This is a genomic window from Kribbella sp. NPDC051936, assembly GCF_040680955.1.
Lineage (GTDB): Bacteria > Actinomycetota > Actinomycetes > Propionibacteriales > Kribbellaceae > Kribbella.
In genome coordinates this window covers 57672-114071 of the sequence record NZ_JBFAXS010000004.1, presented here as the reverse complement: position 1 = coordinate 114071, position 56400 = coordinate 57672, and the positions used below count along the sequence as shown (strand labels likewise).

53 protein-coding genes and 1 pseudogene (2 of these 54 running past the window's edge) are annotated in these 56400 nt (G+C 70.2%); 24 read left to right on the top strand and 30 right to left on the bottom strand.

Annotation, left to right across the window (positions count from 1 at the left end; genetic code table 11):
• From murF to mraZ, 6 genes are all read right to left on the bottom strand, one after another.
• Positions 1 to 1175 carry the 5' portion of a UDP-N-acetylmuramoyl-tripeptide--D-alanyl-D-alanine ligase gene (gene murF / locus AB0L64_RS14570; protein WP_363710622.1) on the bottom strand. Its footprint begins 217 nt before the window's first position, so only the first 1175 of its 1392 coding nucleotides appear in the window; its start codon is at positions 1173 to 1175; its stop codon lies off the left edge, out of view.
• On the bottom strand, positions 1172 to 2641 hold the full coding sequence (locus tag AB0L64_RS14565) for a UDP-N-acetylmuramoyl-L-alanyl-D-glutamate--2,6-diaminopimelate ligase (RefSeq protein ID WP_363711133.1): 1470 nt from the start codon (positions 2639 to 2641) through the stop codon (positions 1172 to 1174). Before AB0L64_RS14565 ends, murF begins: the two co-directional genes overlap by 4 nt.
• A 137-nt stretch (positions 2642 to 2778) precedes the next feature.
• The gene (locus AB0L64_RS14560; RefSeq protein WP_363710621.1) at positions 2779 to 4764 is read right to left on the bottom strand and encodes a penicillin-binding transpeptidase domain-containing protein; all 1986 of its coding nucleotides are present in this window, start codon (positions 4762 to 4764) and stop codon (positions 2779 to 2781) included.
• A gap of 217 nt (positions 4765 to 4981) precedes the next feature.
• Positions 4982 to 5635: a hypothetical protein gene (locus AB0L64_RS14555; protein ID WP_363710620.1), complete on the bottom strand. Its 654-nt coding sequence runs from the start codon at positions 5633 to 5635 to the stop codon at positions 4982 to 4984.
• On the bottom strand, positions 5635 to 6600 hold the full coding sequence (gene rsmH / locus AB0L64_RS14550; protein WP_363710619.1) for a 16S rRNA (cytosine(1402)-N(4))-methyltransferase RsmH: 966 nt from the start codon (positions 6598 to 6600) through the stop codon (positions 5635 to 5637). Before rsmH ends, AB0L64_RS14555 begins: the two co-directional genes overlap by 1 nt.
• Positions 6601 to 6830: 230 nt before the next feature.
• On the bottom strand, positions 6831 to 7262 hold the full coding sequence (mraZ, locus tag AB0L64_RS14545; protein ID WP_130446673.1) for a division/cell wall cluster transcriptional repressor MraZ: 432 nt from the start codon (positions 7260 to 7262) through the stop codon (positions 6831 to 6833).
• Positions 7263 to 7918: 656 nt separating this feature from the next.
• Here mraZ and AB0L64_RS14540 point away from each other — a divergent pair.
• Genes AB0L64_RS14540 through AB0L64_RS14530 form a run of 3 tightly spaced genes read left to right on the top strand, consistent with a single transcriptional unit; the run spans position 7919 to position 12474 of the window.
• The gene (locus tag AB0L64_RS14540; RefSeq protein WP_355480506.1) at positions 7919 to 8824 is read left to right on the top strand and encodes an AAA family ATPase; all 906 of its coding nucleotides are present in this window, start codon (positions 7919 to 7921) and stop codon (positions 8822 to 8824) included.
• Positions 8825 to 8827: 3 nt separating this feature from the next.
• Positions 8828 to 10114 carry a DUF58 domain-containing protein gene (locus AB0L64_RS14535; RefSeq protein ID WP_363710618.1) on the top strand — a complete coding sequence of 429 codons (1287 nt, stop codon included), beginning with the start codon at positions 8828 to 8830 and terminating at the stop codon, positions 10112 to 10114.
• Positions 10111 to 12474, top strand: a complete 2364-nt coding sequence (locus AB0L64_RS14530; protein WP_363710617.1) for a DUF3488 and transglutaminase-like domain-containing protein — start codon at positions 10111 to 10113, stop codon at positions 12472 to 12474. Before AB0L64_RS14535 ends, AB0L64_RS14530 begins: the two co-directional genes overlap by 4 nt.
• A 1-nt stretch (position 12475) precedes the next feature.
• Here the strand turns inward: AB0L64_RS14530 and AB0L64_RS14525 are convergent, their stop codons facing one another.
• The 3 genes from AB0L64_RS14525 to AB0L64_RS14515 form a co-directional block, all read right to left on the bottom strand.
• Positions 12476 to 12910, bottom strand: a complete 435-nt coding sequence (locus AB0L64_RS14525; protein ID WP_363710616.1) for a GNAT family N-acetyltransferase — start codon at positions 12908 to 12910, stop codon at positions 12476 to 12478.
• 109 nt (positions 12911 to 13019) lie between these two features.
• Complete coding sequence (locus AB0L64_RS14520) at positions 13020 to 13421, bottom strand: DUF3040 domain-containing protein (RefSeq protein ID WP_355689905.1); 402 nt, start codon at positions 13419 to 13421, stop codon at positions 13020 to 13022.
• Between the two features lie 232 nt (positions 13422 to 13653).
• A complete protein-coding gene (locus AB0L64_RS14515; RefSeq protein WP_363710615.1) occupies positions 13654 to 14397 on the bottom strand; it encodes a methyltransferase domain-containing protein in 744 nt (247 codons plus the stop codon).
• 174 nt (positions 14398 to 14571) lie between these two features.
• On the opposite strand from AB0L64_RS14515, the gene AB0L64_RS14510 reads away from it, so the two are divergent.
• Positions 14572 to 14931: a cupin domain-containing protein gene (locus tag AB0L64_RS14510; protein ID WP_363710614.1), complete on the top strand. Its 360-nt coding sequence runs from the start codon at positions 14572 to 14574 to the stop codon at positions 14929 to 14931.
• Between the two features lie 69 nt (positions 14932 to 15000).
• Here AB0L64_RS14510 and AB0L64_RS14505 read toward each other — a convergent pair whose 3' ends face one another.
• The 4 genes from AB0L64_RS14505 to AB0L64_RS14490 are packed head-to-tail and all read right to left on the bottom strand — an operon-like array spanning position 15001 to position 17646.
• Positions 15001 to 16215: a DUF480 domain-containing protein gene (locus tag AB0L64_RS14505; RefSeq protein ID WP_363710613.1), complete on the bottom strand. Its 1215-nt coding sequence runs from the start codon at positions 16213 to 16215 to the stop codon at positions 15001 to 15003.
• A gap of 52 nt (positions 16216 to 16267) precedes the next feature.
• The gene (locus AB0L64_RS14500) at positions 16268 to 16516 is read right to left on the bottom strand and encodes a hypothetical protein (RefSeq protein ID WP_363710612.1); all 249 of its coding nucleotides are present in this window, start codon (positions 16514 to 16516) and stop codon (positions 16268 to 16270) included.
• A 36-nt stretch (positions 16517 to 16552) separates the two neighbouring features.
• Positions 16553 to 17026 (bottom strand): SAV_6107 family HEPN domain-containing protein, encoded by a 474-nt coding sequence (locus AB0L64_RS14495; RefSeq protein WP_363710611.1) that lies wholly within the window; start codon positions 17024 to 17026, stop codon positions 16553 to 16555.
• Positions 17023 to 17646 (bottom strand): DUF6504 family protein, encoded by a 624-nt coding sequence (locus AB0L64_RS14490; protein ID WP_363710610.1) that lies wholly within the window; start codon positions 17644 to 17646, stop codon positions 17023 to 17025. Before AB0L64_RS14490 ends, AB0L64_RS14495 begins: the two co-directional genes overlap by 4 nt.
• A gap of 328 nt (positions 17647 to 17974) precedes the next feature.
• Here AB0L64_RS14490 and AB0L64_RS14485 point away from each other — a divergent pair, with 328 nt between their 5' ends.
• Both AB0L64_RS14485 and AB0L64_RS14480 read left to right on the top strand, forming a co-directional pair.
• Positions 17975 to 18538, top strand: a complete 564-nt coding sequence (locus tag AB0L64_RS14485) for a DM13 domain-containing protein (protein ID WP_363710609.1) — start codon at positions 17975 to 17977, stop codon at positions 18536 to 18538.
• A gap of 9 nt (positions 18539 to 18547) precedes the next feature.
• A complete protein-coding gene (locus AB0L64_RS14480) occupies positions 18548 to 19018 on the top strand; it encodes a YbaK/EbsC family protein (RefSeq protein ID WP_363710608.1) in 471 nt (156 codons plus the stop codon).
• Here the strand turns inward: AB0L64_RS14480 and AB0L64_RS14475 are convergent.
• Positions 19005 to 19742: a nucleotidyltransferase domain-containing protein gene (locus AB0L64_RS14475; RefSeq protein WP_363710607.1), complete on the bottom strand. Its 738-nt coding sequence runs from the start codon at positions 19740 to 19742 to the stop codon at positions 19005 to 19007. The two genes, AB0L64_RS14480 and AB0L64_RS14475, sit on opposite strands and share 14 nt — an antisense overlap.
• Before the next feature lie 10 nt (positions 19743 to 19752).
• Complete coding sequence (locus AB0L64_RS14470; RefSeq protein WP_363710606.1) at positions 19753 to 21672, bottom strand: N-acetylmuramoyl-L-alanine amidase; 1920 nt, start codon at positions 21670 to 21672, stop codon at positions 19753 to 19755.
• A gap of 147 nt (positions 21673 to 21819) precedes the next feature.
• Between AB0L64_RS14470 and AB0L64_RS14465 the strand changes: the two genes are divergently transcribed.
• The 3 genes from AB0L64_RS14465 to AB0L64_RS14455 all read left to right on the top strand — a co-directional run bounded on the left by AB0L64_RS14465 (position 21820) and on the right by AB0L64_RS14455 (position 26043).
• A complete protein-coding gene (locus AB0L64_RS14465; RefSeq protein ID WP_363710605.1) occupies positions 21820 to 22428 on the top strand; it encodes a DUF4126 domain-containing protein in 609 nt (202 codons plus the stop codon).
• Complete coding sequence (locus tag AB0L64_RS14460; protein ID WP_363710604.1) at positions 22428 to 23735, top strand: NAD(P)/FAD-dependent oxidoreductase; 1308 nt, start codon at positions 22428 to 22430, stop codon at positions 23733 to 23735. Before AB0L64_RS14465 ends, AB0L64_RS14460 begins: the two co-directional genes overlap by 1 nt.
• A gap of 91 nt (positions 23736 to 23826) precedes the next feature.
• Positions 23827 to 26043: a UvrD-helicase domain-containing protein gene (locus AB0L64_RS14455; protein ID WP_363710603.1), complete on the top strand. Its 2217-nt coding sequence runs from the start codon at positions 23827 to 23829 to the stop codon at positions 26041 to 26043.
• 3 nt (positions 26044 to 26046) lie between these two features.
• Here AB0L64_RS14455 and AB0L64_RS14450 read toward each other — a convergent pair whose 3' ends face one another.
• The gene (locus AB0L64_RS14450) at positions 26047 to 26577 is read right to left on the bottom strand and encodes a histidine phosphatase family protein (RefSeq protein WP_363710602.1); all 531 of its coding nucleotides are present in this window, start codon (positions 26575 to 26577) and stop codon (positions 26047 to 26049) included.
• A gap of 4 nt (positions 26578 to 26581) precedes the next feature.
• On the bottom strand, positions 26582 to 27499 hold the full coding sequence (metF, locus tag AB0L64_RS14445; RefSeq protein ID WP_355689881.1) for a methylenetetrahydrofolate reductase [NAD(P)H]: 918 nt from the start codon (positions 27497 to 27499) through the stop codon (positions 26582 to 26584).
• Positions 27500 to 27557: 58 nt separating this feature from the next.
• On the opposite strand from metF, the gene AB0L64_RS14440 reads away from it, so the two are divergent.
• Positions 27558 to 28640, top strand: coding sequence for a polyprenyl synthetase family protein (locus tag AB0L64_RS14440; RefSeq protein ID WP_363710601.1), 1083 nt, complete (start codon positions 27558 to 27560; stop codon positions 28638 to 28640).
• On the opposite strand, the gene AB0L64_RS14435 is transcribed toward AB0L64_RS14440, so the two are convergent.
• Positions 28641 to 29060: a helix-turn-helix domain-containing protein gene (locus tag AB0L64_RS14435; protein ID WP_359933380.1), complete on the bottom strand. Its 420-nt coding sequence runs from the start codon at positions 29058 to 29060 to the stop codon at positions 28641 to 28643.
• A gap of 76 nt (positions 29061 to 29136) precedes the next feature.
• On the opposite strand from AB0L64_RS14435, the gene AB0L64_RS14430 reads away from it, so the two are divergent.
• Positions 29137 to 29475 (top strand): DUF4180 domain-containing protein, encoded by a 339-nt coding sequence (locus tag AB0L64_RS14430; protein ID WP_363710600.1) that lies wholly within the window; start codon positions 29137 to 29139, stop codon positions 29473 to 29475.
• Here the strand turns inward: AB0L64_RS14430 and AB0L64_RS14425 are convergent.
• The 3 genes from AB0L64_RS14425 to thiE are packed head-to-tail and all read right to left on the bottom strand — an operon-like array spanning position 29458 to position 30952.
• Entirely contained in the window at positions 29458 to 29883 is a 426-nt protein-coding gene (locus tag AB0L64_RS14425) for a barstar family protein (protein ID WP_363710599.1), read from the bottom strand. The two genes, AB0L64_RS14430 and AB0L64_RS14425, sit on opposite strands and share 18 nt — an antisense overlap.
• Positions 29880 to 30308 (bottom strand): ribonuclease, encoded by a 429-nt coding sequence (locus AB0L64_RS14420; protein ID WP_363710598.1) that lies wholly within the window; start codon positions 30306 to 30308, stop codon positions 29880 to 29882. The genes AB0L64_RS14425 and AB0L64_RS14420 overlap by 4 nt, the downstream gene beginning before the upstream one ends.
• Positions 30305 to 30952: a thiamine phosphate synthase gene (gene thiE, locus AB0L64_RS14415; RefSeq protein WP_359933372.1), complete on the bottom strand. Its 648-nt coding sequence runs from the start codon at positions 30950 to 30952 to the stop codon at positions 30305 to 30307. Before thiE ends, AB0L64_RS14420 begins: the two co-directional genes overlap by 4 nt.
• Before the next feature lie 43 nt (positions 30953 to 30995).
• Between thiE and thiO the strand changes: the two genes are divergently transcribed.
• The 5 genes from thiO (at position 30996) to AB0L64_RS14390 (ending at position 37392) form a co-directional block, all read left to right on the top strand.
• Entirely contained in the window at positions 30996 to 32123 is a 1128-nt protein-coding gene (thiO, locus tag AB0L64_RS14410; protein ID WP_363710597.1) for a glycine oxidase ThiO, read from the top strand.
• 168 nt (positions 32124 to 32291) lie between these two features.
• Positions 32292 to 33242 (top strand): LysM peptidoglycan-binding domain-containing protein, encoded by a 951-nt coding sequence (locus AB0L64_RS14405; RefSeq protein ID WP_363710596.1) that lies wholly within the window; start codon positions 32292 to 32294, stop codon positions 33240 to 33242.
• Positions 33243 to 33315: 73 nt separating this feature from the next.
• Complete coding sequence (gene pknB, locus AB0L64_RS14400) at positions 33316 to 35268, top strand: Stk1 family PASTA domain-containing Ser/Thr kinase (RefSeq protein ID WP_363710595.1); 1953 nt, start codon at positions 33316 to 33318, stop codon at positions 35266 to 35268.
• Between the two features lie 34 nt (positions 35269 to 35302).
• Positions 35303 to 36193, top strand: coding sequence for a DMT family transporter (locus AB0L64_RS14395; protein ID WP_363710594.1), 891 nt, complete (start codon positions 35303 to 35305; stop codon positions 36191 to 36193).
• Positions 36190 to 37392: a glucoamylase gene (locus AB0L64_RS14390; RefSeq protein ID WP_363710593.1), complete on the top strand. Its 1203-nt coding sequence runs from the start codon at positions 36190 to 36192 to the stop codon at positions 37390 to 37392. Before AB0L64_RS14395 ends, AB0L64_RS14390 begins: the two co-directional genes overlap by 4 nt.
• Here AB0L64_RS14390 and AB0L64_RS14385 read toward each other — a convergent pair whose 3' ends face one another.
• Together AB0L64_RS14385 and AB0L64_RS14380 are read right to left on the bottom strand one after the other, a co-directional pair.
• The gene (locus tag AB0L64_RS14385) at positions 37393 to 38463 is read right to left on the bottom strand and encodes a glycoside hydrolase family 172 protein (protein WP_363710592.1); all 1071 of its coding nucleotides are present in this window, start codon (positions 38461 to 38463) and stop codon (positions 37393 to 37395) included.
• A 59-nt stretch (positions 38464 to 38522) separates the two neighbouring features.
• A complete protein-coding gene (locus AB0L64_RS14380; RefSeq protein ID WP_363710591.1) occupies positions 38523 to 39050 on the bottom strand; it encodes a hypothetical protein in 528 nt (175 codons plus the stop codon).
• Between the two features lie 181 nt (positions 39051 to 39231).
• Between AB0L64_RS14380 and AB0L64_RS14375 the strand changes: the two genes are divergently transcribed.
• Positions 39232 to 42366 carry an amidohydrolase family protein gene (locus AB0L64_RS14375; protein ID WP_363710590.1) on the top strand — a complete coding sequence of 1045 codons (3135 nt, stop codon included), beginning with the start codon at positions 39232 to 39234 and terminating at the stop codon, positions 42364 to 42366.
• Between the two features lie 16 nt (positions 42367 to 42382).
• Here AB0L64_RS14375 and AB0L64_RS14370 read toward each other — a convergent pair whose 3' ends face one another.
• On the bottom strand, positions 42383 to 42982 hold the full coding sequence (locus tag AB0L64_RS14370; protein ID WP_363710589.1) for a TetR/AcrR family transcriptional regulator: 600 nt from the start codon (positions 42980 to 42982) through the stop codon (positions 42383 to 42385).
• An 88-nt stretch (positions 42983 to 43070) separates the two neighbouring features.
• Between AB0L64_RS14370 and AB0L64_RS14365 the strand changes: the two genes are divergently transcribed.
• The 3 genes and pseudogenes from AB0L64_RS14365 (at position 43071) to AB0L64_RS14355 (ending at position 46674) form a co-directional block, all read left to right on the top strand.
• Entirely contained in the window at positions 43071 to 44483 is a 1413-nt protein-coding gene (locus tag AB0L64_RS14365) for an MFS transporter (RefSeq protein ID WP_363710588.1), read from the top strand.
• Positions 44484 to 44507: 24 nt separating this feature from the next.
• A pseudogene (locus AB0L64_RS14360) lies at positions 44508 to 45662 on the top strand (efflux RND transporter permease subunit); the annotation flags it as partial.
• Positions 45663 to 45873: 211 nt separating this feature from the next.
• Complete coding sequence (locus AB0L64_RS14355; RefSeq protein ID WP_363710587.1) at positions 45874 to 46674, top strand: MMPL family transporter; 801 nt, start codon at positions 45874 to 45876, stop codon at positions 46672 to 46674.
• Positions 46675 to 46707: 33 nt separating this feature from the next.
• Here the strand turns inward: AB0L64_RS14355 and AB0L64_RS14350 are convergent, their stop codons facing one another.
• Positions 46708 to 47817: a Gfo/Idh/MocA family oxidoreductase gene (locus tag AB0L64_RS14350; protein WP_363710586.1), complete on the bottom strand. Its 1110-nt coding sequence runs from the start codon at positions 47815 to 47817 to the stop codon at positions 46708 to 46710.
• Positions 47818 to 47878: 61 nt separating this feature from the next.
• Here AB0L64_RS14350 and AB0L64_RS14345 point away from each other — a divergent pair, with 61 nt between their 5' ends.
• From AB0L64_RS14345 to AB0L64_RS14335, 3 genes are all read left to right on the top strand, one after another.
• Complete coding sequence (locus AB0L64_RS14345; RefSeq protein WP_363711132.1) at positions 47879 to 48859, top strand: ATP-binding cassette domain-containing protein; 981 nt, start codon at positions 47879 to 47881, stop codon at positions 48857 to 48859.
• Positions 48860 to 48942: 83 nt separating this feature from the next.
• Entirely contained in the window at positions 48943 to 49686 is a 744-nt protein-coding gene (locus AB0L64_RS14340) for an ABC-2 family transporter protein (protein WP_363710585.1), read from the top strand.
• Positions 49679 to 50482 carry an ABC-2 family transporter protein gene (locus AB0L64_RS14335; protein WP_355689846.1) on the top strand — a complete coding sequence of 268 codons (804 nt, stop codon included), beginning with the start codon at positions 49679 to 49681 and terminating at the stop codon, positions 50480 to 50482. Before AB0L64_RS14340 ends, AB0L64_RS14335 begins: the two co-directional genes overlap by 8 nt.
• Before the next feature lies 1 nt (position 50483).
• Here AB0L64_RS14335 and AB0L64_RS14330 read toward each other — a convergent pair whose 3' ends face one another.
• Genes AB0L64_RS14330 through AB0L64_RS14310 form a run of 5 tightly spaced genes read right to left on the bottom strand, consistent with a single transcriptional unit; the run spans position 50484 to position 55106 of the window.
• Entirely contained in the window at positions 50484 to 51461 is a 978-nt protein-coding gene (locus AB0L64_RS14330) for a ribose-phosphate pyrophosphokinase (RefSeq protein WP_363710583.1), read from the bottom strand.
• A 37-nt stretch (positions 51462 to 51498) separates the two neighbouring features.
• A complete protein-coding gene (locus tag AB0L64_RS14325) occupies positions 51499 to 52524 on the bottom strand; it encodes a GntG family PLP-dependent aldolase (RefSeq protein ID WP_363710582.1) in 1026 nt (341 codons plus the stop codon).
• The gene (locus tag AB0L64_RS14320; RefSeq protein ID WP_363710581.1) at positions 52521 to 53894 is read right to left on the bottom strand and encodes a class II 3-deoxy-7-phosphoheptulonate synthase; all 1374 of its coding nucleotides are present in this window, start codon (positions 53892 to 53894) and stop codon (positions 52521 to 52523) included. The genes AB0L64_RS14325 and AB0L64_RS14320 overlap by 4 nt, the downstream gene beginning before the upstream one ends.
• A gap of 43 nt (positions 53895 to 53937) precedes the next feature.
• The gene (locus AB0L64_RS14315; protein WP_363710580.1) at positions 53938 to 54330 is read right to left on the bottom strand and encodes a DUF2237 domain-containing protein; all 393 of its coding nucleotides are present in this window, start codon (positions 54328 to 54330) and stop codon (positions 53938 to 53940) included.
• A gap of 11 nt (positions 54331 to 54341) precedes the next feature.
• Entirely contained in the window at positions 54342 to 55106 is a 765-nt protein-coding gene (locus AB0L64_RS14310; protein WP_355689836.1) for a lysophospholipid acyltransferase family protein, read from the bottom strand.
• Positions 55107 to 55601: 495 nt separating this feature from the next.
• Between AB0L64_RS14310 and AB0L64_RS14305 the strand changes: the two genes are divergently transcribed.
• On the top strand, positions 55602 to 56400 hold the 5' portion of the coding sequence (locus AB0L64_RS14305; RefSeq protein ID WP_363710579.1) for an alpha/beta fold hydrolase. Its footprint extends 8 nt past the window's final position; only the first 799 of its 807 coding nucleotides appear in the window; the start codon lies at positions 55602 to 55604; its stop codon lies off the right edge, out of view.

Genomic DNA, 56400 nt, shown 5'->3' with positions numbered 1-56400 from the left:
TTCACGTCCAGCCGGACGGCCAGCCGGCCGATCGCGTCGTGCTCGTCGGCGGAGACGTCGCCGAGCTCGAGCATCTCGCCGAGCACCGCCCAGGTCCGCGCGCCGCGGGACCGGCCGATGGCGGCCAGCGACTTCAGCGCCGCGCGGGTCGACTCCGGGTTCGCGTTGAAGGCGTCGTTGATGACGGTGACGCCGTCCGGCCGCTCGGTGAGTTCCATCCGCGCCGCGGACACCCGGGTGGCGGCGTTCAGGCCGCCGGCGATCTGCTCCGGCGTCAGACCGATCGCGACTCCGACCGCAGCTGCGGCGAGCGCGTTCGACACGTAGTGCTCGCCGATGAACCGCAACCCGACGTCCGCGCCGAAGTCGCCGATGTGCAGCGTGAACGCGGGCCGCCCCTCGCCGTCGATCTTGACGTCCGTGGCCCGGACGTCGGCCTCGGGCGCCTCGCCGAAGGTCAGCACCCGCTCGGTCGTCCGGCTCCGCATCGCGGCCACCCGGTGGTCGTCGGCGTTCAGGATCGCGATGCCGCCCGGCCTGACGGCCTCGATCAGCTCGCCCTTGGCGAGCGCGATGTTGTCCTGGGACCCGAGCTTGCCGATGTGCGAGGTGCCGACGTTCAGCACCAGGCCGACCTGCGGCGGCGTGATCCCGGTCAGGTAGGTGATGTCGCCCAGGCTCCGGACACCCATCTCGGCGATCAGGTACTTGGTCGCGACGGTCGCCTGGAGCGCGGTCAGCGGGTGTCCGATCTCGTTGTTGAACGAGCCCTCCGGCACCACGGTCTCGCCGTACGGACTGATCAGCTGGCCGATCAGGTCCTTGGTGCTGGTCTTGCCCGAGGACCCGGTCAGCGCGATCACCGTCAGGCCGGGCAGCTTGCCGATCACGAACCGGGCCAGGTCGCCGAGCGCCCGCTGCGCGTCGTCGACGACGATGCAGGGGCTGCCCTCGACCGGCCGGGTGGTGAGCGAGACGGTGACGCCGGCCGCGGTCGCCGTACCGACGAAGTCGTGGCCGTCGACGCGCTCGCCGGGCAGGGCGACGAACAGGCCGCCCGGTCCCGCCGCCCGGGAGTCGATCACCACCGCGCCATCCACGACGGCCGTGGGCTCGGCGCCCACGAGCTCACCGCGGACGGCGTCGGCGATCTCGCCGCAACTGACAGGGATCACCGGTTTGCCTCCAGCAACTCACGCACGGTTTCGCGGTCGTCGAACGGGTGGATCACGCCGCCGACGTCCTGGCCTGTCTCATGACCCTTCCCGAGGACGACGACGGTGTCGCCCGGGCCGGCCAGCTCGATCGCGGACGCGATCGCCCGCCGCCGGTCGCCGATCTCGTGCAGGTCCACCTGCGGTACGGCGTCCCGCGCGCCGGCCAGCGCGGCGGCGCGGATCGCCGCCGGGTCCTCGCTGCGCGGGTTGTCGTCGGTGATGATCACCACGTCCGCCGCCCGGGCGGCCTCGGCGCCCATCGCGGGCCGCTTCCACGGGTCCCGGTCGCCGCCGCAGCCCACGACCGCGAACAGCCGGCCCTTGGTCGCGCCGCGCGCGGCCCGCAGCGCCAGCGCGACCGCGTCCGGCGTGTGCGCGTAGTCCACGATCACCGCCAGACCGTCCGCGCGGGTGAACGTCTCCATCCGCCCCGGCACACTCGCCGTCCGCAGCCCGGCCGCGATCGTCTCGACCGGTACGCCGACCTGCCGCAGCATCGCGGTCGCGAGCAGCGCGTTGGCGACGTTGAAGTCACCGGGCAGGGCGATCTCTACCGTGAACGCTTCGCCCGGGCCCCGGACGTCGATCATCGTGCCGCCGTGTTCCGACCGGTGCAGGCCCGCGACGGTCCAGTCGGCGTCGCCCTTCGTCGACACGGTGACGGTCGGTACGACGGTCTGCGCCGCGAGCCGGCGCCCGTACTCGTCGTCGATCGTCACCACGGCGACATCGCACCGCTCCGGGGTGAACAACGAGGCCTTCGCCTGGAAGTAGTCCTCGAACGTCTTGTGGAAGTCCAGATGGTCCTGCGTGAGGTTGAGGAACCCGGCGACCGCGTAGCGCGCGCCGTCGACGCGGCCCATCGCCAGCGCGTGACTCGACACCTCCATCGAGCACCAGGCCACGGACTGCTCCCGCATCACCGCGAACAGCGCCTGCAGGTCGGTGGCCTCCGGGGTGGTCCGGACGCTCTTCACGACCTCGTCGCCGATGCGGGTCTGGATCGTCCCGATGAGCGCCGTCGGGCCGAGCTCCCGGAGCACGGAGTCCAGCAGGAAGCTCGTGGTCGTCTTGCCGTTCGTGCCGGTCACACCGAGCAGCCGGAGCGCGCTGGTCGGCTCGCCGTACACGCAGGACGCGACCGCTCCGAGCACGCCGCGCGGCTTGTCGACGACCAGCACCGGAAGGCCCGTGGCCGCGGCGCGGTCCGCTCCGGCCGGGTCGGTCAGGACGGCGACCGCCCCCGCTTGCTGGGCGCGTGCGACGAACTCCGCACCGTGCGTGACCGCACCGGGCAAAGCGGCGTACAGGTCGCCGGGAAGGACGGAACGCGAGTCGAGGGAAACGCCGGTCACTGCCACCGGCGACTCTGCCGGAGGTTGTGTTCGGGCGACGTTCGCGAGGTCGGCGAGGCTGACCGGCACGACGTGCCGTGGCCTGATCGCTGCGACCGCGCCGCCGGCGGCGGTAGGGGTGGACACGGGCCCTGAGGCTACCGCTCCAGGCCCCGTGACTCCTATCTGACCCTGCGTCACCAGACTGTGTGTCACCAGGCTGGGCGTCACTTCCACGTCAGCGGGATGTTCGGCTGCGTCGCACCCGTCGGCGGTACGACGTACTTCTGCAACGCGTAGCTCATCACGTCTCGGAACACCGGTCCTCCTTGGAGACCACCACCCCGGGCACCCTGGGGATCGTGCAGTACGACGTACGTCACGAACCGTGGGTTGTCGGCCGGGGCGAATCCGGCGAAAGAAGTCGCCCAGTTGCCGTACTTGCCGGTCCCGGGAACGACCTGCTGGGCGGTACCGGTCTTGCCGGCCACCAGGTAGCCGTCGATCGCGGCCTGCGGCGCGGTGCCCTTCTTCGCGGTCACCGCCTCCATCATCGTGGTGACCTCCTTGGCCGCCTTCTCGCTCACCACGCGACGGGCCGGGGCGGTCTGGTTCGGGATCTTGGCGCCGTTGGCGTCGACGTAGTTGCGGACCAGCTTCGGCGGCACGTAGACGCCGCCGTTCGCCACCGCGTTCACCGCGGCGGTCTCCTGAACGGCGTTCACCGAGAGGCCCTGGCCGAACGCCACGTTCGACCGGGTCAGCTCGGGCCACTCGTCACCCGGCGTCAGCAGGCCCTTGGTCTCGCCCGGGAAGTTCAGGCCGGTCGGCTCGCCGAAACCGAAGTCGTGCAGGTACTTCACGAACTGCGCGATCGGCATCTTCTGCGCGGCCATGATCGTGCCGACGTTCGACGACTTCGCGATCACCCCGGAGATGGTCAGGTTCATGGTGTCGTGCGACCAGTGGTCCTTGATGATCCGGCGCTGCACGTCGATGCTGCCGGGGACCTGCAGCTTGGTGTTCAGGTCGATGATCCCGGCGTCGGCGAGGGCGGCCATCGTGACCACCTTCTGCACCGAACCCGGCTCGTAGCTGCGCTCCAGCGCCGGGTTGTTCAGTTCGGACGCCTTGTACTTCGTGTTCGGGTCGAACGTCGGGTAGTTCGCCATCGCCATCAGCTCGCCGGACTTCACGTCCATCACGACCACCGTGCCGGAGCTGGCCTTGTAGTCCCGCACCGCCTTCTCGATCCGCTTCTGCGCGAAGTACTGCAGGTCGGTGTCCAGGGTCAGCTCGACGCCGAGACCGGGCTTCGGTTCCTGCACGGTGTGGTTCGCGTTCGGGATCTTGTTGCCCTTGGCATCGACCTCGTACATCGCCTGGCCGTCCTTGCCGGACAGCTTCGCGTTCAGGCCGTACTCGAGCCCGGACTGGCCCTTGCCGTCGGCGCCGGTGACGCCGACCAGGGTGGCCGCGATGCTGCCGTTCGGGTGGCTGCGGATCGGGTCTTCCTCGGTGTAGAGGCCGGCCAGCAGCGGCGCCTGCTGCTCCTTCGGCTTGCCCTTGTTCTGCTCGGCGATGGGCGCGTTCGCGGCCTTGATCTCGGCCTGGATCGCGGTCCACACGGTCGGGCTGACCTGGCGGGCCAGGTACTCGAAGCGGCCGGGGCCGGACATCGCCGCGACGAGCTTCGCGGCGGTCGTCCCGGGGAGCTTCGGGGCCAGGATCGCGGCCAGCTGCTGGGCCACCGGCTTCGTCTGCTGCGGGTCCGCGGTGATCGCGACCGCGTCCTCGGTGACCGCGAGCTCGACGCCGTTGCGGTCGGTGATGGTGCCGCGGTTGGCGTGCAGGGTGAACGAGCGGGCGTTCTCCTTGGTCGCCGCCTGCGCGTAGCTGTCCGGGTCCACGCCCTGGAGCAGCACGAGCCGCCCGGCGAACAGCGACAGCACGAACGCCATCACGCCGAACGTCATCCGCAACCGCAACGCCGGCCGCCCGAGCCGCAGCATCCGCGGCGGCTTCTTCACCCGGCGCTTCTTCGGCCGCGGCCGAGGCCTGTTCTGCGGCGGCCGCTTCTTCGCCGAGGCCGTCTTCTTGACCGGGCGCTTCGCAGTCTTCTTGACCGGGCGCTTGGCGGCTCCGGTCGGCTGAGCCTGCTTGCGAGCTGCCGGCGTACCACTGGAAGGCCTCTTCGACGCGGCCTTCTTCACTGGGCGTGGAGCCGCCGCGGCCCGTGCGCGTTCCTGCTCTTCGCGGGCCTTGCGGAGGAGGCGTTCGCGGGTGGACTCGGGGCGGGGTGGGACGGTGCGACCACTGTCCGTAGCGGAAGGACGACGGGGTTGAGCCTTGCGGGGCGGGTTGTCCCGGCCCGGAGCAGCACCACGCTTTCGTGGCGGCGGCTCGTTTCCCCGTCGGTCCGTCATCCGATCATCCCCGTGTGGTCGTGGCGGGCTTCTTCGTCGTGGCCGGCGGCTTGGTGGTACCGGCCGGCGGCTTCGTGGCGGTCGTGGGCGGCTTGGTGGTGCCCGGCTTGGTCGTCCCCGGCGTGGTCGTCCCCGGCTTGGTCGTCCCGGCCGTCGGCTTGACCGGCGTCACGGGCTTCACCGGAGTCACCGGCGGCTTGGCGGTCGCCTTGCCGGTCGGCGTCCCCGGCCCGAACATCGCCGTACCGGCGCCGGCCTTACCCTCGGCCGGTACGCCGAGCACCCGTCCGTCGGACAGCCGCAGGAACACCGGGTTCGGGTTCGGCACCATGCCCATCCGCAGCGCGCGGTCGGACAGGTTCTGCGGCGACTCCAGCGTCCGGACCTGCTTCTCCAGCTGCTCCTGCTGGTCACGGAGCTGATCGGCCTGCGAGCTCAGCTTGGTGATGTTGAACGTGCCGCTCTGCAGTTCGGTGTTCAGCAGCAGCAGACCGACCAGTCCGGCGGCCAGCAGCGACACCACGAAGATGACGAACGGCATCCGCGGCGGCCGGAACGGTGCGCCGTACACCACCCGGAGCCGCGGCTGCGGCTTCTTCGCCGGGCCACTGGCGACCGGAGTCACCCGCGCCTTCTGCGGGCTGAAGACAGTACTCATCAGGCCACCAGTCCCCTCTCCCGGATCCGCTCGGCCGCCCGCACGCGAGCGGAGGCGGCACGTGGGTTCGCCGCGACCTCCTCCTCGGTCGGCCGTTCGGCGCCCCGGGTCAGTAGCTTCAGATACGGTTCGTGCCCGGCCGGGATCACCGGGAGGTCGTCCGGTACGTCGGACTTCGTGCCCGGCGCGAACGCCTGCTTGGTGATCCGGTCCTCGAGCGAGTGGTAGCTCATCACCACGATCCGGCCGTGCAGCGCGAGCGCCTCGAGCGCGGCGGGCAGCGCGCGGCGCAGCACGTCGAGCTCCCCGTTCACCTCGATCCGCAACGCCTGGAAGGTCCGCTTCGCCGGGTGCCCGCCGGTCCGCCGGGCGGCCTGCGGGATCGCGTTGCGGACCAGCTCGGACAGCCGGGCGCTGTTCGTGAACGGCTCGGTCTCCCGCTCGCGGACGATCCGGTCCGCGATCCGGCGGGCGAACTTCTCCTCGCCGTACTGGAACAGGATCCGGGCCAGGTCGGCCGCGCTGTAGGTGTTGACGATGTCGGCCGCCGTGGTCGGGCCGGTCGGGTCCATCCGCATGTCGAGCGGCGCGTCCTGCGCGTACGCGAACCCGCGGTCGGCCTCGTCCAGCTGCATCGACGAGACGCCGAGGTCGAACAGGATGCCGTCGATCGCCGCGACGTCGAGGTCGGCCAGCACCCGCGGCAACTCGTCGTACACCGCGTGCACGAGGGTGATCCGCTCCTGGTACGGCGCCAGGCGCTCGCCGGCCAGCCGCAACGCGTTCGGGTCCCGGTCGAGGCCGATCAGCCGGACCTCGGGGAACTGCCGCAGGAACGCCTCGGAATGACCGCCGAGGCCGAGGGTCGCGTCGACGACGACGGCACCGGGTCGCGCGAGCGCCGGCGCCAGCAGCGCGACGACGCGCTCCAGCATCACCGGCACATGCCGCTCCGCAGCGTCCATCTCGACCCTTCCCGTCGCCGCGGGGACGACCCTGCCCCCGCAGGTCATGTGGTGCGTAGACGGCCCGGAGACAGCACCGTCCGGTCAGATCGCGGGTACGCCTTCCGGGGAAGTACCTGTGGGTCTTGGCGCCGGGGAAGTGACGCCAACACTCCAGGTCGGAAGTCGGACCCGTGATCTCACCGGACGGTCGGTGTGTTCCAGTCCTCGCACACTGTTCAGCTTGATGATCAGAAGATCCCGGGCAGTACTTCCTCGGACAGGTCGGCGAACGCCTGCTCCTGCTCCGCGGAGTACCGGTTCCAGTTCTCCGTGTTCCAGATCTCCACCCGATTCATCGCCCCGATGACGACACAGTCGCGATCCAGTGACGCATAGTCGCGCAGCATCGGCGGGATGGTGACCCGGCCCTGCTTGTCCGGCATCTCGTTCGAGGCGCCGGCGAACAGCATCCGGAGGTAGTCCCGGGCACCTTTGTTGGTGATCGGGGCCTGCTTCAACTGCTCGGTCAGCTGGACGAACTCACGCTCCGGCCACACGGACAGCGATCGCTCCTGTCCACGGGTGATCACCAGGCCGTCGGCGAGCTCGTCGCGGAACTTCGCCGGCAGGAACAGCCGGCCCTTGTCGTCGAGCTTGGGGAAGTGAGTTCCGAGGAACACGCTCCACCTCCCCGTTGCGGACTTTCCGACTCAGGCGAGTGTTTCCACCACTTCAGTTCCACTGCGCTCCACCTTACTCCACTTTCCACCACCGTCAACCAACTTCCGCCCCGTTACGCCCCTGTGCCGCCTGAATTCACGCTCAGCGCCAGCGTGTCGCTGCCGACTCAGCCGTCACCCCATCCCACCTCCACAAGCCCCTGTGGAGCGAAGTGGAGGACGCAGTGGAGCAAAGTGGAGGACGGCAACGCGCAGTCGACTTTGGGCACGGGCCAACCATTCGGAGGCGCCGGAGACGGTTGGTCGGTGCTCAAGGTCGGTCGTCGCAGGTTCGTCGGATGAACTCTTCGCGGCCCGGAACCGTGAACCAGACAGCGGTTCGCAGCGTCGTACGCCCCGCACACTGCTTTCACCGCCCGTACGCTGGGGGGAAGACTTTTCCGACCCCGCCGTGAGGGCGTGCGCCGATGGACACCGAAACGCCAGGTAACGAAACTTCCGTGACTCTAGGCCCGACCCCCGCAGCGGGACAGAATGTGTCGGCAGTCAACGAATGGGGAGGACACAGAGTGAGCAGCACCGCGACCAGCTCGCCGCTGGCAGGAGCCGGGGACTTCGACGAGCTGTCCGAGGTGGCGGGCCGGGTACGGCGGGCCATGGAACAGGTGATCGAGGGCAAGTCCGACGTCGTCGAGGTGGCCGTCACGGTTCTGCTGGCCGAGGGGCATCTGCTGATCGAGGACGTACCGGGCGTCGGTAAGACGATGCTGGCCAAGGCGCTGGCGAAGTCGATCGACTGCAGCGTGCGACGGATCCAGTTCACGCCGGACCTGTTGCCGTCGGACATCACCGGCGTCTCGGTCTTCAACCAGGAGATCCGCGACTTCGAGTTCAAGCCCGGCGCGGTGTTCGCGAACATCGTCGTCGGCGACGAGATCAACCGCGCCTCGCCGAAGACGCAGGCCGCGCTGCTGGAGTCGATGGAGGAGCGTCAGGTCACCGTCGACACCACGACGTACCAGCTCGAGGCGCCGTTCATGGTGATCGCGACGCAGAACCCGATCGAGATGGAAGGCACGTACCCGCTGCCGGAGGCGCAGCGCGACCGGTTCATGGCCCGGGTGTCGATGGGCTACCCGGAGCCGGCCGCCGAGCTGCGGATGCTGGACGGCCACGCGGCCGACGACCCGCTGCAGAGCCTGCAGCCGGTCACCGACGGCCAGCAGATCCTGCGCCTGGTGAAGACGGTGCAGTCGGTGCACGTGTCGGAGTCCGTGAAGGAGTACGCCGTGGCCCTGGTCGGCGCGACCCGCCGCTCGCAGGAGCTCCGGCTGGGCGCCAGCCCGCGGTCGACGCTGCACCTGATCCGCGCCGCGCGCGCGGCGGCCGCGCTGGACTCGCGGGAGTTCGTGCTGCCGGACGACATCCAGGAGCTCGCGGTACCGGTGCTCGCGCACCGCGTGCTGCCGGCGGCCGAAGCGCATCTCGGTGGGCGCGGTGCGGCCGACATCATCTCCGGACTCGTGGCGAGCGTGCCGCTCCCCCGCACCCGCCGGGACTGAGACATGCGGCAGGCTTTGCGCGGACTGACCACCAGAGGGCGGGCGTTCGTCGCGGCCGGTCTCACGGCTTCGCTGTGCGCTCTCCTGCTCGGCCAGAAGGATCTGCTGCGCGTCGGCATCCTGCTGGCCGCGCTGCCGGTCGTGGCGGCGCTCGTCGTCGGCCGGACCCGGCTGCGGCTCCAGGTACGGCGCAGCCTCGCGCCGGACCAGGTGCCGGTCGGGACGCCGGCGACCGTCGAGCTGGCGCTGAGCAACCAGGGCCGGATGCCCGCGGGGCTGCTGCTGCTCGAGGACCGTATTCCTTATGTACTGGGCCACCGCCCGCGGTTCGTCGTCGACCGGGTCAGCCCGAACTGGCGCCGGACCGTCACGTACCCGGTCAAGTCCGACGTCCGCGGCCTGTTCCAGGTCGGCCCGTTGATGCTGACGGTGGCCGATCCGTTCGGGCTGGTGGAGACGACCCGGACGTTCACCCGCAGCCAGCATCTGCTGGTCACGCCGCGGGTCTACAAGCTGCCCGAGGTCCGGCTCGGTGCGGACCGCGCCGGATCCGGTGAGAACCGGCCGCGGGCGATCGCGGCCGCCGGCGAGGAGGACGCGACGGTCCGCGAGTACCGCGACGGCGACGACCTGCGCCGGGTGCACTGGCGGTCGACCGCGCGCCGCGGCGAGCTGATGGTCCGCCGCGAGGAGCAGCCCTGGCAGAGCCGGTGCGCGCTGTTCCTGGACGCGCGGACGATCTCGCACCACGGGCACGGCCCGTCGTCCAGCCTGGAGTGGGCGGTCAGCGCGGCCGCCTCGATCGGTATCGACCGGATGCGGCGCGGCTATGTCACCACGATGCTCGGCGGGCCGACCACGCTGTCGGCCATCACGCACCGGTCGTCCGCGGCGGTGCACCAGCCGCTCACGCAGCAGCAGCTGCTGACCGAGTGCGCGACGGTCGAGGAGCACAAGTACGCCGAGCTCGGCCCGTTGCTGACCGTCGACCGGCACGCGCAGGACCCGAGCCTCGTGATCGCCATCGTCGGCGCCTGCGGCAGTGAGGACATCACTGCCCTGAACCGCTGGCGGACCAGCCAGGCGACCGGTGTCGCGCTGGTGCTGGACGCCGCGAGCTGGGCGGTCGGCGCCGAGGCAACCGAGAAGGCGGCCCGGCTGAACGCCGCCACGGACGCCACCGAGAACGAGCTGCGCAGGAACGGCTGGCGAGTCGCCAGAGTCCGCCGCGGCGACCACCTCCCGACCGTATGGTCCGGGCTAGGCCTACGAAGCGGACGAATCGCATGACCGGACAAGCCAGGATCTCCCTCGCCGCCTGGGGAGCGACCGTGCTGGGGGCGATGGTCCTCACGCCGGTGTTCTCCGGCCCGTTCCTGTTCATCAGCGCGTTCCTGTGCGCGCTGATGACGGGGGTCGGCGTCCTGCTGCAGAACCTGCGCGCCCCGCGCATCGTCGTACCGATCGTCCAGCTGGTGGTGCTGGTCGAGCTGCTGTCGCTGTTCTTCCTGCACGACACGATGAAATTCGGGGTGCTGCCGCTGAAGGCGACGGCGCTCGAGTTCAACGCGCAGATGGTCGACGCGATGGACTCGATCAACCGGTTCAGCGCGCCGCTGCCCCAGGACTCCCATCTCACGCTGTTCGCGGTGTCGGTGATCGCGGCGGCCGGATTCCTGATCCACGTGATCGCCGTCCAGCTGCGCCAGGCCGCGTGGTCCGGGCTGCTGCTGCTGATCATGTACACGGTGCCCGCCGCGACCGTGCACGGCGGGCTGCCGTGGCTGCTGTTCATCCCGCCCGCGATCGGGTACATCCTGCTGCTGTCCGCCGAGGGCCGCAGCCGGCTGAGCCGCTGGGGACGCCGGATCTCGGGCGTCTCGCATCTCGACGCGGCCGAGCCCGTCGAGGCGTCGGCGCTCGGGCAGGCCGGCCGCCGGATCGGGCTGACCGTCGTCGCGATCGCCGCCCTGCTGCCCGCGTTGCTGCCGACGCTGCCGGAAGGTGTGATCGGCAACGGCCTCGCCGGCGGCGGGAGCGGCAGCGGGATCGGGGCGAGCATCTCGTCGACCGACCCGATGCTGGACATGGGCAAGAACCTGAAGCGCGGCGACAACGTCGTGGCGCTCACCTACAAGGGCGGCCCGACCGGCGGCACGTACCTGCGGCTGACCGCGCTCGACCTGTTCGACGGCAACACCTGGCGGATCGCGCCGCGCTCGCCCGGGCAGAAGCTCAACGGCGGCGACCTGACCCCGCCGCCCGGCTACTCCGGCGACCTGTCGAAGGTGCAGCAGACCTCGATGGAGATCGACGTCACCCGGACGTTCAGGTCCCAGTTCGCCCCGGTTCCGTACCCGCTGCGCTCGATCTCGCTGAAGCGGGACTGGCGCTACGACGCCGGCTCGCTGGACGTGGTCTCGTCGAACGGCTCGATCGTCGGCGGCAAGAAGTACAAGCTGACGTCGTACGACGTGCAGCCGAGCCCGGAGCAGTTGCACGACGCGATCACCACCAGCGCGCCCGACCAGTACACGTCGGTCGTGCCGCAGCGGACGCCGGCCGACATCAAGCAGAAGACGTACGAGATCACCGCCGCGGCCAAGGACAACAAGTTCGAGGCGGCCGTGCTGATCCAGAACTGGTTCCGCAGCGGCGGCGGCTTCACCTACAGCACGCAGAACGCCAAGGGCAGCGGTATGGCGGCCCTCGAGGACTTCCTGCTGACCAACAAGGAAGGGTACTGCGAGCAGTTCGCCACCGGGATGGCCCTGATGGCCAGGATCATCGGGATCCCGTCCCGGGTCGGGATCGGCTTCCTGCCCGGCACCGCCGGCAAGGACGGCGACTACACGGTCCGGATGCACGACATGCACGCGTGGCCGGAGCTGTACTTCCAGGGCGTCGGCTGGGTCCGGTTCGAGCCGACGCCGTCCGCGCGGGTCTCGGCCACGCCGAACTGGACGATCGCCGCCACCGAGAACCCGACCAACCCGACGACCGCGCCGACCAACGTGCCGACCACGCCGGGCGACCGGGAGACCCCCGGTGTCACCCGCCCGCGGAACGACCCGAACCTGCCGAACGACAACGGCTCCGTGATCGTTGACTCCGGCAACTGGTTCACCAACGGCGGCGGCAAGGCGATCGCGGCCGGCCTGGGCGTCGTCCTGCTGCTCTGCGTCCCCTGGCTGATCCGCACGCTGACCCGGCGCCGGCGCTTCCTGCGGCCACCGGGACGGGCCGCGGCCGAAGGGCTGTGGGCGGAGGTCCGGGACACCTCGCGCGATCTCGGCCTCGACTGGTCCGACATCGCGACGCCGCGGCAGGCCGGTCAGTGGCTGGTGTCCAAGCTCCCCGAGGAGAACCACGGCGCCGCACGCCGGCTGGCCCGAGGGATCGAGGCGCTGCGGTACGCCGAGGACACGCATCGCGAACTGGACCTGCGTGCGGACGCGGCCGCGGTACGCGAGGCGCTCTGGTCCCAGGCCCGGCTCCGTCGGCGTTGGCGGGCACGGCTGCTGCCGCCGTCGTGGCGCTGGTACCTGAGCCGGGGCACCACCGAGGCGTCCGACCTGCTCGACGATTTCGACCTGCTCCTGGCCCGGCTCCGCTCGCTGATTCTTCCGAAGCGCCCGCGCACCAACTGACTCACAGCGGGATCTGGTAGAGGATGAACCCCCGGTTCTCGGCCACCTGGTCGTAGAGCCGGCGGGCGGTCGCGTTGGATTCGTGCGTCGACCAGTACACGCGCCCGCACGCACGGTCGCGGGCCCAGTCGGTGACGGCTGCGATGAGTGCCCGCGCCACACCCCGGCCGCGGGCCTCGGGCGCGGTGAACAGGTCTTGCAGATAGCAGGAGTCCGGCGCCGTCGTGCTCGCGTGCGTCAGGAAGTGGACGATGCCGACCAGGTGCCCGTCGAGGCGGGCGCCGAGCGCGTGGATCTCCTCGTCACGCTGGAACCTGGTCCACGCCTGCTCGAAGAACTCGTCCGGCATCGTGCGGCCGTAGAACTCGTTGTAGCCGGCGAACAGGGTCTGCCAAGCGGCACGGTCAGTGGATTCCAGGCGTCCGATAGTGAGCATGGGACGAACGGTGTCACGCCGGAGGGCCGAGAGACGACCGCACCCGTCCCACCAGGGCACGGGTGCGGTCGAAAGGTCTCGAGAAGGGTCGAGCGGTGCTCGAAAGTGGTCAGAGATCCTCGTCGCGGCGGCGGCGCCAGCGGTCTTCCATACGCTCCATGAAGCTGCCGGACGAGTCGTGCTTGGTCCGGTGCCGCTTCGTCGGCGGCGGCGGCGGGATGTCGTCGGACTCCCCCGCGTTGCTGATCCGCTTCATGCTCAGCGCCGCGACGTACAGGCACGCCACCATCATCACGAAGCCGATGACTCCGATGATGGTGTTGGGAATGATCGCACCGGTCATCAGCACCGCGATGCCCAGCACGAATCCAACGCCGGCAAGCACTGCCCGGCGCTTGTAGTACAAGCGCACATTGGTCCCACGCATGGCGGAAACGAACTTCGGGTCTTCCGCAGCAAGGGCACGTTCGAGCTGCTCGAACTGGCGCTGCTCTTCTTCCGAGAGGGGCACCGTCGATCCCTCCATGATGAGCGCGATCTCGATAGGCCGCCTCCAGTCTAGGCCGCGCCCGCGTCACACGAAACCCTGACCGGCTGTCCAGCGCGTCACGGTCCCGCAACTGCCCTGGCCAGACCGGTCCCAAACCTGTGTCCTTCGGCGTGTCGCTCACAGCCGGTTCACAGCAAGCGTCCGCCCCGCGCGCCGGAGGTAGTGCTCTCGTCACCCTCCGTCGCAGCGCCGGTCAGCGGGTGGCGAGGATGTGCAGCTGCGTCGCCAGCGCGCGGAACGCCGGGTGCTGGCTGGCCGCACGCTCCAGCTCGGCCAGGGAGTCGGCCGCGCCCGGCTCGGAGTCGACGAACGCCGACGGCACCAGGTCCGCGAACGTCCGGACGCCGTGCACGGTGTGGACCATGAATCCGGCGTCCGCCAGCTGTCCGGTGATCCCCGCCTCGTCGAACCTCCGCGGCATCGGGTCGGTCGCACCCCAGCGCCCGTCCGGGTCCTGCAGCGCGATCCGCGCCTCGGCCAGGTGACCCGCGAGCGCCCGCGCCAGGACGACGGCGTTGCGCTGGGCAACCAGCAGACTGAGTACGCCGCCCTCGCGCAGCACCGAGGCCATCGCCTGCAGCGCCTGGACCGGGTCGTCGACGACCTCCAGCACCCCGTGGCACAGCACGGCGTCCGCGCTCGACTCTCCCGCCAGGCCAGGGAGCTCCGCGGCGTCGCCCTGGACACCGCGGACCAGCTCGCTGACGCCTTCGTCGCGGGCGCGGCGCTCGAGTGAGGCCAGCGCATCCGGGCTCGGGTCGACCACCGTCACCCGGTGTCCCTCGACCGCCAGCGGAACGGCGAAGCCGCCGGTCCCGCCGCCGAGATCGACGATGTCCAGCCCGCCGCCGGGGTCGGTCCGCTCACGTCCCGCCAACGCCACGCGCAGCGCCTCGCCCACCAACGCCGTCCGTACGCTGCGCCGCCGATCCACCATCAACCCTCCAGCCGGTCCCCCAACGCCACCCCACCGCGCCACACCCTACTTCCACCGGGCCCGCGGTCTGCCCGCCGCCCGTCGTAACCGGTCCTTAAGTCCCCGGATCTGTCGCCGGGGCGGGGATCGGCGCACTCTCGGCACCAGGGGAGATGCGATCACCAGGGAGGGATCATGGCCATCTTCAGCAAGTCCTTCGACGAGCCGGACGAGCGACGCTCACCGGACAAGACGAGCGTCGACGTCGTGAAGCTGCCGGGCGCCAGTGTCGCCCGGATCACCTTCCAGCCCGGCTGGCGCTGGTCCGAGTGCATCCGTCCGGTCATCGGCGGCGACTCCTGCCAGGTCCGCCACGTCGGAACCCTGCTCTCCGGCGAGATGGAGGTCGTCCACGACGACGGCACCAAGGCGCGGCTGCTGCCGGGTAGCGCCTACGTCATCGAGCCCGGGCACGACGCGTGGGTCGTCGGCGACGGCCCGGCGGTCGGCCTGGAGTTCGAGTCGCTGTCCGCGGAGACGTACGCCAAGGCCTGACGCAGCGGCCGATCCGGCTGAGGCAGCATCGGAGGGGGTGCTGCCTCACCCGGAGTCGCCAGACAGGGCCTAGTGCGACGGTGTCCGGCCGATGACGTACAGGCGGCGGGTGGTTTCGGCGCGGGCGCTGATGGGACCGCGCAGGTACCACTCGATGTCGGTGAGGCCTGCGGCTTCGGCCACGCCGACGACGTACGCCGGATCGTGGAGGACGTAGTCGAGGCTGACCTCGTGGCCGAGCAGTTCGTCGACGTGCCGGACTTCTTCGCCGGCGTGGAGCGCGAGGACCAGCCAGCCGCCGGGATCGAGCGGACGGGTCAGCGCGGTGATCGCGCCGGGCAGCTCGGACGCGGCCAGGTGGATGAGCGAGTACCAGCCGAGGACCGCGGCCCAGCCGGAGCTCGCGGGCGGCCGGCCGAGCCGGCGCAGGTCGCCGACCTCGAACTGCAGGTGCGGGAACCGCCGGCGGGCCTCGGCGATCATCTCGGGCGCGAGATCGATGCCGGTGGCGTCCGCGCCCCGGTCGGCCAGGTACGCCGTGACGTGACCCGGGCCCGTGCCGACCTCCACCACCGGGCGGCCGTTGGCGTGGGCAACCACCCGGTCGAGCAGCCACCGCTCGAACGGCAACGCGTCCAGCTCGTCGAGCAACTCGTCCGCATACGTCCCCGCGACGGCGTCGTACGCCGAGCGCACCCGGGCGTCCCGCTCGTCCGCTCCGTCGGCGATCACCGTGTCGCGGTCGACACTCTCGACGGCGACGGCGGCCTCCGCCTCGGGCACCGGGCCGAGGAGGTGGACCCAGCGACGGTCGTGCTGACCGACACGACGCTCCAGCTCCCGCACCAGCGGGTCGGGTCGCGCCGCCATCCGCTGCAGGCACGCCTCGACGTCGCTGCGGTCCTCGAACTTGTGCAGCCGCTCGGTCCGCGCCCGCAGCTCGCCCGGTGCTTGCGCCCCGCGGAGCAGCAACACGGTGATGAGCGCCCGCTCGTCCGCTGCGAGCTCGAGCTTCTCGTCGAGGATCTGGTGGTACTTCAGCGTGCGCCGTCCGACATCCACCCAGACGATCCGCAGCAGCTCCCGGTCCCGCAGCGCCCGCGCGACCCGCTCCACCGTCCCCTGGTCGTAGTCGACCACCGGATCCCGGTTACTGGTCTGGTTGCACGCCGTCCGCAGTGCGTTCGCCGTCAACGGGTACGACGCCGGCACCGTGACCTGCTTCTCCAGCAGGCTCCCGAGAACCCGCTGCTCCTCGACATCCAACACCGGAAGTCCACTCACCCCGCCGACCCTAGACGCTGCCCGGCCGACGGATGAACACCTTTCGGCCGACTCAGCCGGGTTGGTAGGTGTCGGGCAGGATCAGGGGCTCGAACGCGGTGCCGTTGCAGGTCGGGCAGAGGATGTCGGCCTGGATGCCGGAACCCGCGCACTGCGTGCACAGGCCGTCGTGCCAGGAGTCGCCGGACAACGCCTGGTGGGGACGTGGGTAGTGGGTGTCCGGCAGGTAGCACTCGGCACCGGTGAGGGCGTGGACACGACCACACAGGTCCTTGCCGAGGCCTCGGGAGGGTTCGCTCACGGTCGGGATCTCCTCAACGCGGGACGGATGCGCGCCTCAGCTGGCTTGCATCCAGGACTGGGTCAGGACGGACTGCGGGTCGGTGGTCGCGGTGAGCACCGGCGTGGTGGACAACCGCAGGCTGGCTTCCACCTGGGCGTAGAAGGTCTCCACGGCGCGGATCAGGTCGTCCGCCTCGCGGGTGCTGACGGCGCGCTCCAGCCCCGCCTCGGCGGCGGCGCGCTGGGCGGCGCCGGCGGCGAAGAACGTGGCCCACTCGCCGAACTCGGGCGCGACCTCGGCGAGCAGCACCCAGGCGTTGCGCTGGACCCGCCGGCGGCTGCCCGACCGGACCGGCCGGGCGCGGACGGCGAGCACCGCGGCCGCGACCCGGAGCGCCGCGACGTGGGCGCTCGAGTAGCGGATCAGATGGTCGTTGGTCTCCGTCGCCTCGGCCAGGGCGGCACGGGCACGGAACAGCTCTCGGCTGGCCGCGCCGGCCGCGGCCGGCGACACCGGTGAAACAGTCATCGGTCGGTCACCCTTTCCAGTTGCCAGCGGCCCGAGTCCGGGTCGTGGGCGAGGTCGAACATCTCCTGCCGGCCGCTCCGGCCGCAGCCGGCTTCCACCCGGAAGACCGTGCGCTCCGGTCCCCAGTCGGCGTCCAGCACCCCGACGGCCGCCGGAGTGCCGGCCGAACGCGTGCCGGCGGGCAGCGTGGCAGCGGGGCGCGAGCGGGGGTTGGCCGCCGCTGCCACGCCGGCTGTGTGCGCCCGGGCCGGACGGGCCGCGGCGCGGGCCGCCGAACAGGCCTCGGCGACGGTGGCCGCGTCGATCCGGGCCAGCGAATCGACACCCGCGGCCCGCCGGTCGGCTCGTGAGTCGGCCCGTGAGTCGATCCGGTCGAACGCGCGCTCGGCGCGGGCGTCGTACGCAGAGGTGGCGCCGGCGAAGTCGGTGCGGACGGCGTACGGGTCGTGGATGTCACCGGTGCCGATGACGCCGCGCTCCCACCAGGCCGCGGTCTCGGTCCACTGGGACCTGACCGCGCGGACCCGCCAGAGGCGGCCGCGCCAGAGGAACTGGTCGGGGACCTGCACACCGTCCACCGCGATCGAGTGCACCTCGACGGCGTCGTCGAACTCCCACATGTCCCATCGCCTCCTGATCACCACCGGCCCCGAGTCGGCGGCCCGGCGGGTGGGCACGGGGTGGGGGTCGAGGACCACCCCGGTGCCGGACCCGCCGGGACCACCGGATTCCGATGCGGCCGCAACTCCGCACCGGAGCCGTCCAGTTGTCCGGTCCACCTCGGTCCGGCCTCCCGACGAAACCGGGCCCGAGGTAATCGAACATCTGTTCGAACAAGGGAAGCGTATCGCCGTCCGCCGACAGTCGTCAACGTTCCGTAAGCCCGGCGCGCCGCCGGGGGCGCGGTCCGGGCGCCAGACTGGAAGCTCCGGGACGGAGGGACGAACGATGCGGAAACGGGCAGCCGGAACGGCCGCGGCGGCGGTCGCCGTCGTGGTGGCAGCGATCGCGCTGCCGCTCTTCCAGCCGTGGCGGCTCGTCACCGACAAGGTCGTCGACGAGGCACTGCCCGGCGCTGTTCCGATCTCCACGACTTCATCGTCGGCCAGGCCACCGACAATTTCCGCCGGGCCGCAACGGCCGGCCTCCCGGCCGGCGCCGCAGACCAGGGTGCTGCTGACCGGTCAGTTGATCTCGCACGAACACCGGACGTCCGGCACGGTCGCGGTTCTCGCCCTGCCCGACGGCCGCCGGATCCTCCGGATCGAGAACCTGGACACCTCCGACGGTCCCGACCTGAAGGTCTGGCTGAGCGACGCGAAGGTGGTCGCCGGCAAGGCCGGCTGGCATGTCTTCGACGACGGGCGGTACCGCGCCCTGGGCCCCCTGAAGGGCAACCACGGCAACCAGAACTACCCGATCCCCGCCGACGTGCGGCTCGACGACTTCCGCAGCGCGGTGATCTGGTGCGACCGGTTCAACGTGTCGTTCGGCGCCGCCGGGCTGACCTAAGCTCACACCGTGAGCAGTCATCCCAATGTGCAGAAAGTGGCCGACGCGCTGGCGGCGGCCGGTGCGACCGGTGAGATCGTGATCCTCGACGAGGCGGTGCCGACGGCGGCGGCCGCGGCGGCCGAGCTCGGCTGCGAGGTCGGCGCGATCGCGAACAGCCTGATCTTCGCCGGCGACGGCGCCCCGGTGCTGATCCTCACCTCGGGCGCGCACCGGGTGGACACCGCCAAGGTCGCTGCCGAGCTCGGGATCGGGAAGCTGAAGCGGGCCACGCCGGAGTTCGTCAAGGAGCACACCGGTCAGTCGATCGGCGGCGTCGCCCCGGTCGGGCACCCGGGCCGCGTCCCGACGTACGTCGACACCGCCCTCGAGCAGTACCCGGTGATCTGGGCCGCCGCGGGCATCCCGCATTCGGTGTTCCCGACGACGTACGGCGAGCTGCTGAAGCTCACCGACGGCACGCCGATCACCGTGAATTGAGGACGGCGGGAATCGCGGTGCGCACGAAGCGCCGGGTCAGCCCGGCGCGGGTGTGCCGCCACCAGGGACCGGTGCGGAACGCCGGCCCGTAGCGGCGGCGCCTGATGTCCTCGACGACGTCCGCGGGAGCTCCGAGGCGGGGCAGGACGTCGAAGGCCGCGCGCTTGGTGATCAGGTCGCCGGTGGCCAGCGTCACGTGGGCGCGGGCGATCGTGAGCAGGCTGAGGTCGACCCAGATGTCGGCGTACCAGTTCGACCGCTTCCGGGTGGCCGGCAGCCAGAACTCGCGCAGGTCCCGGCGGATGAAGGCGAAGAGCTCATCGTCGCTGGTCGGCGGCAGCAGGCCGGCCGGCGCCGGGCCGAAGAGCGTCCGGTTGCCGATCGCGAGCTCCCGGCGGGTCACCGGCGTCACGGGGCGGTCGAAATACCGGCCCTGGGCGAACGTCGGGTGGCGCACCGACGGGTCGGCCAGCTGCGACCTCAGCATGTAGGAGCAGTGCAGCTTGGCTGCCAGCGGATCCGAGCGCATCAGCTCCTGGTGCAGTTCGGCCACTGCCGGGGTCGGCGGCGAAGAGACCACGGCGACGACATCCAGGTCACTGCGTCCCAGTTGGTAGTCCCCCAGCGCCAGCGAGCCGTGCAGCCAGATCGCTTCGACCGCGGCGACTTCACGCACAGACGCAACGAAGCCGTCCAGCAGCGGCTGGACGGCTTCGTCGATCACGACAGCCAGATTAGACGGCCGGTCGGACGTCCACGTCGGCGGCCCGGACGTACGCCATCCGGTGGCCGAACCAGATCTGGTAGTACTTGTCCTTCCCGAGCACCTGGACGTGGTCCGCCGGCGGCTCACCGGCGAACGTCACGGCCCGGTAGTAGTCGGTCTCGATGCTCAGGTCACCGACCGGGTAGGCCTGGCCCTCGCCGATCGTGTACTGCAGCGGCGTCACCGTCTGGTACGGAATGCCGGCCGGGTACGCCGACTTCTCCGGGTAGGCCCGGCCGTACACCGGCACCGACGTCTTGCCCGCCTTCGGCTTCACGACCAGGCCCGGCTTGGCGAACGCGTCAGGTGCGGACGCCGGGCTCTTGAACCAGCCCTTCGCGCCCAGGTACCAGACCGCCACCCAGTCGCCCTGCCGCTCGGCCACGACGTACTCCGAACCTGCTGCGACGCGGGAGCCCATGTCGGAGACCTCGACGGTGCCGTTGGAGCCGTCCGGGTGCAGACCGAGGTCCTTGACCAGCGGAGCGTTGTCGTCCGGCGCCTGGCGCAGGTAGACGAAGTTGGTGCCCTGCGGCTTGCACGGCGTGCCGGGCGCGTCGCAGCTGTTGATCACCTGGACGTTGCCCTCGAAGCCCGGCTTGATCGTGACGATCGAGCCTGCCTTCACCGGGAACACGGACTTGCCCCAGATCGGCGCGCCGACCAGGTCCATGTAGTGCTCCCAGTCCCAGTACGGTCCCGGGTCCCAGTGCATGCCGCGGACCGTGGACGGCACGGTGCCCGGCACCTGGTCGTGGCCGATGATGTGCGCCCGGTCGAGCGGGATGTTGTTCTTGGCTGCCAGGTAGGCCACCAGCTTGGCTGAGTTGCGGTACAGCGCCTCGGTGTACCAGGTCGCGCCCTGGGCCGCGAAGCCCTCGTGCTCGATCCCGATGCTGTGCATGTTCACGTACCAGTTGCCGGCGTGCCAGGCGACGTCGTTGGCCTTCACGTGCTGCCAGATGTGGCCGTCCGACGAGCGCATCGTGTACTGCCAGCTCACGTACGTCGGGTCCTGGACCAGGTTCAGTACGCCCCGCCAGCCGCCCTCGGTGTCGTGGATGACGATGTAGTCGATCTTCCCGGTCTCTGGCCGGTTCGCGAGGTCGTGGTTGCCGTAGTCGCCGTCACCGAACTCCGAGTACGGCGCGGGCAGCCACTCGCAGCCGAGCGACGCCGGGCACTCCACGTCCGACGTGGACGCCTGCACACCGGCCGGCAGCGACAGCTTGCCGAGCTGCGACTTGTCCGGTGTCACCGCGACGGCCGGCATCACGATCTGCTGGCCGGTGTTGGTGGTCCGGGCCGCGCCCTTGGCCATGATCGTGTAGACGTCGTCGGCGAACCCGGCGGCGCCGGCCTTGTCCCCCGCCTCGGCGTACGACGCGACCGCGCCGTACCAGGCGGCGGGCGAGGTGTCCGCGCCGACCGGCAGGCCGAGCGACTTCTGGTACGACGCGAGCACCGCCGCGCCGCCGTTGATGTTGGCGGTCACGTCGGTGCGCAGCGCGCCTTGATCGAGGCCGGTCAGCTCGGACGCCTTCTGCAGCGTCTGCAGCGACTCGGCGGTCGCGACCTTCTGCTTCCCGGACAGGTCCGCCACCTCGGACGCACCGAGTCCGGTGAGGTGCATCGGGCCGTAGCCGCCGGACGTGCTCGGCGCGCCGGCGTGGTCGTCCCAGCGGGACTCCGCGTAGGAGACGGCCAGCAGGACCGACTCCGGTACACCGTACTTCGCGGCGGCCGCGCTGTACGCCGACGCGGCGCCAGCAGACGGCTCACCCAGTTGTGACGCCTCGGCGGGTGGACCTCCCAACGACACGCCGGTCAGGGCGACCGGCAGCGCTACCGCAGCGAGTGCGGCAAGAATCTTCGGACGACGCAGCATGATGTTCTCCTGAACCCGTGGGCGGGTGCCGGTCACACAGACTGGCAGCCTAGTCACTGTGGGTCGAGGCGACGCGGATGTCAACGGTTAACCAAAACTCACGTCGTCGGGTTCGATACTGACGAAGAGGGATTACGGAGTACGACGATGGAAGCGCTGCCGTTGGCGGTCACGACCGGCTGGGCCAGTGGGGTGAACGCCTACGCCTGCGTGCTGATCCTGGGCCTCCTGGGCCGGTTCGCGGGCGCCGGCGACGTGCCGCACGCGCTGACCACCACGCCGGTGCTGATCGCGGCGGGTGCGCTGTTCGCGTTCGAGTTCGTCGCCGACAAGATCCCCTACATCGACTCCGCGTGGGACGCGATCTCGACAGTCATCCGGCCGACGGTCGGTGCGATCCTGGCCGCGCTGCTGTCCGGCGAGGCGGGCACGCTGCAGCAGGCCCTGATCGCGACGACCGGCGGCGTGGTGGCGCTACTCTCGCACGCGGTGAAGTCGAGTCTGCGGCTCGCGATCAACACCTCGCCCGAGCCGGTCACCAACATCGCCGCGTCGTCCGGCGAGGACGTCGCGGTCGCCGGCGTGGTGTCGCTGGCCGCGTTCCATCCGGAGGTCGCGCTCGTCATCGCAGGCGTCCTTCTGGTCCTCGGCCTGGTCGCGGTGTACTTCGGGTTCCGGTTCATCCGGCGCGGCTATGCCAGGTTCAAGGCCTGGCGTGACAAACGTAGTCCTGTGACGGGGAGCAGTGCTGTCTGATGGCCGATGTGATTGTCGTCGGGGCTGGTCTGGCCGGTCTCGCGAGTGCTGTGCGGCTGGCCAAGCTGGGTCACAAGGTGACCGTCTGCGAACGCGATGAGCATCTCGGCGGCGCACTGGGCCGCGTCGAGGCCGACGGCTTCACCTGGGACGCCGGTGCAGCCAGTACGACGCTGCCGGCCGCGCTGCGTGACCTGTTCCGCAAGAGCGGTCGCCCCATCGAGAGTCTGGTGCAGCTGGACCCGGTGTCCGAGCCGCGGCGCCACATGTTCACCGACGGCTCGGTACTCGACCTGCCGATCAGCGACCGCGGCGCGCAGGAAGAAGCGTGGACAGACCTGGCGGGTGCACCCGTGGCCGCGCAGTGGACCGCTCTGGTCGACGCGTACGGCGACACGTGGCAGCTCCTCCGAAAGACCTCGCTGGAGCCGCCGCTGGACGACAGGCTGTCGATCAAGACGCTCCGTGCCCTCAAACCGTGGCAGTCGCTCGACAGGGTCGCTCAGCGCGAGCTCACCGACGACCGCGCCCGCGCGGTACTGCGACACTTCGCGGCCCAGGGCGGATCGGACGCCAGACTCACGCCGGGGTACGTCGGTGTCTGGTCGTACTTGGAGCGCACCTTCGGCCGCTGGACGATCGCAGGCGGTTTCGGAGCCCTCGCCGACGCCCTCGTACAGCGGGCCAGCGAACGGAAGATCACGGTCCGTACGAGCGCCGAGGTGGTCGCCGTCACCACATCCGGCGGCGCGGTGACCGGCGTACGGCTCGCTGACGGTGAGGAGCTGCGCGCAGACATCGTCGTGAGCGACATCGACCCGCGGGTCCTCTACGGATCGTTCGTCGACGACCCGGCCGCCAAGAAGGTCCGCAAGCGGATCCTCTCCACACACCAGGCCCAGGCCGCGTACGTCGTACATCTCGGCCTGAAGGACCCGGTCCCGCAGTTGCCGTTCGAGACCGTGCTGCACGGGACCCCGACCGTCGTCGTCCGTACCAGCGGCACCGCGCCGGCTGGGCACCGCGCCTGGTCCGTGCTGGTCCACGGCTACCCCACCGACGATGTCCTGGACCTCCTGGTCGCCCGTGGTCTGCACGTCCGGGACAACGTGGTGTCGCGGCAGACGTCGCCGTCCTGGTGGGCCGGAGTGGCCTGGGAGGGCTACCGGACGGCCCGCCGCCGGGCGGCCAACGTGTCGCCGGTGAAGGGTCTGTACTGCGTCGGCGCGGGCGCGCATCCGGGCTCCGGGGTGCCCGCCACCACACTGGGGGCCGCGATCGTGGCGGACGCCATCGGGAAGGCCTGAGACCCCTGTGGGGTTGGACAGGTAAGCCAACTAAGATTGGTTGTTCCTGTGTTCTGAGTCGGGGCGGGTCCCGGCCGTAGAGAGGACCTCGGTGGATCAAACCCCCACATCGGCCGATCACGACGACCACGCGACCGTGGAGCGGGCTGAGCTGGCGGCGGAGCAAGAACATGTCGACCGGGTGTACGGCCGGGTCGAGGAGGCCGCACGGTCGGCGTCCCGGATCGCGGTCGAAGGCCACCAACGCGGCCAGGCGCAGAACGTCGGCCGGGTCCGCGAGGAAGAGCAGACCGGTCTGTACGAGCGGGACGTGCTGGTGTTCGCCGCCGCCCGCCGGATCGCCGAACTGGACGCCGAGCACGAGGGCCTGGTGTTCGGCCGGCTCGACTCCGACCGCGGCGACGACGAGCCGGCGGCCGCGACCGCGGCCGACCTCGAGAAGCTGTACGTCGGGCGCATCGGAGTCCGCGACGCGGAGTACGAGCCGCTGGTGATCGACTGGCGGGCGCCCGCGGCCGAGCCGTTCTACCGCGCCACGGCGACGGACCGGCAGAAGGTCGTCCGGCGCCGCGTGCTGCGGAACAAGGGGGCGCGGATCGTCGGCCTCGAGGACGACCTGCTGGCGCCCGAGCGCGCGCCGCAGGACCTGCCGGTGATGGGCGAGGGCGCGCTGATGGCGTCGCTGTCCCGGGCCCGTGGACACACGATGCGCGACATCGTCGCCACGATCCAGGCCGAGCAGGACGAGGCGATCCGGTCACCGGCCCGTGGCGTCACGGTCATCGGCGGCGGACCCGGCACCGGCAAGACGGTGGTCGCGCTGCACCGCGCCGCGTACCTGCTGTACAGCGACCGCAGGCGCTTCGAGCGCGGCGGCGTCCTGGTCGTCGGCCCGTCGGCCGCGTTCATGGCCTACATCGAGCGGGTGCTGCCGAGCCTCGGCGAGAACACGGTCTCACTGCGCGCTGTCGGTGAGCTGGTCGACGGCGTGAAGGCGACCGCGGTCGACGACGCACCGGCCGCGGCGATCAAGGGCTCGCTGCGGATGCGCGGCGTTCTGTCGCGGGCCGCGCGCGACCGGGTGCCGAACGCGCCGACCACGCTCCGGGTCTTCCTCGGTGGCGCGACCGTCGAGCTCGACGCGAACCAGCTCGACAACGTCCGGCGGAACGCACTGCGCCGGACGGCGCGCAACCGCGCGGCAGGCGAGGCGCGCAAGGGCCTGATCGCCGCACTGTGGCAGCGATTCCCGGAGGACCTGCGCACCGGTCCGCTCGGCGACCGTGAGGCGTTCGGTGACCGCGTCGCCGACACTCCGGCGTTCCGGACGTTCTTCAGCCAGTGGTGGCCGGTGCTGAGCCCGGAGGCCGTGCTGCGCTGGCTCGGGGACGCACGCCGCCTCCAGCGCTGGGCGCGCAACGACCTGACTCCCACCGAGGTCGACACCCTCGCCACGGCGATCCGCTCGACAGCAGAGTTCACGATTGCCGACGTCGCCTTGCTGGACGAGCTGAGCACCTTCCTGGGCCGTCCACCGATCGTGGAGAACAAGGACGACGAGTTCGACTGGCTGGAAGGGCTGTCGGACGGCGTCAACGAAGTCCTGACCAGCTCGGAGCGCCGGGCCCGGGCCGCGGCCGCCCGGGAGGCGGAGGAGCCGGACGAGTATGCGCATGTGCTGGTGGACGAGGCGCAGGACCTCTCCCCCATGCAGTGGCGGATGGTCACCCGGCGCGGACCGCAGGCCAGCTGGACGATCGTCGGCGACCCGGCGCAGAGCTCCTGGCCGGACCCGGACGAGGCGCGGGCCGCGATGGACTCGATGCTGTCGCACCTGCAGCGGCACGCGTTCCGGCTGTCCACCAACTACCGGAACTCGGCCGAGATCTACTCGTTCGCCGGTGAGGTGATCCGGCAGTCCATCGCGGACGCTGACCTGCCGAACGCGGTCCGCAGTACCGGGGTGGAACCGGAGCATCGGGTCTTCGACGCCGGCAAGGTATCCCAGGCAGCGGGCGACGCCGCGGTCGAGCTGCTCCAGCTCGTCGAGGGCACCGTCGGCGTCATCGTCCCGCCGGCGCTGCGTCCGGCGGTCGATCCGGTCCTTGCCGAGCTCGACGACCCGCGGGTCGTCGCCGTCAGCCCGCTCGACTCCAAGGGCCTCGAGTACGACGCGGTGGTCGTCGTCGAACCGGACCGGATCGTCAGCGACACACTGGGCGGTGTCCGGGCGCTCTACGTCGTCCTGACCAGGGCGACGCAGCGGCTGATCACCGTCAACAGCAGCACCCGCTGGCTGCCGTCCTAGGTCCTAGGCGCGCGGTACGACGAAGGACACCAGGTCGGCGTCGTTCGCGGACAGGTCGGCCCAGTGGCAGGTGAGGTGCAGGACCGCCAGGCCGGTGGTCGGGTACTTCTGGGTGAGCTCGACGCGCTCGGGGCTGGTGCCGTCCAGCGCGAGCTCGTCGGCGAGCCACGGGATGCCGGGCCCGTGGCCGACGACGACCACGGTGCGGGCCTCGGCCGGGGCCTCGTGGATCACGTCCAGGATGCTCTCGCTGTCGGCGTTGTAGACGCGCTTGTCGTACCAGACGTCCTTGGCGGTGACGCCGGCCTCGGCGACGTACTTCCAGGTCTCGCGGGTGCGCTTCGACGGCGAGCACAGCACCAGGTCCGGTTCGATGCCCTGGGCAACGAGGTACCGGCCGCCCGCGCCCGCGTCGGCGCGGCCGCGGTCGGACAGCGGACGTTCGAAGTCCTGCATCGTCTCCGGCGGCACCGCCTTCGCGTGCCGGAGCAGGACGAGCGTGCGATCGATCAACAGGTCCGACGGGTCAGCCATTGCGTCAGGATACGACGGACGCCTTGAGGTTGAGGAACACCTGCCGGGTCGCGGTGGATCTGTTCAGCGTAATGAAATGGATGCCGGGAGCTCCGCCGGCAAGCAAACGTTCGCACAACTCGGTCGCGATCTCGATGCCGACCGCGCGGACGGCCGCCGGGTCGTCCTCGACCGCGAGCAGCCGGCCGGTGACGGCGGCCGGCAGCGCCATGCCGGTGAGGTCGGCCATCCGCTGGATCTGCTTGATGTTCGTGACCGGCATGATGCCGGGCAGCACCGGGATGTCGCAGCCGAGCGCGGCGGCCCGGTCGACGAGCCGGAAATAGTCGTCGGCGCCGAAGAACATCTGCGTGATCGCGTAGTCGGCGCCGGCCCGCGCCTTCGCGGCGAGCACCTGCGCGTCGGCCTCGAGCGAGTCCGCCTCCGGATGCTTGTCCGGGAAGGCGGCGACGCCGACGCAGAAGTCGCCGAGCGACCGGATCAGCTCGACCAGCTCGATCGCGTGGTTCAGCCCCTCGGGATGCGCGACCCACGGCTGGTTCGGGCCGCCCGGCGGGTCGCCGCGCAACGCGAGCATGTTCCGGACCCCGGAGCCGGCGTACGCGCCGATCACCGAGCGGAGCTCGTCACGGGAGTGCGCGACACAGGTCAGGTGGCCGAGCGGGGTGAGCGACGTGTCCTGCGCGACCCGCTCGGTGACCCGGATGGTGCCGTCCCGGGTAGTGCCGCCGGCGCCGTACGTGATCGACACGAAGGTCGGGCGCAGCTGCTCGATCTCGCGGATCGAGCGCCACAGCACCTCCTCCGCCTCGGGTGTCTTCGGCGGGAAGAACTCGAACGAGAACGACCGGTCGCCGGACGCGAGCAGCTCACGGATGGTCGGCGCACCGCCGGGAAGCGTCGAGGGAAGTCCGTTCGCCATGGCGATCAGGTTACCCGCGGTGGCCGCTGCCGTCTGCCGACCGACTACGCTCCGAGACGTGGCCCGAGATGTGGATGGCGATGTGGATGTCCCGGCCGGGATCCAGCAGGTGCTGACCCGGTTCCTGGACCGGCAGGAGGAGCGGCTGACCGCGATCGGCCCGGAGCTGGCCGAGCAGGTGCAGGCCGCGCGGGAGGCGACCAGCGGCGGGAAGCGGCTGCGTCCGTCCTTCTGTTACTGGGGTTTCCGGGCCGCGGGCGGTGACCCCGCGCAGCCGATCCTGGAGGCGGCGGCGAGCCTGGAGATGCTGCACGTCAGCGCGCTGGTGCACGACGACGTGATGGATTCCTCCGACGTACGCCGGGGCGCGCCGGCCGCGCACCGCCGGTTCGAGGCGCAGCAGCGGGAGCGCGCCGCACAGTCGGGGTACGGCGCGGATCCGGTCGGCTTCGGGGTCGGGGCCGCGATCCTGCTCGGCGACCTGTGCCTGATCTGGGCCGACGAGCTGCTGCACACCTCGGGCTTCGACGCGGCCGCCCTGGCCCGCGCGGAGCAGTACTTCGACGCCGTCCGGGTCGAGGTGACCGCCGGTCAGTACCTCGATCTGCTCGCGCAGGCCAGCGGCGAGTCGGACATGGACCTGGCGTTGCGGGTGCTGCGCTACAAGTCCGCGACGTACACGATCGAGCGGCCGCTGCACATCGGCGCCGCGCTCGGCGGCGGGGACGAGCAGCTGATCACGTCGCTGTCCGGGTACGGGCTGCCGTTGGGCGAGGCGTTCCAATTGCGCGACGACCTGCTCGGCGTGTTCGGCGATCCGGCCGTCACCGGCAAGCCCGCCGGGGACGACCTGCGCGAGGGCAAGCGGACGGTCCTGATCGCGTACGCCGTCGACCACGCGTCGGAGACCCAGCTGGCCGAGTTCGACCGGCTCTTCGGCCGCCCGGACCTGGACGACGACGAGATCCAGCTGCTGCGCGAGATCCTCCAGGACTCCCGCGCCGTGCAAGCCTGCGAGGACCTGATCACCGACCGCACCGAGGACGCCCTCTACGCACTCGACCAGGCCGCCATCGCGGACGAGGCCGCCCGCAAGGCCCTCACCGACCTGGTCGTCGCCGCCACGTCGCGCGTGGTGTAGCTACTGGTCGGCCAGCAGGTTGATGAGCCGCAGGAGGTCCGCGGTGGCGGGGAGGTTGCCGAGGATGATGACCTTCAGGACGGCCCGGTCCTCGTCGTAGATCGTCTCGGCCTTGAGGTGCACGGCCTCGGGCTGGTTGAGCGCACCGTGGATGTGCGTGCTTAGGCGGTCCGCGGTGGCCCGGTCGACGGCGTCGATGTGGACGATGCTCGACGCCTCGACGTGCCGGGCGGAGCGGTCGACCTCGACGACGGCGGTCGGCGTACCGGTGAACTTCTCGAGGTCCTCGCGGGTGATCCGGTACTGCTTGCCGATCCGCACCGCCTTCAGGCGCCCGTCGCGGACGTAGTTGCGGATCGTGCGGACGTGCAGCCCCAGGCGGTTCGCGACCTGCTCCACCGAGTACAGCTCCTGGGCCATCTCCTCAGCGTAAGGCACGTTCCTTAGAATTCCCTATAAATAGTCAGATTCAGGCATTTAGGGTATTTTCGGGTACATGCCACGGGTACATGTCAGCGAGACACCGCTCGGCGACGAGCAGGACGTCGTCCAGCTCATCGTCGACGCGCACTACACGCACGAGGCCGAGTGGATCGCGTTCACGCCGGAGCAGGTCGGCGACGACTTCTTCGAGCTGCGCACCGGGCGGGCCGGCGCGATCAGCCAGAAGTTCGTCATGTACCAGATGGGCCTGGCCGTCGTCGGCGACATCTCGGCCCGGGTGGCGGCGAGCAAGCCCCTCGCGGACTGGGTGCGGGAGAGCAACCGTGGCCGCAACCTGCTGTTCGCCGCGGACCTCGATGAGCTGACCGAGCAGCTACAGGACCGGGAGTGAGCTGAGTAGGTCGGAGGTTTCGGTCTCCGCGACGAGGACGCGGAGCTGGCCGGAGTTCGTGGTGTCCTCGGCGAAGATCTGCAGCGCGACGTCGACGGTGTCGTGGTCGTGCTCGAGCAGGTGGCGCAGGCCCGTCCAGAGCACGACCTCGGGTGCGCCGGTCGAGCGGTCGCTGAGCGAGTCGGCGAGCGCATCCCAGTTCCGGCCGAACCAGCGCGGCAGGTCGAACGCGGTCGCGCACAGGTCGAGGAAGCCGGCCTTGTCGTGGATCTCGCCGGTGTCGAGCAGCACGAACCCGAAACCCTCCGCCAAGGCATCACGACGTACGTCGTCGGCGCCGGGCGCATCCGGCCAGCGGTAGACCCCGGGCCGTAGCCCCTCCTCCAGCAGGGCGCGCAGTGACGTCATGAGGTTCCCCCGTCTTCCGCGATCCGGCGGAAGGACTTGTAGTGGTCGTCCGTGTAGTAACGCTCGCCGTCGTTCCCGGTCACGATCCGGCGGGCGCCGCGGTCCTTCTCGCCCGGCGTCTTCACGGTGTACTCGTGGTAGTAGCCGCGGTCGTGCTTCGGCAGGATCTTCTCCAGGTTGCCGAAGACGACGCCGTCGCGGCTGTACGGGTACGGGCCGCCCTGCTCGATCAGCTTCAGCGTGTCCTGCGCCTCCTTCGGCAGGTCCGCCGTGGCGACGATCCGCAGACCGCTCTCCGCGTCGACGTCCGGCTTCTTCTCGGCCGTGCCGGCCGCACACCCGAACAGCGAAGCCGCCAGCGTGATCACGAGCATCGCGATCACCACGACCGCGACGATCCGCGCGGCCTTCGGGTTGTTGATCACCCAGCCACCCTCAGTCGCCGGCTGAATTCGGCGGCCGCCGCTTCCGGGTCGTCGGCCTCGGTGATCGCCCGCACGACCACCACCCGCGTGGCCCCCGCCTCGAGGACCTCGTCGAGCCGCTGCAGGTCGATACCGCCGATCGCGAACCACGGCTTCGGCTGCCGGCGCCCGGCCGCGTACGAGACCAGCTCCAGACCCGCCGCCTGACGCCCCGGCTTGGTCGGCGTCTCCCAGGTCGGCCCGACGCAGAAGTAGTCCGAGCCCACCTCGTCGACCGCGGCGTTCACCTGACTGAACGAGTGCGTCGAGCGCCCGATGACCGGCCCCGGTCCGGTGATCGCACGCGCGGCGTGCACCGGCAGGTCACGCTGCCCCAGGTGCAGTACGTCGGCTCCGGCGGCGAACGCGATGTCCGCGCGGTCGTTGACGGCCAGCAGCTTGCCGTGCCGCTTGCAGACGTCCGCGAACACCTCCAGCGCGGCCAGCTCGTCCGCGGCCTCCATGTCCTTCTGCCGGAGCTGCACGATGTCCACGCCACCGGCCAGTGCGGCGTCCAGGAACTGTTCGAGGTCGCCCTGCTTCTCACGGGCGTCCGTGCACAGGTAGAGCCGGGCATCAGCGAGACGGTCGGTGTGGTCAGTCACACCCCAAAGCCTGCCATGTCCGCCCGGAAGTAGGGTTGAGGGCATGCCTGACGTGGTTGTTATCGGCGCCGGACTGATCGGGCTCGCGACTGCGTGGCGGCTGGCCTCGGACGGGGTACAAGTAGCGGTCTGCGACCCCACGCCAGGTGCGCAGACGTCGAATGTCGCCGCCGGGATGCTCGCTCCGGTCACCGAGGTCGAGTTCGGCGAGGACGACCTGCTGGCGCTCAACCTCGCGTCCGTCAACGCCTGGCCCGCCTTCGCGGCAGAGCTGGAGGAACTGACCGGCCGACCCGCCGGGCTGCACCAGACCGGCACGCTGTCGGTCGCGTACGACGTCGACGACCTGTCGGTGCTCCGCCGGGTCGCCGACTACCAGCGCAGGCTCGGGCTCGAGGTGGAGGTGCTGTCCGGCCGTGACGCCCGCCGGCGCGAGCCCATGCTCGCCACCGGCGTCTCCGGCGGCGTCTGGGTTCCGGGTGACCACTCCGTCGACAACCGGCAGGCCGTGGCCACTCTCCTGCGTGCCGTGGAGTTGTCCGGCGTCGAGCTCATCCGCCGACGCGTCACGCGGGTCATCACCTCCGGCACGACGGCTGTCGGCGTAGAGCTGGACAACGGCGACACCGTGCACGCAGGGCAGATCATCGCGGCGGCAGGGCCGTGGACGTCGCAGCTGGGCGGCATACCCGAGGAGCTCCGCCCGCCGGTGCGTCCCGTGAAGGGTGAGGTACTGCGGCTGCGTGTCCCGGAGACGTACCGACCGGCCCTGCACCACACCGTGCGCGCGACGGCCCGTGGCTTCTCTGTCTATCTGGTCCCGCGCCCTGGCGGTGAGCTGGTGGTCGGGGCGACCAGCACCGAGCTCGGCTACGACACCCGCGTGCTGGCCGGAGGCGTGTTCGCGCTGCTCCGCGACGCGCGGACCGTGCTGCCGGTCACCGACGAGCTCGAGCTCGTGGAGGCGATCGCCGGGCTCCGGCCCGCAACGCCGGACAACGCGCCGGTGCTCGGACCGTCCGGGATGGATCGGTTGCTCTGGGCAACCGGCCACTACCGCAACGGCGTGCTGCTGACGCCGGTCACCGCGCAGGTCCTCGCCGAGACCGTGCGGACCGGAACGCTGCCCGACCTCGGCAAGCCGTTCCTGGCCGCCCGGTTCGGTCACTGACTCACCGTTGCCCGGAGCAACCGGAAAGATTGTGAACGACAACAATGTAGTTCAGCCTTGAATTGTAACCTTTGCGTTACAGGCGTAACACCAACCCCATTCGCCCCTGTTGTCACATCCGTACCAGCACATACGGTCAATTGACGTTCACACGGGGAGTTGGTTGCGATGCGCAACGTCGTACGGATTCTGAGCGGACTGGCCGTGCCGGTGCTGGCGGCGGCGGTGATCACGGCCGGCTCGCCGGGCTGGGGCGCGTACAAGGTGAAGCAGGGCGACACCCTGAGCCACATCGCCGGACGCTACGGCACGACGGTCTCGACGCTGGTCGCGCTGAACCACCTGCCCGGCAACGGCAACGCCATCTACGCGGGCGAGGTCCTCAAGGTCCCGGCCACGGGGTCGTCGTCCAAGAGCACCGCCAAGACGCCGGCGAAGCGCTCCCAGCTCGGCCGGGTGACGTACGTCGTGAAGCCCGGCGACACCGTGTCCGGGATCGCGAAGCGCTTCAAGTGCTCGCAGGCGAACCTGCTCGCCGCGAACGGGCTCAAGGCCGGCGACCGCATCTACGCCGGCAAGCCGCTGCAGGTCCCGGTGAAGATCCGGCCGAAGGCGCGGACGGACAACACGTTCGCCGGCCGGACCTACGCCGACCACATCGTCGCGCAGGCCAACCGCAACCGGGCGACGCTGAAGAAGCGCAAGCTGCCGACCCGGGCTCAGATGCGGTCACTGATCGTGAGCACCTCGCAGCGGTACGGCGTCGATCCGGAGCTGGCGCTCGCGGTCAGCTGGCAGGAGTCCGGCTGGAAGCAGCGCGTGGTCTCGCCCGCGAACGCGATCGGCGCGATGCAGGTCATCCCGTCGACCGGCCGGTTCGCCTCCCGGCTCGTCGGGCGCGACCTGGACCTGCTCAAACCCCGCGACAACGTGACCGCCGGCGTCGTCCTGCTCAGCCGCCTGACCGGCGCCGCCCGGCTCGACATCGCGGTGGCCGGCTACTACCAGGGCCTCGGCGGCGTGAAGAAGAACGGCATGTACCCCGACACGAAGCTCTACGTGAAGAACGTCCTGCGCATCAAGGCCCAGCTCGAGCGCGGGTGGGATCCGCTGCGGTGAGCCTGAGCCGGGCACGCTGAGCTGTTATCTACACTCTCTGCAGAACGGTTTGGGGAGAGGCGGCTCACGGCAGGTGACGGACGACGTGGACACGCAGGTCAGCGACCGCCTCGTCGGGCGAGTGCTCGACGGTCGGTACCGCGTTGGCGCGCGTGTCGCGAAGGGTGGCATGGCCACCGTCTACCAGGCGCTCGACATGCGCCTGGACCGCACCGTCGCGCTCAAGGTGATGCACGACGGGCTCGGCGACGACGCCCAGTTCACCCGCCGGTTCGTGGCCGAGGCCCGCGCCGCCGCCCGGCTGTCGAACCCGAACGTGGTGGCCGTCTTCGACCAGGGCGACGACGACGGCACGCTGTTCCTGGCCATGGAGTACGTGCGCGGCCGGACGCTGCGCGACGTCATCCGCGACGAGGCGCCGCTGTCCCCCGCCCGCGCGCTCGACCTGCTCACCCCGGTCCTGTCCGCCCTGTCGGCCGCGCACGACGCCGGCATCGTGCACCGCGACATCAAGCCCGAGAACGTGCTGATCTCCGACAAGGGCACGGTGAAGGTCGCCGACTTCGGTCTCGCCCGGGCGGTCAGTGCCAGCGGCAACACCGCCACCCAGGGCCTGCTGATGGGCACGGTGTCGTACTTGGCGCCGGAGCTGGTCACCGACGGCAGCGCCGACGCCCGCTCGGACGTGTACTCGGCCGGCATCCTGCTGTACGAGATGCTCACCGGCAACAAACCGCACTCCGGCGACACCCCGATCCAGGTCGCGTACGCCCACGTGCACGCCGACGTACCCCCTCCGTCGCTCGAGCAGCCGAGCATCCCGCCGTACGTCGACGCGCTGGTGCAGCGCGCGACCGCGCGGGACCGGGACCTGCGGCCGACCGACGCGCGGGTGTTCAGCCGGCAGGTGCACCGGGTGCGCAGCGCGCTCGACGAAGGGCTCCCGGACGACCCGGAGCTGACCGGCGACCTGACCGTGCCGATCCAGCAGATCCGGCAGGACAGCGGCTACGACGACGGCTACACGCGGGGAGACCCTTCAGGTGAGATCCGCCACGACACCATCGTCGTACCGGTGGAGCATGGACGGCCGACCGGTGCGCCGGCCAAGACACCACCTCCGGTCAAGGCGCCACCACCGCGCAAGTCGCGCGGCCCGATCGCGCTGATCGCGATCATCGCCGCCGCGATCGCGATCGGCACCGGAGCCTGGTACTACGGCATTCAGCGCTACACCACCGCGCCCGACCTCGTGAACCTGGAGCCCGCCGCCGCGACGGCGAAAGCAGAAGAGTCCGGCCTGCATACGGTCCTGGACAACCAGGACTACTCGGAGGACGTGAAGGCGGGTCACGTCATGAGCACCGACCCGAAGGCGGGCGACCGGATCCGGAAGAACGGTGACATCGGTCTCACCGTCTCCAAGGGTCCGGAGCGGTACCGGGTGCCGCAGCTGGTCGGTCTGCAGCTCGACGCCGCCCAGCAGGCGCTGTCGCCGATCAAGCTGATCACCGGGCAGATCAACGAGCAGTACAACGAGACCGTGCCGCAGGGGCGGGTGATCGCGATCAGCCCGCGGTTCAACACGGAAGTGAAGCCGGGCACCGCGGTGAACTTCGCGGTCAGCAAGGGGAAACGGCCGATCACCGTGCCGGACCTGACCGGCAAGCCGTACAAGGAGGCGAACAAGACGCTGCGCAAGCTCGGGTTCGTCGTCGGGCGCAGCACGCAGTACGACGAGAAGGTCGCCGAGGGCAACGTGATCAGCCAGAGCCCGAACAGCGGCACCCTGTTCGCCAAGGACAAGGTCTCGCTGGTCGTCTCGCTCGGCCCGCCGCTGCGCGAGGTGCCGGACGTGAAGCGCAAGACCACCGCCGAGGCGCAGAAGATCCTCGGCGACGCCGGGTTCGTGGTCCGGGTCGAGAAGGCTCCGTTCAACCTGGGGCTCAACATCGTCGCCGCGCAGAGCCCGGGCGCGGGCAAGAAGGTCAAACCCGGCAGCACGATCGTGATCACCGTGCTCTGAGCTGTTTTGCCTCGCGGGGAACGCGTCTGATCTGATGTCCGGCGTGAACCACCCGCGTCTTGCCGTGCTGGCCCTGCTGTCGGTCGCGGCGGCGTGGGGGTCGACGTTCTTCCTGACCAAGGACCTGCTCACCAGGATGGACGTCGCCGACTACCTGGCGTTGCGGTTCCTGATCGCGTCGGTCGCGCTGGTGCTCGTCCACCCGCCCGCGATCGCCCGGCTGAGCCGCCTGGACCGCGGGCGCGCGGTTGCCCTCGGCATCACCTACGGGATCGCGCAACTGCTGCAGACCGAGGGGCTGCGGCACACCTCGGCGAGCGTGTCCGGTTTCGTCACCGGCATGTACGTCGTGTTCACGCCGCTGCTCGGCGCGGTGATCCTGCGGCACAAGATCGGCCGATGGGCGTGGTTCGCCGTGATCCTCGCCACGGTCGGCCTCGGCGTCCTGTCGCTGCGCGGCCTCAGCCTCGGCACCGGGGAGTTGCTGACGCTGGCGTCCGCCGGTCTCTATGCGCTGCACATCATCGGCCTCGGCGCCTGGTCGACGTCGCGGAACGCGTTCGGGCTGTCGTCGCTGCAGATGATCGTGATCACCTGCGTCTGCGCCGTCGGCGCTCTGCCCGGAGGGTTCTCGGTCCCTTCGACGGGCGGTGACTGGGTCAGCGTGGTCTACATGGCGCTGGTCGCCGGCGCCCTGGCGTTGATCGTCCAGACCTGGGCGCAGGCGCACCTGACGCCGACCCGGGCCGCGATTGCGATGACAATGGAGCCGGTGTTCGCCTCTGGGTTCGCGGTGCTGTTCGGCTCGGACGACCTGACCTGGCGGATGCTGGTCGGCGGCGCACTGGTCGTGTCGGCCATGTACCTGGTCGAGCTGGCGCCGCGGCGTAAGTTCGAGGCGGAAGTGCAGCATCTGGCGCAGTGAGGGAGATCATGCGGGAGAACCGGCGACGGGACGTGTGGTTCCCGTACGCCGTCATCGCGGTCCTGCTCGCCACACTGGCCGCCGGGACCATCAGCAATCTCGTCCGCAACCCGCAGCCTCGCCTGGTCGCCGACGGCCTCCCCGGCCGGCCGCACGCCCAGTCCTCGCTCGGCCACGACGATCTGCTGCGGCACGCCCTGACCGACCTCGACGGGCTCACGCTGCCCAACGGCGCGACCCTGGCCGGCTGGAACGGTCCGTGGCGCTACGTGTGGCCGCGCGACGCGTCGTTCGTCGCAGTCGCCCGCTGTGCGGTCGGCCAGCACGACAAGGCCCTCGACGTACTGACGTTCCTGGACCGAGTCCGGCCGGCTGCAGGTCGCTGGCAAGCGCGCTACACCTCGACCGGCGACAAGGTGGACGACGACCGGGAACCGCAGCTGGATGCGTCCGGCTGGGTGCTCTGGGCGACATGGTTCTGCCGTGCGGGCGACAGGTACTGGGAGCTGGTCGAGGAGTCGGCTGACCAGATCGTTCGCGAGCTGGGTCCGGACGGGCTGCCAGGGCCTTCGCCTGACTACTGGGAGCGGTCCGAGAAGGAGCTGACGATCGGTACGGTCGCACCGCTGTTGACCGGCCTGCGGTCGGCGGTCCGGATCGCCACCGAGCAGAACCGTCCAGCAGCCGCGACGCGTTGGCGGGAAGCGCTGGACAAGTTGTCGGCGGCAACTGATCGCGCCTTCGGCCCGGACTACCCGCGAACGCCGGCCCGCGCCACGAGCTTCGTCGAGCCCGGTGTCGAGCCGGTCGGCCTCGGCGGCGGTGCGGACGCCTTCGTCACCGTACTGGGGCCGCCCTTCGCGCCGGTGCGGGACGTCGTGTCGACGGCGATCGACCACGCGCACGGCGTACTCACGCAGCCCAACGGTGGGGTGACACCTGGCGAGTCGTGGCGTGCGGACGGGGTGTCCTGGACGCCGCAGACCGCGCTGTTCGCTCTCAGCGCTGCCGCCCGCGGCGACCACTCCGGAGCCGAAGCTCTGCTCACCTGGCTGGACCAGCACCGAACCAGCACCGGAGCCCTTCCCGAAAAGGTCAACCGAGACCTGGAGCCGGCCGGCGAGGCCCCACTCGCCTGGACCGCCGCCTTGGTGGTCCTCGCCGACACCGCCCTCCAGAACCCGCTGCCGATCCCGTAGCTAGCAGATCTCCATCTCGTCGTGGGTCGGCGCGTCCGGCCGGGTTGTGCTCGTCTTGCCGGAGTAGAAGAACGCGGTGGACGAGATGTCGTCCTGGAGCGGCAGGTAGCGTCCACCCGAGCGCCAGCCGAGGGCCTGTACGTCGACGCGCAGCCGCTCCTTGAAACGGATCGGGTCCGGCAGGTGGAAGCGGTACATGCCGAACCGCTGCTGGCTCTGGTACTGCCCGTCCGGCCGGATCACCTGCGGCATCCCGAGGTACGGCGTACTGAACTCGGTGTAGCCGCCCAGGTGGGGTACGTCGAAGTTCCACGCGCCGCCGAAGTAGTCCTCGGTCCCGGTGCCGCAGATGGTCGGGAACTCGTCGTCGCCGTCCAGGTAGAACTTCACCTCGCCCTCACCCCACCAGCCGGTGCTGTTGACGCCCCACGCCAGGTAGGTGCCGACGTAGTGCCCCGGCCCCTCAACACCGTCCAGCAGCGTGTGCACCGTCTTGGAGGGCAGCGGGTTGCTGCGACGCCACTGGGCGTGCAGGTACGCCGACTTGTCCGGCACTGCGCCGAGCCAGTAGTCCACCTGGAAGTACACGACTACGGGCTGGTCGTGGGTGTTCTCCAGCGTCAGTTGCGCCTGCGTCTGGAACGGCATCTCCCAGTAGCAGTTGAACCCACCGTTCGGGTTCACGGCGACCGGCAGCGAGTTCACCTGGGCGAACTTGCCCCAGCCGGAGCAGAAGAAGTCACCGACCGGCGTCTCGATCGCCGGTGCCTGGTCGCCGTCCCAGTGCGCGCGCAGCACGAGACGGCGCCAGTGGTCGACGTGCGTGGTCAGCCAGATGTGGGTGATGCAGCCGGAACCGGCGATGTCCGCCAATGTCACGGTCTCCCCCGCCGCGATCTCGATCGACGGCGAGACCTTCCACCCCTGGCCGAGGTCGCGGGCCGCGCCGGCGCCGGTCCCCTCGGTCCGCCGTCCACCCCGACCGGGCTCGCCGGTGGGGTTCTCCGCACTGATGGAGCGCGTCTCGACGCCGGCGAGCGCGCTGATGCCGGTGAGGTTCCCAAGAGTCATACCCGCGACCTTAGGCCCGCCCGGGTCTGGCAAGAAATCGATTGCCCATCAAGTGGGACTCAGCAGGCGCGGACCTCGGCGTCCAGGCCGTGGGTGAACGAGAGGCAGGCCCACGGACGGCCCTGGTCGCGGTGGGCGCGGACGATCAGCGGGTACGCGTCCGCTCCGCGCACCCGCGGCGTCTTCTCGGTCGGCAACGAGCCGACCGCTCCCCCACGCGCCTCGGCCGCGGCCTTCACGTCCGCGACCGACACCGCGCTCCGCGCGTCCTTCTGCGCCGCCTGCTTCGCGTCGGTCGCGACCTGCAGCGCGAAGTCGATCTCCGGCGGCTTCGACCAGATCGTCTGCGTCACCGGAATGATCAGCCCGAACATCGCCAGCCCCACCCCCGTGACGATCTGCCGCAACCGCCGCGTCTGGTCGGTCAGCAACAGCGCCGCGCAACACACCGCGAGCAGCACCGTCAACCCGCGCAGGACCCAGTGCCGATCCAACCGGCTGTCGACCGCCAGCCCGGCCCCGACCGCGACCACCAAACAGAGCCCAACCGCGCCCAGCGCCCGAACCCGTGGAGACAGAGATTGCATGCCGCAGACGATAGACGTACGACGCCGGCCCCCGGCCACACGCCCTGCGACGCCCACCTGGCCGTTCGTCGCACGGTAGCGGCCGTTGGGCGCGGGGCGCGCCGGTCAGGATCGTGTGCGGCGGACGGTGCTGGCAGATTCTTAAGGGTCCCACCGCCCCCTAGGGATTGGACCCGATGACGTGACCGAGAACCCTGGTTCCTGGAGCATCTCGCGGCGGCGCGCGCTGCAACTCGGCGGCGGCGCCGCGGCCGTCGGCGCCGCACAGCTTCCCACCCTGCCGTCCGAGGCGAGCACCGACACGACCGGCGGCAGTCAGGCCGTGCTGCGCGAGGGCACGAATCTGATGGTGTCGGTGTCGCCGGACGGGACGTGGCTGGCGTTCGACCTGGCGACGGCGATCTGGGTGACGCCGGCCGCGGGCGGTACGTCGCGCCGCCTCACCGACGACCTGCAGGACGCGACCCGCCCGCGCTGGGCGCCGGACGGCCGGTCGATCGTGTTCCAGTCGTACCGTGACGGGAACTTCCACCTCTGGTCGATCAGACCCGACGGCACGGGCCTCCACCAGCTGACCAGCGGACGGTACGACCACCGCGAGCCGCACGTCACACCCGACGGCCGCTCGATCGTGTTCTCGTCCGACCGCGGCGATCTCCACGGCCCCGGCAACGTCGCGGGCAGCTACGGCATCCACCGCCTCGACCTCGCGACCGGCGCGATCGTGGCGCTCACCGACGACGCCGGCGAGGAGGCCGAGCCGACCGTCTCGCCCGACGGCCGGAAGCTCGCGTTCACCGTCGACACCAGCTCGATCGTCGAGCTCGACCTCGCCTCCGGTGTCCGCACGACGATTGTCAACAATCAAACGGGAATCACGCTGTTCGGCCCGTCGTACTCGCCGGACGGCAGGCTCGCGTACGTCCGCCTCACCGGCCCGACCTGCGATCTGATTGTCGACAATCAGCAAGTCACCCACGGTCAGGACGTCTTCGCGGTCCCGCCCTCCTGGGCATCGACGGACCTCTTCTACACAGCCGACGGGACCGTCCACCGGTACAGCGCCGACGGCGAGCACACCGTCGTACCGTTCGCCGCGGCTGTCCCCGTGACGTCGCGACGCCCGCGCCCGAAGGCGCCCGACCTGGAGTCGACGAGCCGGCGCACAGTCCGCGGGATCGCGAGTCCGACGGCCTCACCGGACGGGAAGTGGCTCGCCCTCCGCGCGTTGAACGCGATCTGGCTGGCATCGACGGACGGCAAGGCACAGCCCCGCAAGGTGGTTGCCGACGGCTACTTCAACTCCGACCCGGACTTCTCGCCCGACGGCCGGACCTTGCTCTACGCCAGCGATCGCGACGGTACGGCGGACCTGTGGCTGCACGACCTCGCAACCGGCACGGACACCAAGCTGTCAGGTCTCCCCGGCGCGCAGACCGCGCCGCGTTTCGCACCGGACGGACAGCGGATCGCGTACCAGGACCAGGACGGGATCGCCTGGGTCCTCGACGTCAGGTCGGGCGAGGTCCGCCAGGTCACACCCACGCTGTTCCAGCCCGGCCGGGTCAGCTGGTCGCGCGACGGCAAGACGCTCGTCCTCGCCGCGGTGAAGCCGTTCTCGAAGCGTTTCCGCGAGGGCACCAGCCAACTGCTGTACGTCGACGTCGCGACGGCCGCGCTCGAGTACGTCGAGCCGATGCCGTTCCGCTCGCTCGCCACCCGCGGCGACGACGGCCCGGTGTTCTCCCCCGACGGCACACACCTCGCCTTCGTGGTGGAGAGCCTGCTGTACGTCGTACCGGTCGACGCCCGCGGACGCTTCACCGGAGAACCGCGCGCGATCACCGACGAGGTGACGGACTCCCCCGTCTGGCAGGACAACGACACCTTGCTCTATCTGCACAACGGAACGTTGCGCAGGACAACCGGTGGCCGGGCCGAGACGGTCAAGCTCGACCTGCAGTACCGCCGGGCGACCATCAAGCAGCACGTCACGATCCACGCCGGCGCACTGTGGGACGGGCGCGCGACCACGCTCCGCCGGGACGTCGACCTCGTGGTCGACGGGGCGCGCATCGCCGCCGTACGCCCGCACACCGGACGCGCCGACATCGACGCGTCCACGCTGACCGTGATGCCCGGGCTGATCGACGCGCACAACCACTGGCATCTGCGCGGGCGGGCGTGGGGTGCGCGGCAGGGCAACCTCTGGCTCGCGTACGGCATCACGTCGACGCGTTCGCCGGGCGATCCCGTGTACCAGATGCAGGAGACGCGGGAGGCACTCGTCAACGGCGCCTTGCGCGGGCCGCGGTACTTCGCGACCGGCGAGGCGATCGACGGATCGCGCGTCTACTACAACTTCATGCGGCCGACGGTGTCGCTGCGGCAGCTCGGCCTGGAGATCGATCGGGTGGAGGGGCTCGCGTACGACCTGGTGAAGACGTACGTGCGCCTGCCGATCGAGTACCAGCGCCGGGCGATCGCGCTCGTCCACCGGCTCGGGCTGCAACTGTCGTCGCACTACCTCTATCCCGCGGAGCATCTCGGCATGGACGGGATGGAGCACACCGGCGCGACGAACCGGCTCGGGTACTCGCACACCGTCAGCCGGCTCGGACGCGCGTACGCCGACGTGGTGACGCTGTTCACGCGGACCGGGCTGTCGGTGACGCCGACGCTGTTCAACTCGACGATGGCGCACGTCGACGACCCGTCGCTGCTCACGGACCGCCGGACGACGACGCTCTACCCGTCCTGGGAGTACAACGCGCTGATCACCGAGGTGAACACGGCGCGCGGACCGGCCGGCGTCACCACCCGTGAACTCCTCCGCGGCAACGTCGACATGGTCCTGCGCATCCACCGCGGCGGCGGCCTGGTCATCTCCGGCACCGACACCCCGCTCGACAACATGGCCGTGTCGCTGCACGCGAACCTCCGCTCGATGGTCGCGGGCGGCTTCACGCCGTACGAGGCACTCACCACGGCGACGCACAACCCGGCGAAGTGGCTCAACCTCGAGGACCGACTCGGCGTCGTGAAACCAGGGGCCCAGGCAGACCTGTCCTTCGTCTCCGGAGACCCGCTGGCCGACATCCGCGCAGCCGCCGCCGTCGACCAGGTGATGATCGCCGGCAACCTCCACACGATCGACGACCTCCTCGCGCCGTACGCCTCGAGCGCCCGCACCCAACCCGCCGTCCACACCCCGAACGCCCCACACCCCCTGACCCGCGCCGAAGCCCACGCCCACGACGCCACCTACTGGTGGCACGAACCCGAATGGCTCCACCGCGCCTGCTGCGAGGGCTAGGCGCAAGAGCGGTCGATCAGCGCGCGGACGGCGTGCAGACGCTCAGGATGCTCTCGACGACGGCCGTCTCCGCGTGGTCGTCGTCGAGCCGGCCGGCGACGACCTCGGCGGCGGCCGCGTGCATCAGCGTGAAGCATGCCGTCACCAGCCACTCGACTGCCAGGTCGGTGCGGAAGGCTCCGGTTTCCTGCCCTCTGGTCAGCAGTTCGGTGAGGCGGTCGAGGTGCCGGGCATGATGCTTGCGGACGCGCCCGGGCGGTAGCTCGCGCTCGGCGACCGCCAGGACGGCTCGGAACCGGTGGACGATCCGCCAGCTCGACGCCACCAGCTCTCGGAGTGCTTGCTCGGGGTCCCCGCTGACGTCGACCGTCTCCAGCGTTTCGCCGGCCTGCGTCGTCACCCGCTCGAAGACGGCGTCCACCAGGTCCGCGCGGGCCGGGAAGTGCCCGTAGAGCGTCGCCCGGGCGACGCCGGCCGCGCGCGCGATCACCGCGACGGTCGCCTCCGGATCCGCCGCCAGGCACTCGGCTCCGGCGTCGAGGATCGCCGTGATACTGCGGCGCGCGTCCGCGCGTGGTGCTCGGGCCGAGGCGGCCGGGAGCCGTGAGGCATTCACTCCGTCGATCTCCGATCTTGTACATCCGTGTCCAACTTATGTTACCGTCCCTAACCTGGACACCGATGTACAAGATAAGGATCGAGTCATGGTTCACTCCACTGCTCAGCCACCGGCCGCGGCCCGGTCGCTGACCGCTCGCCAGGCGGCTGCGGTCGCCGTTCTGGCCTGTGCGCAACTGATGCTGGTGCTCGACGTGACCGTCGTGAACGTCGCGCTCCCCGACATCGCCTCGGATCTCGACCTGGGGCGTTCGGCGACCACCTGGGTGATGACGGCGTACACCACGCTGTTCGGCGGGCTCGTGCTCGTCGGCGGACGGATCGCGGATCTCCTGGGCGCTCGCCGGGTGCTGGCGCTCGGGATGGTGCTGTTCGCAACGGCCTCGCTGGCCAGCGCCCTCGCCCCCGGAGCCGCGACCCTGCTCGCCGGGCGAAGCGTTCAAGGAATCGCGGCAGCGCTGCTGTCCCCAGCCGCGCTGGCGGTGCTGCTGGGCCAGGTCTCGGGCGCCGGACGCGGTCGGGCTCTGGCGATCTGGGGTTCGCTCAGCGCGGTCGGCACCGCGGTCGGCGTATCCCTCGGCGGGGTCCTCACCTCGACCCTCGGCTGGCAGTGGATCTTCGCGATCAACGTGCCGATCGCCGTGGGGATTCTGATCGCCCTGCCGATCGTGACGTCACCCGTGGCCGCCTCCCCCGCGCGACTCGACCTGACCGGCGCGGCACTCGTGACGGTGGGTACGGCATCGATCGTCTACGGTCTGGTCGGCGCGGGCACCGTCGGTTGGACCGATCCGCTCACCCTGCTCTCGCTGGCCGCGGGCATCGCGCTGTGGATCGTGTTCGGCGTGGTCGAGAGCCGCACCAAGGATCCGGTCCTTCGCGTCGCGCTGCTCGCCGAACGCCCGGTCGTCGCGGGTGTCCTGCTGATGGTCGTGGCGACGGGCCTGATGGTCGGCAACTTCTTCATCGGCTCGTTCGCGCTGCAGCGTGCCTACGGCGACGGTCCGTTGCGCGTGGGGCTCGAATTCCTGCCGGTGGCGTTCGGAGTCGGCTTCGGCGCGCATCTCGCCGGTCATGTGCTGGAACGCGTGCCGGCCCGATCGGTGGCGACCGCCGGCCTGGTGCTGGCCGCTGCCGGTGAGGCGACCGTCCTGCTGGCTGGTTCCGGCCGGGCCGTTCTGGTCGCCGGGGTCGCGATCGCGGCACTCGGGATCGGCGCAGTGTTCGTCACCGCGTTCACCTCCGCACTCGCGACGGCCGGTGCGGCCGAAGGCGGCACGCGATCGGCGGTCGTCAGCACTGCCCACGAGCTCGGCGGGGCGTTCGGTGTCGCCGTGCTGTCCACGATCGCGGGCGCGGCCCTGACCGCGGCGCATCCGGCACCCGAATCCTTCGACGGCACGTTCGCCGTGGCGGCCGTCGTCGCCGCGGTCGCCGCTGTGATCGCAGTACCGCTGGTCCCCGCCGTACGGCGGACCGCCGCTGCGCCGCACCACTAGCCATCAACCCGAAAGCACCTCGCCATGTTCACAGCTACGATGCGCGCCGCACAGGCGCGCGTGACCGACCCGGTCGTCCGCAGGCCGAAGATGGTCCTGTTCGCGGCACTCCTGCTGGCCGTCGTCGGCGGCTTCGTGGCAGGGCCGGCCTTCGAGAGGCTTGCCGCAGGCGGATTCGACGATCCCGGCAGCGAATCCGTGCGGACTTCGCAACACGTCGCGAGCCGGCTGGGCATCCAGGCTCCTGATCTTCTGGTCCTGTACTCCAGCGACGCCTTCACCGTCGACGACGCCAGGTTCCGCACCGCCGTCGGAGCGGTCGAGAACGAACTGCGCGCCAGGCCTGAGGTCGTGGATGCCGAAGGCTTCTTCGACCGTGGCGACCAGCGGTACGTCTCCGTCGACCGGCGCCAGACCTACGTCGCGATCCATCTGAAAGCGAGCGACGACACCGAACGGCGCGAAGCTTTCGAGCGGATCCGGGACCGGCTCTCCGCCGACGGTGTCCGCACCGACATCGGCGGCGACGTCGCGATCCAGTCGGACGGTGACGAGATCACGGCCGCGGACGTCGAACGCGCGGAGCTGTACGCCTTTCCGCTCGTGCTCCTGCTGCTGTTCCTGATCTTTCGCGGCCTCGTCGCCGCCTTGCTCCCGCTGCTCGTCGGCGCCCTGGCCATCCTCGGCGCTCTCACCGCGGTCAGGCTGCTCGAGACCGTGACCTCGGTGTCGAGCTTCGCGATCAACACGATCTCGTTGCTCGGGCTCGGTATGGCGATCGACTACTCGTTGATCATCATCACCCGCTATCGCGACGAGCTCGGACATCACGACGTACCGGCGAACGCCGTGCGCGCGACACTCCGGACCGCCGGGCGCACCGTCGTGGTGTCCGGATCGACGGTCGCGCTGTCGCTGGCGAGCCTGCTCGTGTTCCCGATGCCGTTCCTCAAGTCGATGGCGTACGGCGGCATGGCGGCGGTCGGTGTGGCGATGCTCTGCTCGGTCACGGTGCTGCCCGCCGCGCTCACGCTGATCGGCCGGCGGATCGACGCACTCGGGCCTCGTCGCCGGCCGCGCCGAACCACGGAGGATCTGGCCGAGCGGGGCCGCTGGGCGCGGTTCGCCAGGGCGGTCATGCGGCGTCCGGCGGTGGCCGTCCTGGCCGTGGTCGTCGTACTTCTGGCGCTCAGCTCGTCGGTGACGCATCTTCGCTTCGGCGGTTTCGACGAGCGGGTCCTTCCCGGCGACGCCTACTCGCGGATCGGCACGGATCGTCTGCGGACGGCGTTTCCGTCCCTGAACGCGGCGCCCATCGAGGTGCTCGTCACCGGGCAGGGCACCGACCGCGTCCAGCGCGAGGTACAGGCGATCGACGGGGTCACTGGCGTTGCTCCCGCGACTGCCGGCGACGGGGAGGTCTTGCTGGCGGTCAGCTACCGGGACGCCGCAGGGTCACCTGCAGACGCGGCAGCTGGTCGACGGCATCCGCGCCCTCGACGGACGCAACGGTGTGGACGTCAAGGTCACCGGGCCACCCGCCGCGTTGCGGGATCAGCTGGCCGGCCTCGCCGCCGGGCTGCCGGCGATGCTCGGCGTAATGGTGCTCGTGACACTGGTTCTGCTGTTCCTGGCGTTCGGGTCCGTCGTCCTGCCGCTGAAGGCGGTCGTCGTCAACGCGTTGTCCGTAGCCGCCACGCTCGGCGTCCTCGTCTGGGGATTCCAGGACGCCCATCTCGCCGGGTTCCTCGGCTTCACGCCCACAGGTGATCTCGAGCCCACCACGTTGGTGCTGGTCGTCGCACTGCTGTTCGGCCTCGCGACCGACTACGAGGTGTTCCTGCTCTCCAGAGTGCGCGAGGAGTGGGACCGCGGCCACGACTCAGCGACGGCCGTCGTCCGGGGGCTCCAACGCAGCGGCGGCCTGATCACCGCCGCCGCCCTGCTGCTCGGCGTCGTCACGGCAGGCTTCGCCACCGGCGACATCGTCATCTCGAAGATCGTCGGCGTCGGGATGGTCGTCGGCCTCGCGATCGACGCCGTCCTGGTCCGCGTGGTCCTCGTCCCCGCCACCCTGCGCCTGTTCGCCGGCGCGAGCTGGTGGCTTCCCCGCTTCCTCCGTCCTCTCCACCAGCGGTTCGCGATCCGCGAAGAGCCCGCCGAGAACGAACGCGAGATCTGCCATGTCTGACATCCGGCCAGATCCTCGTGGTCGGCGACGTTTCTAGAACGTGGTCGTGAGGTCCTGGGTCTGGCCGGTTGCCGACGCGCGGTACGCGGATTCGATGATGTCGATGACGTGCCGCGCGTGCTCGGCGGTGACGATCGAGGGGGTGCCGTCGCGGACCCAGTCGACGAGTTGCATGACGTCCTCGTACACGTGCTGCTCCTCGATCTCCCGGTGGACGCCGGTCACGTGCGGAAGCAGCGCCTGGTTGCCCGGGCCGCGGGGTGACAGTTCCTCCGGGTTGCGGCCGGGGAAGTCGAACGGTTCGCCGTTCAGCAGCACTCCCTCGATCGTTCCGGCCGTACCGTAATAGGCGCCGCCGAAGCCGCCGCGCATTCCGCCCGCCGCGGTGCCGGTCGCGACGCAGAACAGGTTGTCGCCGAAGTCGATCAGGATCACGGTGTTGTCGTCGGCATCGGTCTGTACGTCGCCGCGCAGCGGGATGCGTACGCCGGACATAGCCGTGACGCGCTTCGCCGGTCCGAGGATGCCGGTCACGGAGTGCAGCGCGTACACGGTCATGTCGTACAGCGGTCCGCCGCCGGGTTTGCGGAAGTACCACGACGGATCGATGTTGCTGAGTACGTCGTTCCCGCCGCGGACGGACTCGTCCTCGTGGTAGGTGCCGAACGCGGCGCCGCAGCTCACCCACGACAGCGTCCCGATCGCGCCCTCGCGGATCAACTCCCGCGTGCGGACATGATGCGGCCGCAGCATCTCGCCCGGCGACGCGACGATCCGCAAGTCGCTCTCCGCTGCGAGCTCGATCAGCTCGGTGGCCTCCGCGACGGTGATCGTCATCGTCTTGTTGAAGTGCACGTGCTTCCCGGCCTGCAACGCGAGCTTCCCCTGCTCGTAGTGCAGCCCGATCGGCGACGCGATCGTCACCGCGTCGACATCGCCGCGCGCGAGCAGTTCCTCGTACTCCGTGAACGCCCGCGCGACCCCGAACTTCTCCGCTGCGGCCTCCGCCCGCCCTGCGACCGGATCACACACCGCCGCGAGCATCACCCGATCCGCGAGATCAGGCTGCGAGAGATGCGGAAGCAGTCCGCGCACCGAAATACTGCCCGCCCCGACAACACCCATCCGCACGGTTTCGGCCATACCCGTAATCCTATTTCCTGGAGCGCTGAGCTGTCGTCGCTATAGGTTGGGCGGCGTGCCGATGATCGAGGTCGCTGAGCTGATCAAGGAGTTCCAGAAGCCGCAGCCGACGACCGGTCGCCTCTCCGGCATCCGGCGGCTGTGGGCTCCCCGGCGCGCCGTGCGTGCGGTCGACGGCGTCAGTTTCGCCGTCGAGCGTGGGGAGATGGTCGGCTACCTGGGCGCCAACGGCGCCGGCAAGTCCACGACCATCAAGATGCTCACCGGGATCGTGGTGCCCACTTCGGGCACGGTGCGGGTCGACGGCCTGGTGCCCTGGGCGAATCGCCGCAGGCATGCGCACAACATCGGGGTCGTGTTCGGGCAGAAGACCCAGCTCTGGTTCGACCTGCCGTTGCGCGTCTCGCTCGAAACCATTCGCGACCTCTATCGGGTCGGCCCGGCCGAGTACGCCGCACGGATCGACGAGTTCGACGAGGTGCTGCAGATCAAGGACTTCCTGGACACGCCGATCCGGTCCCTCTCGCTGGGACAACGCATGCGCGGCGACCTGGCGGGAGCCATGCTCCACCGCCCTCAGGTGCTGTACCTGGACGAACCCACGCTCGGTCTGGACGTGGTCGCGAAACAAGCCCTCCGTGACTTCATCGCGGAGCAGAACCGGGTTCACGCCACCACGGTGATGATCACCACGCACGACATGGACGACATCGAGCAACTGTGCCGGCGGATCGTGATGATCGACAGCGGGCGTGTTGTGTACGACGGCGACCTCGCGACCCTGAAGCGGCGTTACCTGCCGTTCCGCGAGGTGGTGGTCACGCCGACGGAGGGTGCGGACCCGACGTCCATCCAGGCGGAGCACGCCGATCGCCTGCAGAACTCCGACGGCACGATCTCACTGCGCTTCGATCCGGAACGGACCAGCGCGGCGGCCGTGATCGCGCAGGCGACGTCGGTCGCCGAGATCGCCGATCTGCACGTCAACGAGCGCAAGTTGGAGGATGTGGTCCGGCTGATCTATGCCGAGGCAGAGCGGTGACCGGCGCATCCCGGATCGCGCGATCCGAACGACCTGCCTGGGTCACGCCGTGGTCGATGGTCCGGCTCGGTTCCAGGAACGCAATGTTCTTCCGGGCGAACGTCGTACTGTCCATGGTCTCGGTCGCCCTGCAAACGGTCCTGCTCGTGACGGTGTGGCGTGCTGTCTACACCAACCGCCCCGCGGTCGCGGGGATCAGCGAGTCCGACGCGGTCAGCTATGCGGTGATCGCGATGCTGCTGTGGCATGTCGCCCTGCCTTGGCAACTGTCGTCGATCCCCGAACGGGTGCGCGAGGGAACCATTGCGACAGATCTCATCCGTCCCGTCGGGGTGGTGGGGCAGAGCCTGTTGCAGTCCTTCGGAGCAATCGTCGGCGCGATCCCCGGAGTCGTGGTCGGCCTGGTCCTCGCCCTCGCGCTGGGAGGGCTGACGCCGCCGGCGACCGGTGCCGCGTTCCTCGGCTTCCTGCTCACCGCCGCGCTCGGCTGGTTGCTCGCCGCGTTGCTGAATCTCGCTGTCTCGATGGTGGCGTTCTGGACGACCGATACGCGCGGACCGTTCTACGTCTACCGAGCCATCGCCAGTTTTGCTTCCGGCGCTCTTGTCCCGTTGTGGTTCGTCCCTGCGTCGCTGCGCCCGTATCTCGACGCGCTGCCGTTCGGGCTCCAGGTCTTCGCGCCACTGCAGCTCTGGCAGGGACAGGAGCCACTCGGCGGTCTCGGGGGCGTGATCGCCGCCCAGCTCGGCTGGCTGGCGGCTTCCACGGCCATCGTCGCGCTGGTCACTTGGCGCGCCTTGCGCAAGGTAGTGATCAACGGTGGCTGACCTGATCCGGGACTTCCGCATCCTGCTGCGCGTGGCGTGGCTGACCGAGCTCGAGCACAAGGCCAATCTCTTCATCTCCGTCATCGGCGCGCTGGCGTTCAACGCCGGACAGCTGCTGTTCATCGGAGTGCTGCTGCACGCCTTCGGATCGATCGGTGGCTGGACTCCGGCCGAGGTGCTGGTGCTGTTCGGCATCCGGATGGCGAGCCACAGCGTGTACGCCTTCTTCTTCCGCAGGACGGTCGATGTGGACCTGGTGGTGCACACGGGAGAGTTCGATCGCTATCTGTTGCGTCCGACCAGCCGGTTCCTGCAATTGCTGATGCGCCGCTTCAATCTGCAGCAGATCGGCGACGTGATCATTGCCGGTGCGATCCTCGCGCTGGCGCTGCCCCGGGCCTCGATCTCCTGGCATCCGCTCCTCGCGGTGTGGCTCGCCCTCGCGATCGCCGCCGGCGGGCTGCTCGAGGGCGGGCTCCAACTGGCCCGCGGAGCATTGGCGTTCCGGTTGCGGAACACGCAGTCGCTGACGTTCCTGATCGACGCCGTCCTCGGAACCTACGGCAACTTCCCGCTGCAGATCTTCGGGCCGGTCGGAGCCGTCCTGTTCACGATCCCGCTGCCCTTGGCCTTCGTCGCCTGGATCCCGGCCGCCATGGTCACCGGGCGGGTGGATTCGCTGTGGTTCCCGGCGTGGCTGGGATGGCTGAGCCCACTGGTGGGAGTCGCTTGCATGGCGGCGGCGATCGCCTTCTTCACCCGGCAGTCCCGGCACTACTCCAGCCCTGGCTCCTGAGTCAGAACGGCAGCTTGGGCTGCGGTGGGGCGTGGGTGGGGTCCACGCCGTCGAAGAGGCTGCTGACGGATTCACCGTCGTGGATCCGGGTGATGGCTTCGGCGAAGAGGCCGGCGACCGAGGTGACCTGGAGTTCGGGGAAGCCGTCGGGGCGGGGGACGGTGTCGGTGCTGATGACCTCGGTGATCGAGGGGTGGGCGCGGAGGCGTTCGACGGCGGCGCCGGCGAACAGGCCGTGAGTGCAGGCGACCGCGGCGGAGGTGCAGCCGCGGTCCTTCAGGCGGTCGAGCAGCTCGATGATGGAGCCGCCGGTGGCGATCTCGTCGTCGAGGACGATCGCCTGCTTGCCGGTCACGTCGCCGACGATGGCGTCGATGACGACGCGGTCGTCGGCCAGCCGCTGCTTGCTGCCGGCCGCGACGGGTACGCCGAGCAGCCGGGCGAACTGCGTCGCGGTCTTCGCGTTGCCGAGGTCGGGGCTGACGACGACGGTGTCGGACAGGTCGCGGCCGCGGAAGTGGTCGGCGAGGACGCCGATCGCGGTCAGGTGGTCGACCGGAACCGAGAAGAACCCGTGCACCTGCGGCGCATGCAGCGACATGGTCAGGACCCTGTGGGCGCCGGCCGTGGTCAGCATGTCGGCGACGAGCCGGCCGCCGATCGAGATCCGGGAGGCGTCCTTCTTGTCGGACCGCGCGTACGCGTAGTGCGGGATGACCGCCGTGATCTGCTGCGCCGACGCGCCGCGGGCGGCGTCGATCATCAGCAGCAGCTCCATCAGGTGCTCCTGCGTCGGCGGCACCAGCGGTTGCACGATGTACACGTCGCGTTGCCGGCAGTTCGTCTGCAGTTGGACCTGCAGGCAGTCGTTGCTGAAACGATGGATCTCGACCGGAGAAAGCGGTACGCCGAGATCCCTGCAGATCTGCTCCGCCAACTCGGTGTGGGCACTTCCGCTGAACACGACGATCTCTCGCACGGCTCTCCCCGAACGCTGCGACCCCGACAGCTGCACCCTAACCGATCAGTCGCGCGAGGGTTTCCGCGGCCGTCCGGCAGTCGGCCGCCGACGCGTCCAGGTGCGTGACGATCCGCAGCTGGGTCGCGCCGACACCCCCGACGAGTACGCCGGCGTCGCGTGCCCCGGCCACCACCTCGGGCACGGTGTGACCGGTGCCGGCCAGATCGACGACCACGATGTTCGTCTCGACCTGATCGGGCTTCACCGCACCGGGCGCCGCGTCCGCGAGCACCGCGGCGATCGAGCGGGCGTTCGCGTGGTCCTCGGCCAGCCGCTCGACGTTGTGCTCGACGGCGTACAGCCCGGCCGCGGCCAGGACGCCGGCCTGCCGCCAGCCCGCGCCGAGTCGCTTCCGCCAGATCCGCGCCTCGCGGATCAGCTCCGCCGACCCGACCAGCACCGATCCGACGGGCGCGCCGAGGCCCTTCGACAGGCAGACGCTGGCCGCGGCGGCCCTGGACGCAAACGATGACACCGTACGGCCCGTGGCGACGGCGGCGTTCCACAACCGGGCGCCGTCGAGGTGCAGCGGCAGCCCGACGGCATCCAGCTCATCGGCCAGCGCGTCGTACGAGTGCTGGATCGACCCGCCGCCGAAATTGTGCGTGTTCTCGACCGAGACGGCCGACGTCACGACGAAGTACGGACCGAGGTCGGGAGCGATCAGGGACCGGATCTGCTCCAGGTCGATCTGCCCCGACGGCGCGCTCCAGGTCCGCGTCGTGACGCCGGCGGACACGGCATGCGACCCGAGCTCGGCACGGACGATGTGCGCACTGGCCTCGCACAGCACCTCGCCGCCGCGCGGGACCAGCGCCCGGACGCCGAGCATGTTCGCGAGCGAGCCGGTGACCGTGAACAGCCCGGCCTCGTGCCCGAGCAGCCCGGCGACCCGCTCCTCCAGCGCGTTGACGGTCGGGTCCTCGCCGTACACGTCGTCGCCGACCGGGGCCGACGTCATCGCGGCCAGCATCTGCGCCGACGGACGCGTGACGGTGTCCGACCGCAGGTCGACGGTCATGCCTGCGCGCCCCGCAGCCGCTCCGCGACCAGGAACGCCAGCTCGAGGGACTGGTGCCGGTTCAGGCGCGGGTCGCACGCGGTCTCGTACCGGTTGACGAGGTCCTCCGCGACCAGCTCCTCGCCGCCGCCGAGGCATTCGGTGACGTCGTCGCCGGTCAGCTCCATGTGGACGCCGCCCGGCCAGGTCCCGACCTGCTCGTGGGCGTCGAAGAAGCCCTGGACCTCGTCCATCACGTCGTCGAAGTTGCGGGTCTTGTACCCGTTGGGGGTCTCGAACGTGTTGCCGTGCATCGGGTCGCACACCCACGCGATCGGCGAACCGTGGTCGCGCACGGCCTCCAGCAGCGGCGGCAGGGCGGAGCGGATCTTGCCCGCGCCCATCCGGGTGATGAACGTGAGCCGGCCCTCGACGCCCTTCGGGTTCAGCTTGTCGATCAGCGCCCGGATGTACTCCGGGGTCGTGGTCGGGCCGATCTTCACGCCGAGCGGGTTCGACAGCGAGGCCAGGAACTCGACGTGCGCGCCGTCCAGCTGCCGGGTCCGCTCCCCCACCCAGAGCAGGTGGCCGGACACGTCGTACGGCTGCTCGGTGCGCGAGTCGATGCGGGTCAGGGCGTGCTCGTACTCGAGGATCAGCGCCTCGTGCGACGCGTAGAAGTCGACGGTCTTGAACTCGTCCGAGGTCGCGCCGCAGGCCCGCATGAAGGCGAGCGCACGCTCGATCTCGGACGCCAGCTGCTCGTAGCGCATGCCGACCGGCGACGACTTCACGAAGTCGGTGTTCCAGGCGTGCACCTGGTGCAGGTCGGCGTACCCGCCGGTGGTGAACGCGCGGGTCAGGTTCAGCGTCGCGGCGGCCGCGTTGTAGACACCACGCAGCCGCTGCGGGTCCGGAATACGCGACGAAGGCGTGAAGTCGAAGCCGTTGACGGCATCACCGCGGTACGACGGCAGCGTCACGCCCTCGCGGGTCTCCTCGCCGGACGACCGCGGCTTCGCGTACTGCCCCGCGATCCGGCCGATCTTCACGACCGGCACGCTGGCGGCGTACTGCAGCACGACGGACATCTGCAGCAGCACCCGTAGCTTGGCCCGGATGTTCTCCGCGGTCACGCCCGCGAACGTCTCGGCGCAGTCGCCGCCCTGGAGGATGAACGCCTCACCGCGGGCGACCGCCCCGATCTTCGCGGTCAGGTCGTCGCACTCACCGGCGAACACCAGCGGCGGCAGCGTCCGGAGCTCGGCGATCACCTGCTCCAGCACCTCTCGATCCGGCCACTCCGGCTGCTGCAGCGGCTTCAGCCCGCGCAGCTCGTCCAGCGTGGGAACCCCGGGAACCTGCCCAGCCGTCAACGTCGCGAATTGCATGGAGCCAACTCTAGGCGAACCCGCCGGACGCAGCGTGAACGTCTCAGGCCAGCGAGCGGGGGTCCGGCGGTACGTCGACGGCGTGTGCGCGCAGCACCGAGAGCGGGATCGTCTCCAGCGCCCGCGCGTGCGTGGACGCCAGGACGACGGGAGCCGCGGCGCCGTCGTGGTACGCCTGGAGCCAGCGGCCGGCCACGACGCACCAGCGATCGCCCGGCCGGAGCCCGGTGAAGCTGTACTCCGGACGGGGTGTGACCAGGTCGTTCCCGACGGACGCCTGATGGGTCAGGAACTCCGTGGTCATCACCGCACAGACGGTGTGACTGCCGAGGTCCTCGGGCCCGCTCGTGCAGCAGCCGTCGCGGTAGAACCCAGTGACGGGATCGGTCCCACACTCCTCGAGCGGCTCGCCGAGCACGTTCAAGTCGCTGTCCATCGGGCAGGTGGTCAGCTGGCCTTGGTGTCGCCGAGGCGGAGGTGCTCGTCGACCGACTCGCCGGCCTTGATCAGCTCCTTGGCCTTGTCGGCGTACATGTCGACGTACTCCTGGCCGGACAGGTCCATCAGCGCGTACATGATCTCGTCGGTCACCGAGCGCAGCACGAAACGGTCCCGCTCCATACCCTCGTAGCGGGAGAAGTCCAGCGGCGTGCCGAACGCCACACCGGGACGCACCAGCCGCGGCAGCAACCGGCCCTTCTCACGGTAGAACCAGTTCGGCCAGATCCGGCCCGGCGGCTGCAGTTTCTCGGTGTCGATCATCGCGACCGGGATCACCGGGACGCCGGCCACGATCGCCATCCGGGCGACGCCGGTCTTGCCCTTGTACAGCCGGCCGTCGGGCGAGCGGGTGCCCTCGGGGTAGATCCCGAACAGGCCGCCCTTCTCGAGGATCCCGAGACCGGTGTTCAGCGCCGCCAGCGAGGCGCGGCCGCCGGAGCGGTCGATCGGGATCTGGCCCACGGACCGGAAGAACGTGGCGACCAGTTTGCCCTTCAGGCCCGGAGCGGTGAAGTACTCCGACTTGGCCGGGAAGACGATCTGCCGCGGCACCGACACCGGCAGGAAGATCGAGTCGCAGAACGCGAGGTGGTTGGAGACCAGCAGCGCCGGACCCTCGGTCGGCACGTGCTCCACCCCGGTCACTTTGGGGCGGAAGAGCAGCTTCACCAGTGGTGCGACCAAGAACCGTCTGAGGAACAGGTACAGCATCCGCCTCGACCTCCGTCACTCGCCCGACACACTCACCCGACAGCACTCACGCAGGATCCGCCACAGCCTCTGCAGCCATGGTCGGACCGTACCCATTCCGGCACCAGTGCACGCCGGTGGCGGTCACGCGACAACTCCGGCGCGCCACCTTCCGGTGCGGACACTACGTTCCAGCTTCCCTCTCAGGCAATGTCACCGCCAGGAATGTGGGCGTTGCTCACCGTGTTGTCACCTGGATGCAGACTGGACGCAGCCTGTTTCTCGTCGTGGCACGTTGGTGCCACTGGCGGTGGTCCAGTCGTTCGCTGGCAAGGCGGAGGAGGGAGAAAGGACGGAGTCCTTTCGACCGACGACAACGCCGCCAGCGGGCGTCTGGGGCGCCGCCAGGGGTGCCAGACGTGTCTCGACGAGGAACTTAATGCGACGATTGTCACGCGCCTTCGAGGGATGGTCCGGGGCGCGGTTGTGAGGACCGTGAGCGGCGAGGAGTCGAGCGTGCCAGTGCAAGCCCACGCGGAGGAGTTTCGCAGTCCCGGCACCGGGGAGAACGCCGCTGTCGGCGTGCTCCTGAGCCACGGGTTCACCGGCTCGCCGTGGTCGATGAAGCCGTTCGCCGAGCATCTGGCCGCCGAGGGGTACGGCGTCGCGGTCCCCCGGCTTCCCGGTCACGGGACCAGCTGGCAGGAGATGAACAAGACCTCCTGGCCGGACTGGTACGCAGTACTCGACAACGAGTTCGAACGACTGCGCCTGGAGCACGACCAGGTGTTCCTGGTGGGCCTGTCGATGGGCGGCTGCCTGGTGCTGCGGCTGGCCGAGCAGCACGGCGCCGACATTTCCGGTCTGGTCCTGATCAACCCGTCGGTGCGGACCGACGACAAGCGGCTGGCGCTGCTGCCGGTGCTCTCCCGGCTCGTGCCCTCGTTCCCCGGCATCTCGAACGACATCAAGAAGCCCGGCATCGACGAGCGCGCCTACGACCGGATGCCGCTGCGGGCCCTGCACTCGCTGTCACAGCTGTGGAAGGTCACGCGGGACGACCTGGCGAAGATCACGCAGCCGGTCCTGCTGTTCCGCAGTACTGTCGATCATGTGGTGGAGCCGAGCTCGGGACGGACGGTACTGTCCTCGATCTCGTCCCGCGATGTGACCGAGACCCTGCTCGAGGACAGCTATCACGTGGCAACCCTGGACAACGACGCACCGCGGATCTTCGCGGACTCGACCGCCTTCATCGGCCGGCTGAGCCGGCCGCGGACCGAGCCCGGGAACGAGCCCGAGAACGAGCCCAGCG

Excerpts from the sequence above, each read along its gene's own strand:
- AB0L64_RS14555 (WP_363710620.1), bottom strand. The coding sequence starts at position 5,635 with ATGAGTACTGTCTTCAGCCCGCAGAAGGCGCGGGTGACTCCGGTCGCC.
- rsmH (WP_363710619.1), bottom strand. The coding sequence starts at position 6,600 with ATGGACGCTGCGGAGCGGCATGTGCCGGTGATGCTGGAGCGCGTCGTC.
- AB0L64_RS14540 (WP_355480506.1), top strand. The coding sequence starts at position 7,919 with ATGGAACAGGTGATCGAGGGCAAGTCCGACGTCGTCGAGGTGGCCGTC.
- AB0L64_RS14535 (WP_363710618.1), top strand. The coding sequence starts at position 8,828 with ATGCGGCAGGCTTTGCGCGGACTGACCACCAGAGGGCGGGCGTTCGTC.
- AB0L64_RS14530 (WP_363710617.1), top strand. The coding sequence starts at position 10,111 with ATGACCGGACAAGCCAGGATCTCCCTCGCCGCCTGGGGAGCGACCGTG.
- AB0L64_RS14525 (WP_363710616.1), bottom strand. The coding sequence starts at position 12,910 with ATGCTCACTATCGGACGCCTGGAATCCACTGACCGTGCCGCTTGGCAG.
- AB0L64_RS14515 (WP_363710615.1), bottom strand. The coding sequence starts at position 14,397 with ATGGTGGATCGGCGGCGCAGCGTACGGACGGCGTTGGTGGGCGAGGCG.
- AB0L64_RS14510 (WP_363710614.1), top strand. The coding sequence starts at position 14,572 with ATGGCCATCTTCAGCAAGTCCTTCGACGAGCCGGACGAGCGACGCTCA.
- AB0L64_RS14495 (WP_363710611.1), bottom strand. The coding sequence starts at position 17,026 with ATGACTGTTTCACCGGTGTCGCCGGCCGCGGCCGGCGCGGCCAGCCGA.
- AB0L64_RS14490 (WP_363710610.1), bottom strand. The coding sequence starts at position 17,646 with ATGTGGGAGTTCGACGACGCCGTCGAGGTGCACTCGATCGCGGTGGAC.
- AB0L64_RS14485 (WP_363710609.1), top strand. The coding sequence starts at position 17,975 with ATGCGGAAACGGGCAGCCGGAACGGCCGCGGCGGCGGTCGCCGTCGTG.
- AB0L64_RS14470 (WP_363710606.1), bottom strand. The coding sequence starts at position 21,672 with ATGCTGCGTCGTCCGAAGATTCTTGCCGCACTCGCTGCGGTAGCGCTG.
- AB0L64_RS14465 (WP_363710605.1), top strand. The coding sequence starts at position 21,820 with ATGGAAGCGCTGCCGTTGGCGGTCACGACCGGCTGGGCCAGTGGGGTG.
- AB0L64_RS14460 (WP_363710604.1), top strand. The coding sequence starts at position 22,428 with ATGGCCGATGTGATTGTCGTCGGGGCTGGTCTGGCCGGTCTCGCGAGT.
- AB0L64_RS14450 (WP_363710602.1), bottom strand. The coding sequence starts at position 26,577 with ATGGCTGACCCGTCGGACCTGTTGATCGATCGCACGCTCGTCCTGCTC.
- metF (WP_355689881.1), bottom strand. The coding sequence starts at position 27,499 with ATGGCGAACGGACTTCCCTCGACGCTTCCCGGCGGTGCGCCGACCATC.
- AB0L64_RS14435 (WP_359933380.1), bottom strand. The coding sequence starts at position 29,060 with ATGGCCCAGGAGCTGTACTCGGTGGAGCAGGTCGCGAACCGCCTGGGG.
- AB0L64_RS14430 (WP_363710600.1), top strand. The coding sequence starts at position 29,137 with ATGCCACGGGTACATGTCAGCGAGACACCGCTCGGCGACGAGCAGGAC.
- AB0L64_RS14425 (WP_363710599.1), bottom strand. The coding sequence starts at position 29,883 with ATGACGTCACTGCGCGCCCTGCTGGAGGAGGGGCTACGGCCCGGGGTC.
- thiO (WP_363710597.1), top strand. The coding sequence starts at position 30,996 with ATGCCTGACGTGGTTGTTATCGGCGCCGGACTGATCGGGCTCGCGACT.
- AB0L64_RS14405 (WP_363710596.1), top strand. The coding sequence starts at position 32,292 with ATGCGCAACGTCGTACGGATTCTGAGCGGACTGGCCGTGCCGGTGCTG.
- AB0L64_RS14395 (WP_363710594.1), top strand. The coding sequence starts at position 35,303 with ATGTCCGGCGTGAACCACCCGCGTCTTGCCGTGCTGGCCCTGCTGTCG.
- AB0L64_RS14385 (WP_363710592.1), bottom strand. The coding sequence starts at position 38,463 with ATGACTCTTGGGAACCTCACCGGCATCAGCGCGCTCGCCGGCGTCGAG.
- AB0L64_RS14380 (WP_363710591.1), bottom strand. The coding sequence starts at position 39,050 with ATGCAATCTCTGTCTCCACGGGTTCGGGCGCTGGGCGCGGTTGGGCTC.
- AB0L64_RS14365 (WP_363710588.1), top strand. The coding sequence starts at position 43,071 with ATGGTTCACTCCACTGCTCAGCCACCGGCCGCGGCCCGGTCGCTGACC.
- AB0L64_RS14350 (WP_363710586.1), bottom strand. The coding sequence starts at position 47,817 with ATGGCCGAAACCGTGCGGATGGGTGTTGTCGGGGCGGGCAGTATTTCG.
- AB0L64_RS14345 (WP_363711132.1), top strand. The coding sequence starts at position 47,879 with ATGATCGAGGTCGCTGAGCTGATCAAGGAGTTCCAGAAGCCGCAGCCG.
- AB0L64_RS14340 (WP_363710585.1), top strand. The coding sequence starts at position 48,943 with ATGTTCTTCCGGGCGAACGTCGTACTGTCCATGGTCTCGGTCGCCCTG.
- AB0L64_RS14325 (WP_363710582.1), bottom strand. The coding sequence starts at position 52,524 with ATGACCGTCGACCTGCGGTCGGACACCGTCACGCGTCCGTCGGCGCAG.
- AB0L64_RS14320 (WP_363710581.1), bottom strand. The coding sequence starts at position 53,894 with ATGCAATTCGCGACGTTGACGGCTGGGCAGGTTCCCGGGGTTCCCACG.
- AB0L64_RS14315 (WP_363710580.1), bottom strand. The coding sequence starts at position 54,330 with ATGGACAGCGACTTGAACGTGCTCGGCGAGCCGCTCGAGGAGTGTGGG.
- AB0L64_RS14310 (WP_355689836.1), bottom strand. The coding sequence starts at position 55,106 with ATGCTGTACCTGTTCCTCAGACGGTTCTTGGTCGCACCACTGGTGAAG.